This is a genomic window from Streptomyces hilarionis, assembly GCF_024539675.1.
Lineage (GTDB): Bacteria > Actinomycetota > Actinomycetes > Streptomycetales > Streptomycetaceae > Streptomyces > Streptomyces hilarionis.
On record NZ_JAHHIT010000059.1, the window covers coordinates 1 to 56,575 of the forward strand.

46 protein-coding genes and 3 pseudogenes (1 of these 49 cut by a window edge) are annotated in these 56,575 nt (G+C 72.8%); 29 read left to right on the plus strand and 20 right to left on the minus strand.

Annotated elements, in window-relative coordinates; genetic code table 11:
• Positions 1-92: 92 nt before the first annotated feature.
• Entirely contained in the window at positions 93-659 is a 567-nt protein-coding gene (locus KMS84_RS15415) for a dihydrofolate reductase family protein (RefSeq protein WP_256916774.1), read from the minus strand.
• A gap of 191 nt (positions 660-850) precedes the next feature.
• On the minus strand, positions 851-1,411 hold the full coding sequence (locus KMS84_RS15420; RefSeq protein ID WP_256916819.1) for a dihydrofolate reductase family protein: 561 nt from the start codon (positions 1,409-1,411) through the stop codon (positions 851-853).
• A 7-nt stretch (positions 1,412-1,418) separates the two neighbouring features.
• Here KMS84_RS15420 and KMS84_RS15425 point away from each other — a divergent pair.
• A pseudogene (locus tag KMS84_RS15425) lies at positions 1,419-1,751 on the plus strand (TetR/AcrR family transcriptional regulator); the annotation flags it as partial.
• A gap of 168 nt (positions 1,752-1,919) precedes the next feature.
• Here the strand turns inward: KMS84_RS15425 and KMS84_RS15430 are convergent.
• Positions 1,920-3,287, minus strand: a complete 1,368-nt coding sequence (locus KMS84_RS15430) for a COG1361 family protein (RefSeq protein ID WP_256916775.1) — start codon at positions 3,285-3,287, stop codon at positions 1,920-1,922.
• 171 nt (positions 3,288-3,458) lie between these two features.
• Between KMS84_RS15430 and KMS84_RS15435 the strand changes: the two genes are divergently transcribed.
• Positions 3,459-4,292, plus strand: a complete 834-nt coding sequence (locus KMS84_RS15435; protein ID WP_256916776.1) for a DUF429 domain-containing protein — start codon at positions 3,459-3,461, stop codon at positions 4,290-4,292.
• Between the two features lie 42 nt (positions 4,293-4,334).
• On the opposite strand, the gene KMS84_RS15440 is transcribed toward KMS84_RS15435, so the two are convergent.
• Positions 4,335-5,309 (minus strand): LysR family transcriptional regulator, encoded by a 975-nt coding sequence (locus tag KMS84_RS15440; protein ID WP_256916777.1) that lies wholly within the window; start codon positions 5,307-5,309, stop codon positions 4,335-4,337.
• A gap of 184 nt (positions 5,310-5,493) precedes the next feature.
• Here KMS84_RS15440 and snpA point away from each other — a divergent pair, with 184 nt between their 5' ends.
• Positions 5,494-6,204 carry a snapalysin gene (snpA, locus tag KMS84_RS15445; protein WP_256916778.1) on the plus strand — a complete coding sequence of 237 codons (711 nt, stop codon included), beginning with the start codon at positions 5,494-5,496 and terminating at the stop codon, positions 6,202-6,204.
• 134 nt (positions 6,205-6,338) lie between these two features.
• Here the strand turns inward: snpA and KMS84_RS15450 are convergent, their stop codons facing one another.
• Complete coding sequence (locus KMS84_RS15450) at positions 6,339-7,358, minus strand: sporulation protein (RefSeq protein WP_256916779.1); 1,020 nt, start codon at positions 7,356-7,358, stop codon at positions 6,339-6,341.
• Between the two features lie 374 nt (positions 7,359-7,732).
• Between KMS84_RS15450 and KMS84_RS15455 the strand changes: the two genes are divergently transcribed.
• The 3 genes from KMS84_RS15455 to KMS84_RS15465 all read left to right on the plus strand — a co-directional run bounded on the left by KMS84_RS15455 (position 7,733) and on the right by KMS84_RS15465 (position 11,294).
• Positions 7,733-8,722, plus strand: coding sequence for a Rieske 2Fe-2S domain-containing protein (locus KMS84_RS15455; protein WP_256916780.1), 990 nt, complete (start codon positions 7,733-7,735; stop codon positions 8,720-8,722).
• Positions 8,723-8,862: 140 nt separating this feature from the next.
• Positions 8,863-10,323, plus strand: coding sequence for a transcriptional regulator (locus KMS84_RS15460; protein ID WP_256916781.1), 1,461 nt, complete (start codon positions 8,863-8,865; stop codon positions 10,321-10,323).
• Positions 10,324-10,679: 356 nt separating this feature from the next.
• On the plus strand, positions 10,680-11,294 hold the full coding sequence (locus KMS84_RS15465) for a hypothetical protein (RefSeq protein ID WP_256916782.1): 615 nt from the start codon (positions 10,680-10,682) through the stop codon (positions 11,292-11,294).
• A gap of 125 nt (positions 11,295-11,419) precedes the next feature.
• On the opposite strand, the gene KMS84_RS15470 is transcribed toward KMS84_RS15465, so the two are convergent.
• On the minus strand, positions 11,420-12,487 hold the full coding sequence (locus KMS84_RS15470; RefSeq protein WP_256916783.1) for an alkene reductase: 1,068 nt from the start codon (positions 12,485-12,487) through the stop codon (positions 11,420-11,422).
• 498 nt (positions 12,488-12,985) lie between these two features.
• Between KMS84_RS15470 and KMS84_RS15475 the strand changes: the two genes are divergently transcribed.
• Positions 12,986-13,171 carry a DUF8636 domain-containing protein gene (locus tag KMS84_RS15475; RefSeq protein ID WP_256916784.1) on the plus strand — a complete coding sequence of 62 codons (186 nt, stop codon included), beginning with the start codon at positions 12,986-12,988 and terminating at the stop codon, positions 13,169-13,171.
• A gap of 59 nt (positions 13,172-13,230) precedes the next feature.
• On the opposite strand, the gene KMS84_RS15480 is transcribed toward KMS84_RS15475, so the two are convergent.
• Both KMS84_RS15480 and KMS84_RS15485 read right to left on the minus strand, forming a co-directional pair.
• Positions 13,231-13,710 carry a MarR family winged helix-turn-helix transcriptional regulator gene (locus tag KMS84_RS15480; RefSeq protein WP_256916785.1) on the minus strand — a complete coding sequence of 160 codons (480 nt, stop codon included), beginning with the start codon at positions 13,708-13,710 and terminating at the stop codon, positions 13,231-13,233.
• A 37-nt stretch (positions 13,711-13,747) separates the two neighbouring features.
• On the minus strand, positions 13,748-14,662 hold the full coding sequence (locus KMS84_RS15485) for an NADP-dependent oxidoreductase (protein ID WP_256916820.1): 915 nt from the start codon (positions 14,660-14,662) through the stop codon (positions 13,748-13,750).
• Positions 14,663-14,879: 217 nt separating this feature from the next.
• Between KMS84_RS15485 and KMS84_RS15490 the strand changes: the two genes are divergently transcribed.
• The 3 genes from KMS84_RS15490 (at position 14,880) to KMS84_RS15500 (ending at position 16,885) form a co-directional block, all read left to right on the plus strand.
• Complete coding sequence (locus KMS84_RS15490; RefSeq protein ID WP_256916786.1) at positions 14,880-15,275, plus strand: hypothetical protein; 396 nt, start codon at positions 14,880-14,882, stop codon at positions 15,273-15,275.
• 144 nt (positions 15,276-15,419) lie between these two features.
• Positions 15,420-16,016, plus strand: a complete 597-nt coding sequence (locus KMS84_RS15495; protein WP_256916787.1) for a TetR/AcrR family transcriptional regulator — start codon at positions 15,420-15,422, stop codon at positions 16,014-16,016.
• Positions 16,017-16,150: 134 nt separating this feature from the next.
• Positions 16,151-16,885 carry an NADPH-dependent F420 reductase gene (locus tag KMS84_RS15500; RefSeq protein ID WP_256916788.1) on the plus strand — a complete coding sequence of 245 codons (735 nt, stop codon included), beginning with the start codon at positions 16,151-16,153 and terminating at the stop codon, positions 16,883-16,885.
• A gap of 169 nt (positions 16,886-17,054) precedes the next feature.
• Here KMS84_RS15500 and KMS84_RS15505 read toward each other — a convergent pair whose 3' ends face one another.
• Positions 17,055-17,816 carry an isocitrate lyase/PEP mutase family protein gene (locus tag KMS84_RS15505; protein ID WP_256916789.1) on the minus strand — a complete coding sequence of 254 codons (762 nt, stop codon included), beginning with the start codon at positions 17,814-17,816 and terminating at the stop codon, positions 17,055-17,057.
• Positions 17,817-17,921: 105 nt separating this feature from the next.
• Between KMS84_RS15505 and KMS84_RS15510 the strand changes: the two genes are divergently transcribed.
• The gene (locus KMS84_RS15510; protein WP_256916790.1) at positions 17,922-18,290 is read left to right on the plus strand and encodes a hypothetical protein; all 369 of its coding nucleotides are present in this window, start codon (positions 17,922-17,924) and stop codon (positions 18,288-18,290) included.
• A gap of 207 nt (positions 18,291-18,497) precedes the next feature.
• On the opposite strand, the gene KMS84_RS15515 is transcribed toward KMS84_RS15510, so the two are convergent.
• Both KMS84_RS15515 and KMS84_RS15520 read right to left on the minus strand, forming a co-directional pair.
• The gene (locus tag KMS84_RS15515; RefSeq protein ID WP_256916791.1) at positions 18,498-19,616 is read right to left on the minus strand and encodes a fatty acid desaturase family protein; all 1,119 of its coding nucleotides are present in this window, start codon (positions 19,614-19,616) and stop codon (positions 18,498-18,500) included.
• A gap of 7 nt (positions 19,617-19,623) precedes the next feature.
• Positions 19,624-20,685, minus strand: a complete 1,062-nt coding sequence (locus tag KMS84_RS15520; RefSeq protein ID WP_256916792.1) for a ferredoxin reductase — start codon at positions 20,683-20,685, stop codon at positions 19,624-19,626.
• Positions 20,686-20,771: 86 nt separating this feature from the next.
• Between KMS84_RS15520 and KMS84_RS15525 the strand changes: the two genes are divergently transcribed.
• On the plus strand, positions 20,772-21,911 hold the full coding sequence (locus tag KMS84_RS15525) for a PucR family transcriptional regulator (protein ID WP_256916793.1): 1,140 nt from the start codon (positions 20,772-20,774) through the stop codon (positions 21,909-21,911).
• A gap of 215 nt (positions 21,912-22,126) precedes the next feature.
• Here KMS84_RS15525 and KMS84_RS15530 read toward each other — a convergent pair whose 3' ends face one another.
• Positions 22,127-22,693: a class I SAM-dependent methyltransferase gene (locus KMS84_RS15530; protein ID WP_256916794.1), complete on the minus strand. Its 567-nt coding sequence runs from the start codon at positions 22,691-22,693 to the stop codon at positions 22,127-22,129.
• Positions 22,694-22,826: 133 nt separating this feature from the next.
• On the opposite strand from KMS84_RS15530, the gene KMS84_RS15535 reads away from it, so the two are divergent.
• The 5 genes and pseudogenes from KMS84_RS15535 to KMS84_RS15555 all read left to right on the plus strand — a co-directional run.
• Entirely contained in the window at positions 22,827-24,125 is a 1,299-nt protein-coding gene (locus KMS84_RS15535) for a sensor histidine kinase (RefSeq protein WP_256916795.1), read from the plus strand.
• A gap of 41 nt (positions 24,126-24,166) precedes the next feature.
• A complete protein-coding gene (locus tag KMS84_RS15540; protein ID WP_256916796.1) occupies positions 24,167-24,832 on the plus strand; it encodes a response regulator in 666 nt (221 codons plus the stop codon).
• 726 nt (positions 24,833-25,558) lie between these two features.
• Positions 25,559-26,509, plus strand: a pseudogene (locus KMS84_RS15545) (arabinofuranosidase catalytic domain-containing protein); the annotation flags it as partial.
• A 59-nt stretch (positions 26,510-26,568) separates the two neighbouring features.
• Entirely contained in the window at positions 26,569-27,501 is a 933-nt protein-coding gene (locus KMS84_RS15550) for a CE1 family esterase (RefSeq protein ID WP_306425461.1), read from the plus strand.
• 58 nt (positions 27,502-27,559) lie between these two features.
• Positions 27,560-28,510: pseudogene (locus KMS84_RS15555) on the plus strand (extracellular catalytic domain type 1 short-chain-length polyhydroxyalkanoate depolymerase); the annotation flags it as partial.
• Between the two features lie 131 nt (positions 28,511-28,641).
• On the opposite strand, the gene KMS84_RS15560 reads toward KMS84_RS15555, so the two are convergent.
• Together KMS84_RS15560 and KMS84_RS15565 are read right to left on the minus strand one after the other, a co-directional pair.
• On the minus strand, positions 28,642-29,202 hold the full coding sequence (locus tag KMS84_RS15560) for a hypothetical protein (RefSeq protein ID WP_256916797.1): 561 nt from the start codon (positions 29,200-29,202) through the stop codon (positions 28,642-28,644).
• Positions 29,203-29,698: 496 nt separating this feature from the next.
• A complete protein-coding gene (locus KMS84_RS15565) occupies positions 29,699-30,112 on the minus strand; it encodes a hypothetical protein (RefSeq protein ID WP_256916798.1) in 414 nt (137 codons plus the stop codon).
• Positions 30,113-30,352: 240 nt separating this feature from the next.
• On the opposite strand from KMS84_RS15565, the gene KMS84_RS15570 reads away from it, so the two are divergent.
• Positions 30,353-30,769 carry a hypothetical protein gene (locus KMS84_RS15570; RefSeq protein WP_256916799.1) on the plus strand — a complete coding sequence of 139 codons (417 nt, stop codon included), beginning with the start codon at positions 30,353-30,355 and terminating at the stop codon, positions 30,767-30,769.
• A 153-nt stretch (positions 30,770-30,922) separates the two neighbouring features.
• Here KMS84_RS15570 and KMS84_RS15575 read toward each other — a convergent pair whose 3' ends face one another.
• From KMS84_RS15575 to KMS84_RS15585, 3 genes are all read right to left on the minus strand, one after another.
• Positions 30,923-31,666 carry a class I SAM-dependent methyltransferase gene (locus tag KMS84_RS15575; protein ID WP_256916800.1) on the minus strand — a complete coding sequence of 248 codons (744 nt, stop codon included), beginning with the start codon at positions 31,664-31,666 and terminating at the stop codon, positions 30,923-30,925.
• Positions 31,650-36,104 carry an aminotransferase class I/II-fold pyridoxal phosphate-dependent enzyme gene (locus tag KMS84_RS15580; RefSeq protein ID WP_256916821.1) on the minus strand — a complete coding sequence of 1,485 codons (4,455 nt, stop codon included), beginning with the start codon at positions 36,102-36,104 and terminating at the stop codon, positions 31,650-31,652. Before KMS84_RS15580 ends, KMS84_RS15575 begins: the two co-directional genes overlap by 17 nt.
• A 343-nt stretch (positions 36,105-36,447) precedes the next feature.
• Entirely contained in the window at positions 36,448-37,197 is a 750-nt protein-coding gene (locus KMS84_RS15585; protein ID WP_256916801.1) for a TetR/AcrR family transcriptional regulator, read from the minus strand.
• A 157-nt stretch (positions 37,198-37,354) separates the two neighbouring features.
• On the opposite strand from KMS84_RS15585, the gene KMS84_RS15590 reads away from it, so the two are divergent.
• The 3 genes from KMS84_RS15590 to KMS84_RS15600 are packed head-to-tail and all read left to right on the plus strand — an operon-like array spanning position 37,355 to position 42,879.
• On the plus strand, positions 37,355-40,216 hold the full coding sequence (locus KMS84_RS15590) for a DegT/DnrJ/EryC1/StrS family aminotransferase (RefSeq protein ID WP_256916802.1): 2,862 nt from the start codon (positions 37,355-37,357) through the stop codon (positions 40,214-40,216).
• Positions 40,216-41,265 (plus strand): LCP family protein, encoded by a 1,050-nt coding sequence (locus KMS84_RS15595; protein ID WP_256916803.1) that lies wholly within the window; start codon positions 40,216-40,218, stop codon positions 41,263-41,265. Before KMS84_RS15590 ends, KMS84_RS15595 begins: the two co-directional genes overlap by 1 nt.
• 9 nt (positions 41,266-41,274) lie before the next feature.
• Positions 41,275-42,879 carry a lipopolysaccharide biosynthesis protein gene (locus KMS84_RS15600; RefSeq protein ID WP_256916804.1) on the plus strand — a complete coding sequence of 535 codons (1,605 nt, stop codon included), beginning with the start codon at positions 41,275-41,277 and terminating at the stop codon, positions 42,877-42,879.
• A gap of 1,125 nt (positions 42,880-44,004) precedes the next feature.
• Here KMS84_RS15600 and KMS84_RS15605 read toward each other — a convergent pair.
• Both KMS84_RS15605 and KMS84_RS15610 read right to left on the minus strand, forming a co-directional pair.
• Positions 44,005-45,420, minus strand: a complete 1,416-nt coding sequence (locus tag KMS84_RS15605) for an O-antigen ligase family protein (protein ID WP_256916805.1) — start codon at positions 45,418-45,420, stop codon at positions 44,005-44,007.
• A gap of 9 nt (positions 45,421-45,429) precedes the next feature.
• Positions 45,430-46,845, minus strand: coding sequence for a tyrosine-protein kinase domain-containing protein (locus KMS84_RS15610; RefSeq protein ID WP_256916806.1), 1,416 nt, complete (start codon positions 46,843-46,845; stop codon positions 45,430-45,432).
• Positions 46,846-46,971: 126 nt separating this feature from the next.
• Between KMS84_RS15610 and KMS84_RS15615 the strand changes: the two genes are divergently transcribed.
• The 4 genes from KMS84_RS15615 (at position 46,972) to KMS84_RS15630 (ending at position 50,845) form a co-directional block, all read left to right on the plus strand.
• A complete protein-coding gene (locus tag KMS84_RS15615; RefSeq protein WP_256916807.1) occupies positions 46,972-48,045 on the plus strand; it encodes a glycosyltransferase in 1,074 nt (357 codons plus the stop codon).
• A complete protein-coding gene (locus tag KMS84_RS15620) occupies positions 48,042-49,049 on the plus strand; it encodes a glycosyltransferase family 2 protein (protein ID WP_256916808.1) in 1,008 nt (335 codons plus the stop codon). Before KMS84_RS15615 ends, KMS84_RS15620 begins: the two co-directional genes overlap by 4 nt.
• Positions 49,050-49,166: 117 nt before the next feature.
• The gene (locus tag KMS84_RS15625) at positions 49,167-49,874 is read left to right on the plus strand and encodes a sugar transferase (protein ID WP_256916809.1); all 708 of its coding nucleotides are present in this window, start codon (positions 49,167-49,169) and stop codon (positions 49,872-49,874) included.
• A complete protein-coding gene (locus tag KMS84_RS15630; protein WP_256916810.1) occupies positions 49,874-50,845 on the plus strand; it encodes an NAD-dependent epimerase/dehydratase family protein in 972 nt (323 codons plus the stop codon). Before KMS84_RS15625 ends, KMS84_RS15630 begins: the two co-directional genes overlap by 1 nt.
• Positions 50,846-50,925: 80 nt before the next feature.
• On the opposite strand, the gene KMS84_RS15635 is transcribed toward KMS84_RS15630, so the two are convergent.
• Complete coding sequence (locus KMS84_RS15635; protein WP_256916811.1) at positions 50,926-51,900, minus strand: class I SAM-dependent methyltransferase; 975 nt, start codon at positions 51,898-51,900, stop codon at positions 50,926-50,928.
• A 214-nt stretch (positions 51,901-52,114) separates the two neighbouring features.
• Here KMS84_RS15635 and KMS84_RS15640 point away from each other — a divergent pair, with 214 nt between their 5' ends.
• The 4 genes from KMS84_RS15640 to KMS84_RS15655 form a co-directional block, all read left to right on the plus strand.
• Entirely contained in the window at positions 52,115-53,395 is a 1,281-nt protein-coding gene (locus tag KMS84_RS15640) for a glycosyltransferase (RefSeq protein ID WP_256916812.1), read from the plus strand.
• A 65-nt stretch (positions 53,396-53,460) separates the two neighbouring features.
• On the plus strand, positions 53,461-54,786 hold the full coding sequence (locus KMS84_RS15645) for a UDP-glucose dehydrogenase family protein (RefSeq protein ID WP_256916813.1): 1,326 nt from the start codon (positions 53,461-53,463) through the stop codon (positions 54,784-54,786).
• A 20-nt stretch (positions 54,787-54,806) separates the two neighbouring features.
• Positions 54,807-55,784 (plus strand): UDP-glucuronic acid decarboxylase family protein, encoded by a 978-nt coding sequence (locus KMS84_RS15650; protein ID WP_256916814.1) that lies wholly within the window; start codon positions 54,807-54,809, stop codon positions 55,782-55,784.
• Positions 55,781-56,575: the 5' portion of a glucose-1-phosphate thymidylyltransferase gene (locus KMS84_RS15655; protein WP_256916815.1), read on the plus strand. The gene runs 273 nt beyond the window's last position; only the first 795 of its 1,068 coding nucleotides appear in the window; it begins with the start codon at positions 55,781-55,783; its stop codon lies beyond the right edge, outside the window. The genes KMS84_RS15650 and KMS84_RS15655 overlap by 4 nt, the downstream gene beginning before the upstream one ends.

A 56,575-nucleotide genomic window follows, 5' to 3' on the forward strand; every position in this document is an offset into this window, starting at 1 on the left:
GGGCTCGGGGGCGGGGGTGAGGCGCGGGGCCGCCCACTCGGGCCTGGGGCGTGTGACTCCGTGTGAGGTGCGAGCGGGCAGCGTGCCGCCGCTCAGCGCTTCGTCTCGTACCTGGTCATGACGACGCCGCCGGGCAACGTCCGTGTCTCCACGAGGTCCAGGTTCACCCAGCCGTCGAGCGCGGCGAAGAACGGCGTCCCGCCGCCCACCAGGACCGGATGGGTGACGATCACGTACTCGTCGATCAGCCCGGCGCGCAGGGCCGCCCCGGCGAGCGTCGCGCCGCCGATGGTCATGGGGCCGCCGTCACCGGCCTTGAGCCGGGTGATCTCGGCGACGGCGTCGCCGGTGACCAGGCGGGTGTTCCAGTCGACCTTGTCGATCGTCGAGGAGAACACCACCTTCGGCGTGTCCCGCCAGTTCCGCGCGAACTCGATCTCCGCCGGGGTGGCGTCGGGCTGCTGGTCGCCGGTCGGCCAGTAGGAACTCATCGCCTCCCACAGCTTGCGCCCGTACAGGGTCAGAGCGCTCGCCTGTTCCTGTTCGAGCCACCACTGGAACAGCTCGGGGCTCGGCGGCCCGCTCCAGCCGATGTCGTCGCCGGCCGCGGCGATGTAGCCGTCCAGGGTCAGGTTCATGCCGTAGATCAGTTTCCGCATGTCCAGCCTTCCGTCGGTGGGTGTCCGGCGTGAAGACCAGCGTGGCGCGGGAAACTCATCGGCGCACGATCCGGTATCCGGCGACACGCCGAGTGTTCGGGGCTCTGCGTCGGTCTGCCCGGCCGGTGCGGGCGAGCCGGTCCTTGCCTGCCGGCGGCCCGGTCGTTCGACAGCCGCCCCGCCAAGGATCCTCAGCGGCGGGTGAGGCGGGTGAGGGTGACGCCGTTGGGGAAGGCGGTGCGCTCGGCGACGTCGAAGGCGGTGGGGTCGAAGGCGCCGTCGACCATCGGGATGCCGGAACCGGCGACGACCGGATACGTCTTGAGCAGCAGCTCGTCGATCTCGGGCAGCAGAGCGCCCGCGAGCCGGCCGCCTCCGCACAGCCACACGTCCAGGCCGGAGCCCGTCTCGTCCTTGAGCTCGCGGACGAGGGCGAGCGGGTCGCCCGGCACGACGGTGACCGCCGGGTCGACGTCCGGCTCGAGCGTGGTGGAGACGACGTACTGGCGCAGATGGGCGTACGGGCTGGTGATCCCGGTGTCGAGCGCGGGGCGGTAGGCGCCGAGGCCCATGACGACGGTGTCGAAACGCCGGTTGGGCGCGTCGGCGACGCCGACGGCCGCGCGGAGGGCGGTGGGGACGGTCTCCGGGTGCAGCGCGGTCGTCCACGTCGTGTAGGCGGCGGCCTGTCGCTCGTCACCCTGCGGAAAGAAGTCGAACTCGCCGCCGGGTCCGGCGATGCGGCCGTCCAGCGAGAGGACCTATGCCGAGCTGATGCGCGAGCTCGTCGGCCGCGTCGCCTCCTTCCGCACCGGCTACCTAGCGCTGCTGGAACTCCGCCTCGAGGCCACCCGCCGCCCGGAACTGCGCGACGTCCTCACCGAGCGGGTCCGAGCCGACGTCGACGCCAACGTCGCCTGTCACGAGGCCTCCGGCCTGCCCGGCGACGCGACGGCCGTCACACTGCTGATGCTGACGCTGAACTGGCTGATCGTCGAGCAGCTCACCCTGCCGGACGTCTTCACGGAAGCGGAGCGCGAGCAGCTGGTGACGGCCGCGGTGGAACGCGTCGTCGCGGTCGCGGGGGAGTAGCGGGCTCGGCTCTCCTCCCGCACGGTGAGGCCAGGGCCGATGTCGCGTCGGGAGCGCCGCGGAAACGTGCCGGGCGGGCCCTGGCGCGCCCCCCCCGAGCGGGGGCGGGTGCGGGGCACTCGCCCGAGGCGCTGCCCCGCACCCGCGGTAACGCTGGTCGGCTGACCGTCAGTTGAGGGTCAGAGCCGCCGTGTTGTTCGTGAGGTCCGGGTCGAAGTCGAAGGGGTGCTCGCCGAACTCGCCGAACGGCGGGTGAAGGCTCACGGCCCCGGTCGCGCCGGGCACCACGGTGTCGACGTGCAGGGAGAACGCGAAGGTGCGCCGAGTGTCCTCGAGCACCCAGTAGGGCAGGCCGCAGTCATAGCGGGGGGCGCCCGTCTGCCTCGGGTAGTAGCCGCCGGCCAGGGTGCGGGGGCGGCAGCCGGACGGCACGCCGGTGACCCGGGCCCCCTCGGGCACGATCAGCCGGACCTGGGCGACCGGGTCGCCGGAGCCGAGATTGCCGAACCACGCCGGCCCGTCGTTCTCGAAGGTGAGCTTCGCGGTGACCGTCTCGCCCGCGGCGCCGGAGACGGCGTCACCGGACACGGAGAAGTCCGCAGCGTTGTCCGCGCCGATCTGGAGAGCCGCGTAGTCGTTCTCGGAGTCGATGTCCTGCGCACCGGCGCCCGGCTCCACGCCGATGTCGAGTCGCTCGTTCAGCGCGTGCGGGGCGAGCCGCACCGTCAGGGGCTCGGGCAGCTCGAAGACCTCGCCCGGCGCGAGCGCCCGGTCGAACCGGCAGGTCGCCGTGGTGGACGGGGCGTAGTCGTCGCCGTCCGTCGAGGTGTAGGTGCAGGCGTCGTACCGGGTCAGATCTGTCAGGCCGTACGAGGCGAGCAGCCTGACGCTGAAACCGTCGGCGGTCTCGTTGCCGTTGTTGGCGATCTTCAACGGGATCGTCCGCTCGTCGCCGGGCCGGCCGTCGTCGATGGCGCCGACCGGGGCGATGGCGAGGTCGGGTCCGGAGCCCACGGTGAGCGTGGTCTCGAAGCTCTCGTGCGGGGCGGTGAGTGTGCCGCCGGGCCCGCCCGCGGCCGTCGCCTCGTACGTGATCTTCCCCTGGGCGCCCACCCGGGCGCCGTCCGCCGCGCGCAGGGTGAGGAACACCTGGTCCGCGTAGTCGCCTCCGATCGTCGGGACCACGGGCACGTGGCAGACCGCGCGGGCCCCGCTCGGCGTGCAGGTGGAGGGCCAGATGACCTCGGCGACCCCGGTGAGGCCGGATACGTCGACGGTGAGCCTGCCGTCCGTCACGGTGAAGTTCTCGTTGTCGTGGTAGAGGCCGACGCCGAGGGTGCGCGACTGCGGCCGGCCCCCGTCGCTGCCGAGCGGCAACGTGCGCTCGTAGGGCTCGTGAATCCACAACTGATCTGACTGCGGCGGGACTTCGTCGGCGAGAGCGGGCGCGGCGAGGCCGGCCGTCAGCAGGCCGGCGGCTGCCGCGACGGCGACGGTCGCGAGGCGTAAAGGGCGTTCGGCAAGCACGAATCTCATACGGATCCTTCAAGGGGCGGTCGCGTGACGGACGGCGCGCCGAGCAGCCCAGGCGCACCGGTTGGATCATCACACGGCACGGCCGCCCGCCGCGTCCGGGTTTTCCGGCCCCGCAGGGGACGACCTGGCTGGATCTTCGCTGTTCTCGAAACGCTGTGATACCACCGGTGCATGGGAATGCGGCGGTTCATCGGCGTCGACCTGGCCTGGGGGCGGACCGGCGCGCGGGGCCGCCCCAACGAGACGGGCGTCGCGGTCGTCGACGCGGCCGGAACGGTGATCGACTGCGGCTGGACCCGCGGTGTCGACGAGACGATCGAGTGGATCATCCGGGCGGCCGCCGACGGATCGGCCTCGGCCTTCGTGGACGCTCCCCTCGCCGTCGACAACCCCACGGGTCAGCGGCCCTGCGAGCGGGAGGTCGGCCGACGGTACGGACGATGGAAGGTGAGCGCGAACAGCACCAACCTGAACTCCCGCCACCAGGCCGGGGTCCTGGTGCGTGAGCTGCTCGAGGAAGCGGGCTGGACCTACGACGACGGGATGCACGGACCGCCGGACGACGGACTGGTCCTGTCCGAGTGCTATCCGTACACCACCCTCGTCGGCGCGGTCGAACTCGGCTACGACCTGGAACGCCCCCGGTACAAGCGGCCGGGACGCCGACCGCAACCGGGCTGGAGACTGGCGCGGGCGCAGGTGTGCGACGGGCTGATCGCCCGTCTCGCGGGCCTGGCCGAAGCCGACCCGCCGCTGCTCCTCGCCTCCCACCCGGTCTCCCGCCGGCTCATGACCGAGCCGTCACCCGAGCGGGACGCCGCCTACAAACATCGCGAAGACCTCATCGACGCGCTGCTCTGCGCCTGGACGGCCGCCCTGTGGTCCCGGCACGGCCTCGCGCGCTGCCAGGTGCTCGGGGAGGAGGTTCCGGCGACGCCCGGAGCGGCGGCCACGATCATCGCGCCCGCACGTCCCGAACAGCGCCGTGCCCGCGCGGGGGAGTGAGCCGGGCACGGGGGCGAAGGGCCCGGACTTCACCTGGCTCGTTCAGTGGGCGCCCACGGTGCGCAGGGCGTGGGCGGGGCGTGCGGCGGGGCGGCGCGCCAGCCACTCCTGGTAGACGGGCGCCTGCCGGGCCGCCTCCCAGTAGGCCCACTCCAACGACGGGAACCCGGCGTCGAGTTCGTCGGCCGTGCGCGCGACGAGCATCAGCCGCACGCCGATCGGGTCACCGTGCAGGGGCCGGATGACGAGGTCGGACCGAGGCGGGAGGGCCGTCGGCTGGCTGACGGTGACGACCTCGCCGATGGCTGCCTGGAAGTAGGCGGTGAGGTAGTCGCCGTGCAGGACGTCCGGCTCGATCCCGGCGGCGCGCAACACCCGGTACACGCCGTCCCATTCGCCGTCGACGGTGGCGTCCACCATCCAGCGGTCGTGCGCGAGGTCGGCGAGCCGCACTTCGTGCCGGGCGGCCGCGGGATGGTCGGCGGCCATGGTCACGAACTGGGGTTCGCGTTCCACGAGGACCCGCAGGCACAACCCGTTCGGGACGCGGAGCGGGCTGCCCTCGACCTCGTGCACGAAGGCCAGGTCGAGTCGGCCTTCGGCCACCTGCCGCAGCAGGGCGTTCGCGGACGCGTCCATCTTCAGGCTGGGTTCGACCGAGGGCATGCGGGCGCGCAGCCGCCTGAGCCAGCCGGGGACCGCCCGGCTGGCCGTGGCGCCGATGCGCAGCCGTGGACCGCCCGCCTCGCGGGCGGCCGCGGCGCGGGCCTGGATCACGATCGCGGAGACCTCGGCGACCAGGGGCCGGGCCCGGCTGACCACGACGTGGCCCAAAGGAGTGGGGCGACTGCCCGTGCAGTCACGGGTGAAGAGCAGACCGCCCAGCAGTTGCTCGATGCGGCGCAGCTGTGTGCTCAACGAGGGCTGGCTCATGCCCAGTTCGCGGGCGGCCTTGTGCAGACTGCCGGTGTCGGCGATGGCGCACAGCACACGGAGGTGCCTCACCTCGAGCTCCATGCGCGGAGCGTAAGGGCTTGGCCTGATAGCGCGCCAGATGTTCAAACGCGAATGAAACAACACGAGTCGCCCCGATAGCCGTGGGCTATCGCCTGTTGCCATCATCCGCCGGGCCGCATCGGTGTCCCACACTCGGGTCGATCCATCGTTCACCACCCCACACGAACGAGTAGGAGCCCCCCACATGACGTCCACCCCCACGTCCTCGACGCCCGCGAAGACCTCCAGACGACTGCTGGCCCTCGGTCTCGGCGCGGCGTTCGCGGTGCTCGGCGGCGCGCTTCCGGCGAGCGCCCAGAGCACCGGCTCCGCCGGCTCGACGACCGCCGCCGTCCCCTCCGCCGTCATCGGCGCCGGCTACACAGGTTCGGCCCGGGAAGCGGCCGACAACAAGGCGTTCTTCGAGGCCGTCCTCACGTCGGTCGCGAAGAAGCAGGCGGCCAACCCCGGCCTGCGCTCGGTGACCGTGTACTACAACGCCTCCCAGGCTCCGTCCTTCCGTTCTCAGATATCGAGCGCCGCCTCGGTCTGGAACAGTTCCGTGAGCAACGTGAAACTCCAGTCCACGTCCGGCGGCGCGGACTTCTCCTACTACGAGGGCAACGACTCCCGGGGGTCGTACGCCTCCACCAACGGGCACGGCAGCGGCTACATCTTCCTCGACTACGCCCAGAACCGGCAGTACGACTCCGTCCGCGTCGCTGCGCACGAGACCGGCCACGTGCTGGGGCTGCCCGACCACTACAGCGGCCCGTGCAGCGAGTTGATGTCCGGCGGCGGCCCCGGCACGTCCTGCACGAACCGCTACCCGAACGCCACCGAGCGGTCGCGCGTGAACCAGCTGTGGGCCAACGGTCTCGCCAAGGCCCTCGACAAGCTGAACAAGGTGCGCTGACGACAACCTGAACAAGGTGCCCTGAGAGCCGGCTGGCCCCCAGGCCCGTCGCACGCGGAGCGGGCCGTGCCCCTGCGGCACGGCCCGCTCCGGCGCGTCCGAGCGGGTCACCCCTTCAACGCGCTCCCCGTCTCCTAGTCCTCACCCTCACCCTCGTCCTCGTCTTCGAAGAAGTCGCCGACCTCGTCGACGACTTCGGCCGCGACCATGCCGCCGACGACGCCGACCGCCAGGCCCGCGGCGCCGGCGGCGACGGCGGTGCCCATGCCCGGCCCGGAGCGGTGGTGCGAGCCGTGGTGGTCGTCGTGGCCGTGGTGGCCGCCGTGCCCGTGGCCGTGGCCCGCGTACGGGTCCCCGTGCCCGTCGGGGGCGTGGGTGGCATAGGAGCCGCGGTGTTCCACCAGCTGCCGGATCCAGCCGTCGACCAGCGTGTTCCAGTCCTCGGTGGCGTCGTGGGGGACGGTGAAGCGGGTGAGCGCGTCATGGCCGGACGTGAACAGGCCGGCGCGCTTGTCGGCTTCCAGCACGACCTCGAGGCCGGCCGGGCCGGCGAGGAAGGTGAGCTCCAGCTCGTTGAGCCGGTGCGCGTACTGCGGCGCGGGGGTGAGCTCGATCTCCTGGTAGAAGGGCAGTTGCTGGCCGGTGCCCCCGATGTGGCCGAGTTCCAGGTCGGCGGACCTGAACCCGAACCCGAGTTGCCCCAGAGCCTCCAGGATCGCCTCCTGGACGGGCAGCGGACCGATCGCGAGCGGGTCCAGGTCGCCCTTGTCCTTGGCCCCGGCGACCGCCAGCTCGGTGCGGACGCCGAGCACGATGCCCAGCGGCTGCCCGTACAGTTCGGTGACCGGACTCTCCCACGGCAGGCCGACGCGGAACGGGACGCTGCGGTGCTCTCCCTCGCCCAGGCGGAAGCCGCCGCCGACGGTGAACCTCTCGAAGACGACGCCGCCCTCGCTCTCACCGTCCTCGTGCTCCGCCTCGACGCGGGCGACGAGTTCGACAGTGATGTGGTCGATGTCGAAGTCGGCGTTGCCGCCCCGGAGATGGACCTGCCCCGACAGGGCGCCGCCGGGAAGGGCGGCGCCGGGGTCGAGGACCGTGTCCACCGTGGGCCCGCCCACACCGAGCGAGCCGAGCAGCCGTTTGAACACCATGGGGGCGTTCACTCCTTTACGTGCGTGTCACTTGCGGTGCCGGGCCGGGCGCGACGCCGCACCCCGGGGAACGATGCCTGCCGTCGGCGCGTTGACCCGTGGGAGTCGGCAGAGCGTGAGCGGCACGTGCCCGACTTCGCCTCCCACCGCTTCTACATTGCTGTAGAAGCATAGGGGTGGGACGGCCCGGCACGCACGCGCGACGTCGCGCCGGGGACGATCGGCTGAAAAGACACCCTGGATGGCGTTCAAGAGGCCTTCCACCGGCCGCCGGTGACGTCCCGGAAGCCGGACGCGGGGAGCCGGCGCCCTGTGACGGCACGACGGGCGCGCTTGCCGAACGGGCATGATCGGGCGGCGGCTAGCATCTGCCCATGCCTTTACGTCGCAGTCATGACAACCTGGCCGCCCTGCCGCGCGATCCCCGGGCCGACGAGTACCCGATGCCGAGCGTGCCGTACGGCTGGTACGCGGTGCTGCGCAGCCGTGAACTGCGGCCGGGCAAGGTGGTCAGCCTGCACTACTTCGGCCGGGCGCTCGTCGCCTTCCGGGGAGCCGACGGCCGGGCAGCCGTACGGGACGCGCACTGCCCGCACTACGGCGCGCACCTGGGCGCGGGCGGGAAGGTCGTGGACGGCACGGTGGAGTGTCCGTTCCACGGGTGGCGGTTCGGCCCGGACGGCCGGTGCGTGGAGGCCCCCTTCGCGGTGCACACCCCCAAGGTCTCCCTCGGCGGCTTCCCCGTCCGCGAGCACAGCGGGCTGGTCTTCGTGTACGCCGGGCCCGGCGAGCCGTCGTGGGAGGTGCCGGAGATCCCCGAGACGGGCGCGAAGGAGTTCGCCGCGCCGATCGACGACACCTGCCGGGCCCGCATCCACATCCAGGAGATGCGCGAGAACATCGTCGACGAGTCCCACTTCCACTTCATCCACGGCCAGAGCGAACCCCCCGTCCAGGACTGGCGGTCCGACGGCCCGTTCGCCGAAGCCCGCGGCCGGATCTCCCGCCGCGTCCTCGGCCGGGTCATCGACAACACCTTCGACGCGTTCATGTACGGGCCCGGAGTCATGGTGGTGCGCACCCACGGCCCCGTCCTGTCGGTGACCGCCATCGCCCTCAGCACGCCCGTCGACGACCGCACCAGCGAACTGCGGATGCTGTACTACATCCGCAAACCGGCCCGGCTGCCGTTCCTGACGCCCCTGGCCAAGCTCGTCTTCCGCAAGGAGGCGCTGGGCGAGGTGCGCGAGGAGGTCGGGATCTGGGACCACAAGGTCCACCAGGCGCGCCCCGTCCTGCTTCCCCACGAGAAGGGCATCAAGGCCCTGCGCCGCTGGTACGCGCAGTTCTATCCGGCCGACTGACGGATCCGCTGGGCCGACCGAGGGTCAGGAACCGCCTCAGCCGTACTGACGTGCAGACAGGGGGAGTGCCGTCGACGCCGTCCCGGACCGGGACGGCGCAGGGCTGCGGCGGCCGACGGACGGATGCGGGTACGGACTTCATGGATGCACACCCGGACGACGTAGTGGAGTTCGCGCTCCTGCTGACGCGTCTGAAGAAGCGCACGAACCACAGTTACGCGGCGCTGGCCGGCCGTCTGGGCATGACTGCTTCCACGGTGCACCGTTACTGCACCGGAGAAGCGGTCCCCCCGGACTTCGCCGGGATCGCGCGGTTCGCCGCGCTCTGCCGGGCCACTCCGGAGGAACGCACCGAGCTGCACCGCCGGTGGATCCTCGCCGTCGCGGCACGGCAACGCACCCGGCCGTCCCGTGCCCGGCGGGCGCCGACGCCCTGCGGCGTCACGGACCCCGCGGCGACGACGGCGTCCTCCGGCCCCGGCGGTCCCGCGGACGGGGCCGCTGCACCGCCACCGGTGCCGTCGCCCACCCCGCACCCGGGGACGACCGTCCCGAGTGCCCCGGCCCCCCACCCGGGGCGCGCCGCGTCGAGCGACGCGAGCTCGCGCTCCGGGCACCCCCGCCATCGGCCTCGGCGGCGGCGAGCTGTGGCACTGGCAGTCCTGCTCGCCCTCGCCCCGGGCGCCCTCACGGCATCCGCCGCCGACCTTCCGCCCGACAGGACCGAGCCGTCGGCTGCCACCCGCACCGCCCCGCCGGGCACGTCCACGCCGGTCACTCGCGGCGGCGGCAGCGAGGCCGGCGGGCAGGAGAGCCGGGCCACCGCCGATGCCGTCCCGCCGTCGGCCTCCCCCCGCACCACCGCGCCCGAACCCTCCGCGTCGGCCACGCACAGCGCCGGCGGAACGCGGGAGAGCGGGACGAGTGTCCGTACGACGCCGCCGTCGTCCCCGCTCACCTGGACCGTCGACTCCCACCTCTGGGGAGAACTCGGGTGCGACCACGACTACGTCATCGCCCGGCCGCCGCAGCAGGTCCCGCCGCCGCCCCACCCGGCCGACGCCGAGCAGTGGGCCGCTTCCCAGGGCGCCGTGCACGGGCGCGACACCCAGGTGCGGATCACGGTGCAGGGGCGTGGCTCCGCCGCCGTCCTCCTGGAGGCGCTGCATGTGCGCGTGGTGCGGCGGGCCGACCCTGCCGGACGGCCAGGGGACATCGCCTATTCCATGGCCGACGGCTGCGGAGCCACACTTCAGCCCCGCTACTTCTCCGTGCACCTGGACGCGCGCAGGCCCCTGCCCCGTGTCATGCCGGCCGGCCGCCCGGACTCACCGAGTTTCGCGGTCGACTTCCCCTACCGCGTCTCCTCCCGGGAACCGGAGGTTCTGCTGGTCCTCGCGGACACCGAGTCCTGCGCCTGCGACTGGTACCTCGAACTCGACTGGGCCTCGCAGGGCCGCAGCGGCACGGTGCGCATCGACGACCACGGCCGGCCGTTCCGGACCACCGGCATCGAGGGGCTGCCTCACTACAGGTACCGCAGACCCGCCGGCTGGGTCCCTCTGACCCCTGCCGGCGACAGCGCCACTACGGGCCGCTGACGAGCGGGGCCGGCCGCGTCCCATTGACCGGCCGACCCCGCGCGCGCGGTCCACGCGTCCCGGAACGCCATCCCAGGGACACCTGTTTCCGCAGCTCGACAGGGGTGGGACGGACTCGCCGTCCCGGCTGGGGCGGCAACCGTTGGCGGGGGTCCCCGCCGTCCTGGAGTCTGTGGACGTCGCACCGGCCGAGGCGGCACGACCGCCGGGCCGCACGACGGAACGACCTCCCTGCGCCTGTTCTCCGGGACACCTGTGTGCCCGGGCCGTGTCCGACGCGGCGCCCCGAGCGCCGTCCGGTGACGCAGGAAACACCCATGTTCGCGTTCTTCGTATCCAGAGAAGGAAGTCACCGCATGAACAGCAGCACTCCCGCACGCCGTCGCCCGGTCCGCAGCGCGGCCCTCGCCGCCGGCCTGGTCCTTGCTCTCGGGCTCGGCGCGGCGGCCCAGGCCTCGGCCGCCGCACCCCGGACCGCCGGAGCCGCGGCCAGGATCTCGTCCCCGTCCATCGCGGTCTCGGACTCCGACGCGTCGCTGTCGGGCCGGCAGATGATCCGCGTGCTGAAGTCCCTGCTGCCCAAGGGCGGGAAGATCTACGACCAGCAGAGCCAGGAGGGCTACGCCGCGCTGGTCTGGGACGACGGCCGCGGAAAGAGCATGATCGGGGTCAACGCCCAGGACGACATGGGCGACGTCCTCGAAGGGCACATGGGCTGCGAGGGCACGTACATCGAGTGCCAGGCCCTCACGCTGGCCGACGGCACCCAGGTGAAGCGGGCCAAGCGGGCGTCGGAGAAGGGCGGCTCCGCCGTCGTGTGGCTGGTCGACACCCTTCACCCCGACGGTCGCCGGGTCATCGTCCAGGAAGTGAACTCCTACGCCGAGAGCGGCCCGGTGACGCGACCGCAGCCCCCGCTCTCGCTCGACCGCCTTCAGGCCATCGCCCTCGACTCCCGCTGGGCCGGCTGACCGCCTCCCCGGTGAGGCGGGCCTCGGCCCGCCTCACCGCGTCCGGGCGGTCGCGGTGGTCGACGACGGCGACACCGGCATCCGGCCGGTCGGCGGGGATGCAAAGGCCGTGCTGCTTCGACCCGTCAGCTCGCGGCGGTGGCGGTGAGGGCCGGGTAGTCGGTGTAGCCGCGGTGGTCGCCGCCGTAGAAGGTGGCCGGGTCGGGTGCGTTGAGCGGCGCGCCCGTGCGGATGCGGTGGGGCAGGTCGGGGTTGGCCAGGGCGGAGGCGCCGACCGTGACGACGTCGGCCAGACCGGAGTCGAGATCGGCGAAGCGGGTGTCGAGCGGGCTGCCGGCGCGGTTGACGAGCAGCGCGCCGGACCACTGCCGGCGCATCCGCTGGAGCAGTTCCTCGTCGGGCCCCTGGATGACGTGCAGGTAGGCGAGGTCGAGCGGGGCGACGGCGTCGAGCAGCGCCGGGTAGACGTCGTGGGTGTCGTGCTCGGTGATGTCGTTGTAGGGGTTGCCGGGGGACAGGCGCAGACCGGTCCGGTCGGCGCCGATCTCGGAGGCGACCGCGGACGTCACCTCGGCGACGAAGCGGATGCGGTGGGCGACGGGACCGCCGTACCGGTCGGTGCGGTGGTTGGCGTGGGCCGAGAGGAACTGGTGGAGGAGGTAGCCGTTGGCGCCGTGGAGCTCGACGCCGTCGAACCCGGCGGCGACGGCCGCGGCCGCCGCGTGGCGGAACTCGTCGACGACGCCGGTGATCTCGTCGGCGGTGAGGGCCCGCGGAACGGGCATCTCCTGGGGGCCGCGGGCGGTGAACATGACGCCACGGGGCCGGACGGCCGACGGGGCGACGGGCGTGCGGTGGTGCGGGGTGTTGTCCGGGTGGGAGATGCGGCCGGTGTGCATGAGCTGGACGACGATGCGGCCGCCCTCGGCGTGCACGGCGTCGGTGACCCTGCGCCAGCCGGCCATGTGGGCGTCGGTGTAGATGCCCGGGGTCAGCAGGTAGCCCTGGCCGTCGTCCGAGGGCTGGGCGCCCTCGGTGATGATCAGGGCCATCGAGGCCCGCTGCCGGTAGTACTCGACGTTGAGTTCGCCGGGTGTGCCGTCGGGCAGGGAACGGTCGCGGGTCATGGGCGCCATGGCGAGCCGGTGCGGCAGTTCCATGGCGCCGACGGCGACGGGGGTCCAAAGAGTCATGGGGCTTCGCTTTCTGCTGGTCACATTCGTCGGGTGAGCGGTCAGGGGCAAGGGGGAGGCGCGACGCGATCGCCGTGGCGGACCGGTCGTCCAGCGGTGAGCTGCGGGGGAGAGAAGGCGACGGAGGTCAGTGCGGTCCGTTGCCTCGGGTCGACCGGCGCGAGGTCGAGCACGACGTCGTCCGGCGCGGGCGGCTCCGGCAGTCCGTGGCCGGACGCCTCGTCGACGCCCGCCTTCCCGACGCGTGCCCCGCAGCGCGGCCCGGCCGTGGCGATCATGTGTACGCCGGTGTGCTCCGGCCAGTTGGACTGCGTCGCCGCCGACCGCGCCGCCCGCGCGGTCGATCAGCACCGGCAGGTCGTCCCGCGCGGATCGCGGGTGGACGGTGGTCCTGCTGCGCGGTCCTTAAGGCCTCGCAGAGGCCTTCGCCGCGAGGGCGGCCGCGGGACGGGTCGTCGCGTGCTTACCGCTGCCGGTGGCGGGGCAGTGATGATCTCCATGACGAGCGCGACACAGCACTACGGTCTCCTGTGGACCGACCCGGACGGCACTCCGCAGGCGTCCGCCGGCAGGTACGACAAGCGGTCCGCGAAGCACCGGCGCACCGAGCTGAAAGCCGTGGGCTGCACCTGTGTGGAGATCGTGCAGGTCAGGCCCGGTGAAGTTCCCGAGCCGGTGTCCTGAGCGAGGCGGCACGCTCTGCCGCCTCGACCGCGTGGGCGAGGAGTGCGGACGGCTCCGCCTTACCCGGCGGGTGTCTCCCGGCCGTGGCCCCTGACCGACTTCTCGATGGTGCGCGCGCACTCGGTGAACGCGTCGACCTGGTCGGGGGTCAGATCGCGCACGGAGATCTGCTCCAGGGCGCGCCACATGTCGGCGATCGGCTCCTGCAGGGCGCGTCCGGCATCGGTGAGGCTCACCACCATGACCCGCCGGTCGTGGGGGGCGGGCTCCCGGGTGAGCAGCCCGGCTTCCTGCATGCGGCGCAGCGACTTGGAGACGGTGGAGTGGTCGAGGCCCACCCGCTCCAGCAGCTCGCCCTGCGTCTGGCCGTCGCGGTCGAAGAGCTGCATCAGCAGCAGTTCCTGTCCCGGGTGCAGGTTCAGGGCGCGCAGCATCGCGGCGGCGTGGGCGCGGTGGGCGCGCGCGAGCTGGAAGATGGCGTAGCTCAGACGCCCGTCGCGTGCCGCGTACGGCAGTTCCGATGCGGAGGTGTCGGACATGGTTCGCTCCCTGGCCTGAAGAATCGACGGTGACCGGTCAGTCGACGGTGAGCACGATCTTGCCGCGGTTGTGGCCGGCGTCGCTCGCCTCCTGCGCCTTGGCGGCATCGGCCAGCGGATAGGCGGCGCTGATCGTGGTCACCAGTGTGCCGTCGGCGGCCTCCCGGGCCAGCTCGGCCAGGCGGGCTGCGGAGCGGCGCTGCGGGCCCTCCGCGAAGACGACGCCGAGCTCGCGGGCGCGGAAGTCGGCGGTCGTGACGATCCGGTCGGTGCCGCCGCGCAGGGTGATCGAGTCCTCCAGCGCGCCCTTTCCCGCGGCGTCGAAGACGGCGTCCACCCCGTCGGGGGCGAGCTCGCGGACGCGCTGGACCAGGTTGTCCCCGTAGACCAGCGCGGTCGCGCCGAGCGAGGTGACGTACTCCTGGTTGGCCGCTCCGGCCGTGCCGATGACGCGGGCGCCGCGTGCGACGGCGAGCTGGACGGCGATGGTGCCGAGCGCGCCGGACGCTCCGTGGATCAGCAGTGTGTCGCCCGAGGCGACGCCGAGCAGGTCCAGCACGCGTTCGGCGCCGTCGCTCGCCACGGGCAGGGCGGCGGCGTGTGCCCAGTCGAGGCCTGCCGGCTTGGGCGCGAGGACGGCCGCGGACGCCAGGGCGTACTGGGCATAGGAGCCGGTCTCCGACCAGCCCAGGACCTCGTCGCCGACGGCCAGGTGCTCGACGCCTTCGCCGACGGCGTCCACCACCCCGGCGATCTCCCCGCCGGGGACGGCGGGCAGCGTGGTGGGGAAGATGGCCTCCATGACGCCGGAGCGGATCTTGCCGTCCACCGGGTTGACGCCGACGGCCTGTACGCGCACCCGGACCTGGCCGAAGCCGGGCTCGGGAACGTCGATCTCCGTCTCGTGCAGAACGTCGGTGCCGCCGAACGCGTCGAAGACGATGGCCTTCATCACGGTGATCTCCTCGGGTGAGGTGTCCCGCCGACCACTTCTGTGGCCAGCCACATAAAAGTAGCACCGATTGTGTGGCTAGCCAAGTAATCCCTGCGGGCGACGGGATTCCGATCGTGCCGGGTCCGGTGGCGAGGGTGCGATGATCCTCTCCTCTCCGGTGGGCCTGGCGACGCCGTGCCCACCGGACCGTACCGACGAGGAATGCGAAGGACCGATGATGCTGAACGTGGGCCAGCGGGTACGGCTGGCGGCGGACCTCCGGCTGGCCGGCTCGGCGACCCCGGCCGCCGAACTCCCCGAGGAGGCCGGCGCCTTCGTCGCCTCGGTGGCCTTGGCGGCGGGGGTGGAAGGCGTGGTCGAGCGCGTGGACGAGCACCACCGGCAGCAGAGCCGCGAGGTCCGCGAGTACCTGCGCCTCAAGTCGCTCCTCGACGACTTCGGCCATCAGATGCCGCCGGCGAGCAGAGGGCAGTTGGAGGAGCAGGTGGAGGCCTTGGAGGACCATTGGGCCGCCCATCAGCGACGGATGCTCCGCGTCACGGTCCGCGTCCGGCTCGACAACGGCTTCGTCCTCGACGAAGCCCCCGAGGAGGCTTTCACCGCCGCCTGATGGGGATCCCCGTCCTGCCGTCCTCGGTCGTCCCGCCCGTGGTGGCGCGGGCTTGACCGGATGGTGCCTCCGTTTTACTCTCGACTCAATGCGGAGGTGGCCTCCGTTTCGTCGGATCAGGGATCGTGTGCGCCAGGAGGGCCCATGAGCGCCGGAGGACAGCAGGGGCGCAGGCCCCGCGCGGATGTCCAGCGCAACCGTGCCGCCCTCATGGAAGCGGCGCAACGTCACTTCCTGAAGTACGGGGTCGGCACGTCGCTGGAGGCGGTGGCCAAGGAGGCGGGTGTCGGTCCCGGCACCTTGTACCGGCACTTCCCCACCCGGGAAGCGCTGCTGGCGGCCGTGCTCCAGACGCGCTCCGAAGAGCTGGTGGCACGTCAGGCGCAGATCGCGCGGCTCGGTGACGCCGACAAGGCGCTGGAACAGTGGCTGCGCGCGCTGGAGGAGTACTTCAGCGCGTTCAGCGGACTGCCCGAGCCGCTCATGGCCGCCGCCCGGGCGCAGGATCCGGACAACCCGCTCACCCTTCCCTGCGACACCGTCATCTCCGCCACCGAGCAGTACGTGCGCGCCGCTCAACTGGCGGGGTGCGTGCGCAAGTCGGTGAAGGGGTACGACCTGTTCCTCGCGGCGATCTCCGTCGCCTGGCTCAAGGGCGCCGGCGCCGCGGAGGAGGAGTCGCTGGACCGCGTCCGCGCGCTCATCGCCGTCGGCTACCGCGAGCAGCACGCCGAGGCGTAGGCCCCGACCGGCAAAGGCGCGGGAACGACCGGAGACCACCGGACTCCCGAAGGCCACCCTGCGCGTCGTCCGACGCTCCCACGGCGATCACATCGCGCCGCCCTGGGGCGGTGCGTCTTCCAGAAGGACACATCATGAAGATCTCAGTCGTCGGCGCGGGCTCGATCGGCGCCAACCTCGCCCGCACGCTCGGTGCGGCCGGTCACGACGTCCAGGTGGCCGCAGCGCGCGGACCCGAGGCCGTCCCGCCCGCGGCGCTGGAGGCCGGCGCCCGCGCCGTCGCGCTCGACGACGCCGTCCACGACAGGGACGCCGTCATCCTGGCCGTCCCCTTCGGCGTGGCGGGACAGCTGGCCGAGCTGTTCGCCTCCGTCCCTGCCGAGACGGTGGTCATCGACACCTCCAACTACTACCCGCACCTCAGTGGCCGGATCGAGGCAGTGGAGGGCGGCGCCGTGGAGAGCGTGTACATCTCCGAGCTCCTCGGTCGCCCCGTCGTCAAGGCGTGGAACGCCGCCCTGGCCGAGACCCAGCGCACGAAGGGCGTTCCGGCCGGGACGCCCGGACGCCTCGCCATCCCCGTCGCGGGCGACTCCGAGGAAGCGAAGCGTGTGGCCATGACTCTGGTGGACGACACCGGATTCGACCCCTACGACGCAGGAACGCTGGCCGACTCCTGGCGTCAGCAGCCCATGGGCCCCGCCTACTGCACCGAGCTGACCCTGGACGAGCTCCCGGCGGCCCTGGCCGCCGCCGACCGCGCCAAGGACGCGGCCGTACGCGAGAGCATGGGCGAGCGCTTCGCCGCCCTCGGCGCCGATCCCACCCTGGAGGACGTCGTCGAGATGAACCGCGCCGCCCACAGGTGACCACCCGCGTCGCCGGCCCGCGAAGCACGAGGACCGTGAGCCGCGTCGTGCGAGGGCTCACGGTCCCGTCGTCGTCCGGCCCCCGCGCTTCACCGCACCTCGCGGGCGGGTCGGCCAGGCGGCCAGGCGGCCGGACGGCGGTCAGGCGGCCGATCGGTCCGTCAGCCGGTCAGGGCGCCCACGGCCCGAGCATGTCCTTCATCGCGTCGGTCAGGGCGATCTGCAGCAGCGGGCCGTAGGTGATCCGGCCGACGCCGAGGCGGCGGAAGCGCTCGAGGTCGTGCTTGACGGGATGCGCCGTGGAGTTCACCGGAACGCCGACGGCGTCGGTGACCGCGGTCAGCAGCGCGTCGGCGTCCTGGATGCCCACCGGGTAGACACTGTCGGCGCCGGCCTGCTCCAGGGCGTGCAGGCGCCCGATCGCCTCGTCGAGGACGGCGGAGGCATCCTCCGCGTGGAGGAAGAGGTCGGTGCGCCCGTTGATCCAGACCGGGATGCCGGCGTCGTCGGCCGCTGCGCGCAGACCGGCGATGTAGTTCGCGTGTTCCTCGGTGGTGCGCACACGTCCGCCCTCCGAGTGGACGGTGTCCTCGATGTTGAGGCCGACACCGCCCGCTTCGGTGAGCCCGGCGATGAGGTCCGCGGGTTTCTGCCCGTAGCCCGCCTCCAGGTCCACGGAGACGGGAACGTCGACCGCCGCGATGATGGGCCTGACGGCGGCCAGCACCTCCTCGAAGGTCTGCCCCTCGTGGTCGGCGGCGCCACGGGAGTCGGCGAGCGGATGGCTGCCGATGGTGAGCGCGGGGAATCCGGCGCCGACGGCCGTCCGCGCGGACCAGACGTCCCAGACGGTCGGCAGGACCAGCGGCTTGTGGTCGGCGTGCAGCTGCTTGATTCGTTGAGCCCGCTCAACGGTCGTACGAATGTCCATGTCGAGGACGCTACCCCGCGGGTCCGCCGCCACAACGTGCCGACGGCGCGTCGTGGCGGCGATGCGATCATGGAAGCCGTTGTGCGGATCGGACAGGGGAGGCACATGACCAGGACCGTCGGCGGGGCTGTGTGGACGTTCTCCCTGGACGAGGACGACGACTGGGTCCCTTCCAGGGAGCCCTCGGCGGGCGAGAACCTCCGGCGGGCGGTGGAGACCCTGCTCCTGGGCATCGCCTCGGCCGGGGCCGCGCAGACGTACCTGGCGGCCTGGCGTGCCGACTCGCAGCGCCACGGCGCCGGGTTCACCCTGGGGACCGCCTCGGCGCAGGCGGAGCGCGTCGGTCCGGACCTCGTCAGGCTCGTCGACCTCCACGGGCAGTTCGAGGACTGCGGCATCGCGGCCGACGAGTTCGAGGCGATGCTGTGCGACTACGCGCGGGCGGCCCGAGCCGACGAGAGGGAGCACGGCTGAGGGTCCCTGCTCCGGCGGCTGCCGCCCGCACCGGATGCGCCACGACGGCACAGGCCGACGCGCCACCACGACACAGGGCCGGGGCGACGCGCCACCGGGGCACGGGGCCGAGGCGGGACTCGAAGGCCCGCGCTCGCCCACCGCGTACCGCATTCCGCAACGGATCCCGCCGGCACCGGCCGCGAGATCCGAATCCCGCACCGGGGATCAGGCGGCGACGAGCTCCTTCTCGCGCTCCGGCGCCTTGACCTGGGGCTTCTTGTTCGGCAGGGAGAGCCGGAAGACCTTGCTCCAGGCGGAGAGCACCTGCTTGGGCAGCGGCCCGGTGACGTACTCCAGCTCGTACTTCTCGAACAGCGCGCGCACCTTCACCGCGACCTCGGCGTACCGGTTGCTCGGCAGGTCCGGGAAGAGGTGGTGCTCAATCTGGTGGGAGAGGTTGCCGGTCATGAAGTGCATGGCCTTGCTGCCGCTGATGTTCGCCGAGCCCATCATCTGGCGCAGGTACCACTGGCCGCGCGTCTCGCCCTTGATCGACCGGCGCTCGAAGACCTGCACGCCCTCGGGGAAGTGCCCGCACATGATCACCGAGTGGGACCAGATGTTGCGGACCAGGTTCGCGGTGAACGTGGCGGCGAGCGTGGTGAGGAACGAGGGGCCCGACAGCGCGGGGTGGATCACGTAGTCCTTGAGGACCTGCTTGCGGATCTTGCGGCCCACGGCCCTGGCCCGCGCGCGGAACTCCGGGTCCTTGCGGCGGCGCTTGTTCAGGTTCTTGCCGAGCTCGAGGTCGTAGGCGGCGATGCCGTACTCGAAGAAGCAGGCGTTGATGAAGTTCCACAGCGGCTGGCCGAGGTGGATCGGGTGCCACTTCTGGTCCTCGTCGACGCGCATGATGCCGTAGCCGAGGTCGTTGTCCTTGCCGATCACGTTGGTGTACGTGTGGTGCAGCTCGTTGTGCGAGTGCTTCCACTGCTCGGCCGGCGAGACGTGGTCCCAGTCCCAGGTCGTGGAGTGGATCTTCGGGTCCCGCATCCAGTCCCACTGGCCGTGCAGGACGTTGTGGCCGATCTCCATGTTGTCCATGATCTTCGCCACGGACAGACCGGCGGTGCCGATCAGCCAGGCGGGCGGGAAGATCGAGAACAGCAGCACGCCCCTGCTGACCAGCTCGAGCTTGCGCTGCGCCGAGATGACCTTGCGGATGTAGGCCGCGTCCTTCTCGCCGCGGGAGGCGATCACCTCGTCGCGGATCGCGTCCAGCTCGCGGCCGAGCTCCTCGATCTGCTCGGCGGTCAGGTGGGCGGTGGGGTCGATAGCGGTCAAGGTGGTCCTACCGTTCGATGTCGCAGGGGCCCGCCGCGGCGGACACGCAGGTCTGGATGAGGACGCCCGGCTCGGCCTCGGTGATCTCGCCGGTGCGCAGGTCACGGACGGCGCCCGCCTTGAGCGGCGTGACGCAGCCGAAGCAGATGCCCATACGGCACCCGGAGGGCATGAGCACGCCGGCCGCCTCGCCGACGTCCAGCAGCGGCGTCGCGCCGTCCGCCTCGACGGTCGTGCCGGTCGTGCTGAACGTGACGTCGCCACCGCCGCCCTCGGGGGCGACGACGATGCCGGGGCGGAAGCGTTCGGTGTGCAGGCGGTCCGGGACGCCGTGCTCGCTCCAGTGCTTCTCGGCGGCGTCGAGCAGGCCCGCGGGCCCGCAGGCCCAGGTCTCGCGCTCGGTCCAGTCGGGCACGAGTTCGCCGAGACGGGCGATGTCGAGCATCCCGTCGGTGTCGGTGTGCACTTCGGTGAGACGCAGCTTCTCGGCCGCGACCAGGTCGTGCAGTTCGTCGCGGAAGATCACGTCGCGCGGCTGGGGAGCGCAGTGGACCATGACGACGTCGTCGAACTCGGTGTCGCGCAGCATGCCCATCACGGGCGTGATGCCGCTGCCGGCCGTGAGGTAGAGCACCTTGGCCGGTCTGGCCCGCGGCAGCACGAAGTCACCGGTGGCCTGGTCGAGCTGGATCAGCGTGCCCGGTCTCGCCCTGCGCACCAGGTGGTTGCTGACCTTGCCGTCCGGGATCGCCTTCACGGTGATCGTGACGCGGCCGTCTCGCCGGTTCGTCGGCGAGGTGATGGAGTAGGCGCGCCACAGGCGCACCCCGTCGACGTCGATGCCGATCCGTACGTACTGACCGGCCGTGTGGCCGCGCCAGCCCCGCCCCGGCCTGATCACGATGGTCGCGGCGTCACCCGTCTCGGGGTGCACGGCCTCGATCCGGCCCCGCAGATCCGCGCCCGCCCGCAGCGGGCTGATCAGGTCGAGGTAGTCGGACGGCAGCAGTGGCGTCGTGACCATCTCCAGCAGTTTCCTTGCCCCACTGCGGAGGGCTGCACTCGTCATGACTCCAGCTTGATGCGCCTCAGGGCGTAAAGTCCTGTCCGAAGGACGTAAATCTGGTCGGCGGAATTGTTCACAGGGAACAAAAGATGAGCCATGCAATCCGGAAGGCCACCGAACTGGCCCTCGATGAGACGACCGTCACCGCACTTCGGACCACGCTGAAGTCGACCGCGGACGAGGTGGTCCAGGCGATCATCGACGAGGTCCCGCCCTACGCCAACGCCCTGTCGGGCAGCATGGGCGGCACGATCCGCCGAGCCGTCCGCACCGCCCTGGGACACTACCTGGACCTCGCGAGCGGGAACGCCACGGGCGGCGACGGCGGCGACGCGGCCTACGAGCTGGGCCGCGGCGAGGTGCGCGACGGCCGTTCGATGGACGCCCTGCTCAGCGCCTACCGCGTCGGGGCCCGCGTGGCCTGGCGGTGCCTGGCGGCGGGCGCCGTACCCGCCGGCCTGCCGGCCGCGGAGGTCGCCAAGTTCGCCGAGCTGACCTTCGCCTACATCGACGAGCTGTCCGCCGCGAGCGCCGCGGGCCACGCCGACGAACTGGCCGCCCGGGGCCGGGCTCATGAGCGTCACCTGGAACACCTGGCCCGGGACCTGCTCGCGGGCGCGAACCCGGACGTGCTGCTGGCCGCCGCCCAACGGGCCGGGTGGCAGCCTCCGGTGTCGCTGACCGTGGTCCTGCTGCCCGCGGCCCAGGCCCGGCCCGCGTACCGCGTGCTGGACCCGAGCACCCTCGTCCTCGACGATCTGCCGGACGCCACCGGCGCGCTGCTCGTCCCCGACGCCGACCGACCGCATCTGCTGAGGCTGCTGACCGACCGCGCGGCCGTGGTCGGCCCGGCCCGGCCCTGGACCCGGGCGTCCGCCTCGTACGCACGGGCCGTCCGCGCGCGTTCCCTCTCCTACGAGATACGCGACACCGAGGCCCACCTGCCCGAACTGGTCCTGAGCGCCGACGTGGACGCGTTCGCGGACCTGCGCGCCCGCGCTCTCGCGCCGCTGCGGACCCTGCCCGAAGCGACCGCACGGCGGCTGGAGGAGACCCTGCGGGCGTGGCTGCTCCACCAGGGCAGGCGGGAGGAGGTGGCGGCGGCGCTGTTCGTCCATCCGCAGACCGTCCGGTACCGGATGTCGCAGCTGCGGGAGCTGTTTCCGGACCTCGCATCGCCGCACCGGGTCCTCGAACTGACGCTCGCGGTCGGTCTGCGCAACGACTGACGCGTGCTTTCGCCCGTACGCCGTGGTCAGCGCCCGTAGCCGTCGGCGGCGGCGATGGCGGCGGACTCGGTGGCGACCACCCGGCCCAGGGAGATGAGGGTCAAGGAGTGTGGGGGCGGGTTGCATGACAACAGCTCCTGGGGGCGCGGGGCCGGAAGCTGTGGCTGTTCGGTCGTGTGTGTGGGGGGCCTGCGTTCTCGCGGGCCCGCCGGAGGTCACGGCCTCCGGGTGGCGCGGTGGACGAAGGCGGGCGGGAGGTTCGCCCAGACCGTCCGCGAGCGTTCCAACCGGTCGAAGCGGCGGGCCAGTTCGGAGGTGAGATCGCGGGCGGGCGGGGTCCGGGCCGCGTGCAGGTAGGCGAACGTGGTGAACCGGCCTCCGGGCGCGAGGGCTTCGGCCACGGCGTCCAGGATGTGCCCGCGCCGGTCCCGCGGCATGACCGTCCACGGCAGCCCGGAGACCACCGCGTCGACCGGTTCGCCCACCGCGGCGGCCAGGTCGGCGGCGGAGCCCTGGACCACGGTCAGCCGGGTGTCGCGCCGGGCGGCCGCCAGCCGGGCGGCGAGGACCGGGTTGAGCTCGACGGCGACGAGCCGTGCCCCGGGAGCGAGCCGGGCGAGGATCGCGTCGGTGAACACCCCGGTCCCCGGGCCCAGTTCGGCGACTGTCCGGGCCTGCTCAAGGCCGATGCCCTCGGTCATCTCGTACGCCAGCCGCCGTGAACTGGCCGCCACGGCACCGGTCATGAGGGGGCGTCGGAGGAACTCGGTGGTGATCGACATGGCGGCCATGCTGAAAGCGCCCGGGGTGGCCGCACGTCGTATCCCCGGCCGGTGTCCGTACGACTGCGGGAGGACCCCGTGACGCCCACAAGGACGACGCCGGGGAACGGCCCCCGGTCGTAACGTTGAGGCGGTGCAACGGCTGATCGAGACCCTGCCCCGTCTGCGGCGCGGACATCCGTGGCTGGCGGACCTGCTGCTGATCGTGCTGGTCGCCGTGCCCCCGGTGATCCGTCCGCAGCCCGGCTGGCGACCGGTATGGGTGCAGGCGGCCCTCTACGCCGCCCTGGTGCTGCCCCTGCTGTGGCGCCGCCGCCGGCCGGTCCTCGTCGCGGCCCTGGTGGCGGCCGGGTTCTGGGCGCAGTACCTCGGCCACGTGTGGGGGCAGGAACCGGGGCGCGGCGCCGTCGCCCTGGCCGCGGTCCTGGCCACGCTCACGGTGCGCGGCCTGCGCGGGGCGGCCGCCGCGACGGTGCTCTGCGCCGCCGGCTGCGTCGCGCTGTGGATTCCCGCCTGGCAGCGGGACTACGGGGGCCCGGGCGCCCGCGGCGCCTGGCTCACCCCGCTCGCGGTGGGCCTCCTGCTGGCCGGGGCCTGGGTGTTCGGCGAGTACGTCCGTGCCCGGCGCGCCCATGACGCCGAGGTCGAGCGACGGGTCGCGCTCGCCGAGTCGGAACGCCTCGCGCTGGCCCGGGTGGCCGTCGCCGAGGAGCGGGCCCGCATCGCCCGCGAGATCCACGACGTCCTCGCGCACAGCGTGAGCGTCATGGTGCTGAACGCGGAGGGCGGCAGGCTGATGCGGCACGCCGACCCCACCGTCGTCGACCGCACCCTCGGCGTCATCAGCGCGACCGGCCGCGACGCCCTGGAAGAACTGCGCCGGTTGCTGGACGTGCTGCGCGCCCCCGGCACGGACGGATCGGCCGACGGCCCCGGACCTGACCCCGGCCCTGGCCCCGGTCCCGGTCCCGGTGGGTATGGGGCCGGGGAATCCCTCTCGGGCGATCTGCGGCGGCTCGTCGGACGCCTCGACACCAGCGGGACGCGCGCCCGGCTGGACCTCAGCGGAGAGCCGGGCGGCCTTCCGGCCGATCTCACCGTGCACACGTACCGCATCGTGCAGGAGGCGCTGACCAACGTCGTCAAGCACGCGCCGGCGAACGCCACGATCGACGTCCGGGTCGACACCGGTACCGAGGGGCCCGGGCGGCTGGTCCGCGTCCTTGTCGAGAACTCGGCCGGAGCGGGAGCGGGCACCGCTCCGGAGCACCCCGTCCGAAAGCTCTCCCATGGTCACGGGCTCGCCGGCATGCGCGAGCGCGCCGCCCTGTACGGCGGGAACGTCGATGCCGGACCCACGTCCGACGGCGGCTACCGAGTCACCGCCACCCTGGTCCCCGTCGCGCCCGGTGCGGCCCGGGTGGCCCCGTGAGCGGCCCGGCCCCCACCCCGAACCGGTCCGCCGCTTCCGCCGTGTCCACGTCCCGGGTGCTGATCTGCGACGACCAGGAACTGATCCGGATGGGACTGCGCATGGTCGTCGACAGCCAGCCCGATCTCACCGTGGTCGGCGAGGCCGCCGACGGCGAGGCGGCGATCAGGGGCGTGGCCGACCTCGAGCCCGACCTCGTCCTGATGGACGTGCGCATGCCGGGCACGGACGGGCTCGCCGCCACCCGGCACCTCTGCGCGCAGCCTCATGCGCCGAGGATCCTCGTCGTCACCACCTTCGACCTCGACGAGTACGCCTACGCGGCCCTGCGCGCGGGCGCGAACGGCTTCCTGGTCAAGGACGCCCCCGCGGAGGAGATCCTGGTGACCGTCCGCGCGGTCCTGCGGGGCGACGTGATGGTGGCTCCCTCGCTCACGCGGCGCCTGGTCGAACGCTTCGTCAGGCAGGCCCCCGCGTCGGCGCCGACCCAGCGCGGCCGCCTGGCGGTGCTCACCGAGCGGGAACGGGACGTCCTCGCCCTGGTCGCCCGGGGACTGGCCAACGGCGAGATCGCCGACCGCCTCTTCGTCGGGGAGACGACCGTGAAGACCCACCTCGGCCGCGTCCTGACCAAGCTCGGTCTCCGCGACCGTGTCCATGCGGTGATCTTCGCCTACGAGAGCGGGCTGATACGGGCCGGGGACTGAACGGTCCTCGGGGCACCGGCGGCAGGGGACGCGCCCGTAGTCGGCGGCCGTCCGGCGGGCGAGCGGCAACCGTGCCGGACGGCGGGTTGGGTACCGTCGCGCGCGGAAAAGTCATCACATGTCTTGTGGCCGGGCGAGGTCCTGGCCGGGGGAGCGGGTGAGGCGCGCCCGAGGTCCGGAACGGCTTCTCCTGGCCGAGGTGGAGGGCCGGAGCCGCTGCATTTCCCGTGCATGCCCTGGTGGGAAGGGTGGCATCGCCGTCGCGCGGGGGCCGGTGACGGTGCTCGTACGGGAATCATGTGACAGGCATTGACGATCGCGATGGGATGTCTATCATCCAGAGAGTCGAATTGACGACCGATGTTCGCTATATCGAACAAGCGAGAGGAGTGCGGAGCGTCCACTGCTCCGGCTTCCGCGCGGCACCGCAAGCGACGGCTCCCCCCACCGCACCCGTACGGTCCGTACCGGTAAGGCCCTTGCTTCCCGCCGGCGAGCACGACCGGTGTCTGCTGACGTGCGCAAGGCCGTTGACCAGTCTTGGAGTTCGGCATGCCTCCATTACCCCCGCACCGACGGTCGTCCGCGCCGCACGCCGGCGTCGCCCCGCCGGGCGGCCCACACCGCGCACGTCGTTCGGCGGGCACGGCGGCCGCGTGCGTGGCGACTCTCCTGGTCACCCTGCTCGCCGCCCTGATCTCGCCGGGCCCGGCGTCGGCGGCCGCCGCGGGCCCCTGCGACCTCTACGCCGCCGGCGGCACACCCTGCGTCGCGGCGCACAGCACCGTGCGCGCCCTGTACGCCTCGTACAACGGCAGGCTCTACCAGGTCAGGCGGTCCTCGGACAACACGACCAGGGACATCGGGGTCGTGGCCGCCGGCGGTGCGGCGAACGCCGCGGTGCAGGACTCCTTCTGCGCGGGCACGAGTTGCGTCATCACCTGGGTGTACGACCAGTCGGGTCGCGGCAACCACCTCGGCTACCAGGGGCCGGGCGGTGTCGGCGGGTCCGACACCGCGGCGAAGGCCACCAGCGAATCGCTCACGGTCGGGGGCGGCAAGGCCTACTCCCTCTACATCAACGCGAAGAACAGCTACTGGCGTGACGGCCACCTGACGGGCGTGCCCACCGGCAGCGCCCCCGAGGGGATGTACATGGTCACCAGCGGCACGCACGTCAACGGCGGCTGCTGCTTCGACTACGGCAACAGCGAGACCACCCGGAGGGCCGACGGGCCGGGTGCCATGGACGCGATCAACTTCAGCACGTCGTGCTGGTTCGGGGGCTGCTCCGGATCCGGACCCTGGGTCCAGGCGGACCTGGAATACGGTCTGTTCCCCGGCGGCAGCACCTCCTGGAACCCGCGGCAGCGCGCCTTCACCGGCAAGTTCGTCACCGCGACCCTGAAGAACAACGGGACGTCACGGTTCGCGATCAAGGGCGGCAGCGCCCAGTCCGGCGGCCTGACCACGCTCTACGACGGCGCCCTCCCTCGCGGCTACAACCCGATGAAGAAGCAGGGGGCGATCATCCTCGGCAGCGGCGGGGACTGCTGCAACGGCAACACCAACCTCAGCGTCGGCACGTTCTACGAGGGAGCCCTCGTCGCCGGCTACCCCTCCGACGCCACGGAGAACGCCGTGCAGGCCGACATCGCCGCGGCCGGATACCGCTGAGCCCGGCACGACGAACACCCCTTGTGTCACACCAGGTTGGACGGACGAAGGAGTGGAACATGCCCAAACCCAGGTTATGGCCCGCCCTGGTGGCGGCCCTGCTCACCCTGGCCCTGGCCACCGGCGGCGCGGCACTGCGCGGGGGCGGGGGAGCAGGTGAGCAGCGCACGACGCCGACGGCCGCCCACTCCGCCACCGCGACCGCCGGGTGCGGCAGGGCCCCCGGGCTGACCAGCGGCACCCACACCCTCCAGGTCAACGGGAAGAGCCGCACCTACATCCTGAAGGTGCCGGACAACTACGACAGGAACCGCGCCTACCGGCTGATCTTCGGCTTCCACTGGCTGGGCGGTTCCGCCACCGACGTGTCCACGGGCCGCACGGTGGAGAACGGCACCTGGGCCTACTACGGGCTCCAGCGGCTGGCGAACAACAGCGCTGTCTTCGTCGCACCCCAGGGCCTCAACAACGGCTGGGCCAACTCCGGCGGCGAGGACGTGGCCTTCACCGACGCCATGATCAACCAGGTCGAGGGCGCGCTGTGCGTCGACACCACCCGCCTGTTCTCGGTCGGCTTCAGCTACGGCGCCGCCATGAGCTACGCGCTCGCGTGCACCCGGGCGACGGTCTTCCGCGCGGTCGCGGTCCAGTCCGGGGGACAGCTCAGCGGTTGCAGCGGCGGCTCCCAGCCCATCGCCTACCTCGGCATCCACGGCATCCGTGACAACGTGCTGGGCATCTCCGGCGGACGCGGCCTGCGCGACCGGTTCGTCCGCAACAACGGCTGCGCCGCGCAGAACCCGCCCGAGCCCGCACAGGGCAGCCGGACCCACCGCGTCACCGCCTACTCCGGATGCTCCGCGGGCCACCCCGTGGTGTGGGCCGCGTTCGACGAGGGCCACATCGCCGCACCTCAGGACGGCGCCAGCGGCGACAGCGGCTCCAGGACCTGGGTGCCGGCCGAGGTCTGGAAGTTCTTCACCCAGTTCTGAAGCGATCCGTCCCCTCACACCGGATGAGACGGACCCCCACCATCCAAGGAGCTCGTTCATGTCCTTCCAGTCACGGTTGCGCCGCGTTCAGCGTGCGCTCCTGGCGACCGGCGCGGCCGCCGCGCTCGGCGTCGGCGTGCTCACCGGCGCGGCACCGGCATCGGCCGCCGCGGCGGCACCCGCGGCGGCGCTGACCGAAGTCACCGGCTTCGGCTACAACCCGTCCAACCTGAGAATGTACGAGTACGTGCCGCAGAACGCCGGCGCGCACCCGGCGATCCTGGTCGCCAACCACTACTGCGGAGGCTCCGGACCGGCCATGTACTCGGGCAGCGAGTTCGCCTCGCTCGCCAACCAGCACGGGTTCATCGTCGTGTACCCCTCGGTCACCCGCAGCAGCAAGTGCTTCGACGTGTCGTCACCGCGCGCCCTGACCCACAACGGCAGCAGCGACCCGGCGGGCATCGTGTCGATGGTGCGGTGGGAGCAGCAGCACCGGGGAGCGGACCCGAACCGCGTCTACGCCACCGGCTTCTCCTCCGGGGCGATGATGACGAACGTGCTGCTCGGGGACTACCCCGACGTGTTCAAGGCCGGCGCGGCCTTCTCCGGCGTGCCGTTCGGCTGCTTCGCCACCACGAACGGCTCGGAGTGGAACAGCGACTGCTCCGGCGGGAGGATCACCAAGACGCCCCAGCAGTGGGGCAACCTCGTGCGCGCCGCCTATCCCGGTTACAGCGGGCCCCGACCGCGCATGCAGGTGTGGCACGGCACGCAGGACACCACGCTGAGCTACGTCGACTTCGGCGAAGAGATCAAGCAGTGGACCGACGTCCTCGGCGTGAACCAGACGCCCGCCCTCACCGACCACCCCAAGCCGGCCTGGACCCGCACCCGGTACGGCGGCGCCGGCACCACCGCCCCCGTCGAGGCGATCAGCGTCCAGGGAGTCGGCCACAACCTGCCGCAGAGCGGCATGCAGCCGCTGGCCCTGCAGTTCATGGGTCTGACCTGACCGCACGCGGGCCGGCGTGACCCGACCTGACCGACCAGTCCGTGGCGGGCGGAAGCCCCTGCTCCCGACCCGCCACGGCCCCGGTGCTCGGCGGGCACGTCCGCCGCGCCGGAAGCGGCTGCCGCTCAGATCCGGGCGAAGACGTTGACCACCACGCCGATGTAGAGAATGACCAGGACGGTCCAGAAGGTGTAGACGACGCCGGGGTACCGGATGTAGAGCGGTATCCGGATGGTCGGATGCCGCCTGCGCAGTTCACGTGGGGTCGGCGTGCCCCCGAACCTCTCGGGAAGAGCCGCCCGGCGCCAAACCTTGTCGAGTTCGGCCTCACGCCACTGGCGGGGGTTGAGCAGGACGGCGGCACGGTCGTCGCTCACGACGAGCACCGCGCCGGCGATGCCGCTGGAGTCGATATGGGTCCTGGCCACGGAGCCCGGCCCCTCGATGACGGTCAGCCGGCGCGCCCAGTTGCGCACCCGCACGGCGCCGTCGGAGAAGGCGACATACGTGTTCACCGTGTGCAGGACCGCATAGGCCACGTACCACAGGAAGGGCAGTGCGACGAGGGCGATGGCCGCGGGTATCGCCATCGGCCCGAGCCCCTCACTGGTGCCGCGGCCGCTCGCGAGCAGGCGCGTCATGCTGATGCCCGGCACGATGACCGCCGGTACCACGGCAAGGGCCACGCGTGCGAACCGGCTCCTGTCGGGGGATACGAGAAACTCTGTGCGGCGGTCGGTCACGGCTGCTCTCCGTCTCTTCGCACACGGACGGCACATCGAAGGCCCTCACGGGCATCATCCCCCGGCCCGGTGGCTTCCCAGTCCCCTTTTGCCCTCTCATCAAAGAGATCGGCGCTCATGGCCGCGGTCCTCACGCCGTCGGGCCGGGCAGCGGACAACTCCCGGGCCCCGCGGTCGTCTTGCCGTCGCCGCGGTCCGGGCCGTCGGCCGGCCGACGCATCCTCGGTGGCGGCTCGGGATGTGGAGTGGGGAGGTGGGGGGTGGGGTCATGGCAAACCATCTCCAGGCCCGAGCCGAAGCCGGGGCCTGTCCGACCCACCCCCCATGGCCGCGAGTCCCTCACGATCTCCGTCCGGCCCATCACGACGCACCGTATCCCGCGGCACTGACAACACCGCCGGTTCGGGGGCGAGGGCCGCGGGGCCCGCGGTGGGCGCGGTCAGTCCGTCCGGGCTCCGGCGGCGGTCAGCCGGGCGTGCCAGTCGCGCATGCGGGCCGCCGCGCCGCCGTTGAACAACTGGTCCACGGCGCCGCCCGCCGCGGCCGGTCCCGGCGATCCGCTGCCGGCGTGCTCCAGAGCCCGCTGCTGGTCGGCGCTCGGCTCGGGAGACAGGGAGGCGCCCCGCCCGACCAGGACGCAGCGCCGCCCGTCGGCCTTCAGCACCAGGGCGCCGAGCCGGGAGAGCCGGGCGGAGACCGCACGCGGGTCGACCTCCAGAACGGTGCCCAGGGAGCGGTCCCGCACGTGCAGGCTGTCGGGACGCAGCGTGACCAGCACGGGCTCACAGCGCGCGCCCTTCCACAGGCTGCGCCGCCAGTAGACGATCCCCGAGTGCCCGATGTCTGTGCTCATGCCGCAGATCATGGCATGGCCACGGACCGATCCGGCCGGCCGGTCCGAGACGCGCGGACCGACGGCGCGGAGAACTCCCGGGGCACCTCGCGTGTCTTCGGTGCGGCCGCCTCGGCGCGAAATCGACGTGACCGACACCGGCGCCTCTCAACTCATGCGCCTCAGAGGTTTCCTGAGGGAACGTCGGGTCACTCGGCCCTCGTCGGCCGGGACGCTCTCGGCCGGAAGGGAGTTTGCCTCATGAGCATCATGCACGGGACTCGGATACGCCGCCGCTCGGCCGCGGTCCTGGCGAGCGCGACGGCACTGGCCGTCCTGCCCTCGGTCACGGCGGCCGCGGCGCCCGCGCAGGCCCAGCCCTGCGTGCAGAAGGTGGCCGTCGTCAACAACGCCGGCTTCGTCCTCTCCTGGGCCGCCACCGCCCGGACCGGCGAACAGGCCGCTCCGACCGACGCGTACCCGATCAACCAGACCCGGGTCGTCGACCTGGCCACCACCTTATGGCCGGAGGGCACCGATCTCCGCCCGTACGTCGAGGCGGTGGGCGGGACCAAGGAGTTCGGCAGCTCCTACGTGTCCTACTGCGACAACGGCCAGACGGCCACCTACACCGTCACGGGGACGACCTTCGACTACTCCGTGACCCTGCTGACCTGACCTGACCGGCCGCGCGGCGCTCGGACGCGCGCATGGTGCGCAGGTGCGCCGCCGCACCTCTCGGCCACCGGTCCGGGCGGTCCGTCACTGGAACGCCCGGACCGGCGCCGAGCCAACCGCCGGGGCGCCGAAGCCCTGCCGCGATGCCGCTCGTCAGTCTGCTTCGGGCCCGCGCGCGATCCCGGTGAGCAGGACCATCCCGGTGTCCCCGTAGTCCGGGAGGGTCGGATCCGACGGGATGCGGCCGACCGTGAGCCGGTCGGTGAGCGGGGTGAACACCTCGGTGATGACGTCGGTGTCCACCGGGCACCCGGGCCAGCGGGAGTCGGCGCCGATCCGGTAGGTCGGCATGTTCTCCATGAACGCGGCGACCAGCCGCCCGCCCGGGGCCACGCACCGGACGAACCGGCGACAGAACTCCTTGAACTCCTCGAAGTCCTCGGTCGCCCCCTCGGCCACGAAGTGCATCGAGGCGAGACCGTAACCGCCCGGTTCGACGGACCTCAGGTCGCCGTGCACGAGACGCACCGCCGACAGCGACTCCTCCAGCGTCGCGGGGACGTCCGGATTGAGGCTGCGGCACAGCGCGTGGAAGGGCAGCCAGCTGCGGTCCGGCGTCCCGTTCAACTGCCTGCGCAGGTAGGCGGCGTTGGAGGCGCCCGCCTCCACGGCGTCGACACGGCGGCTCACGGCGGAGGCGAGGATCAGCGGATAGAGGTTGGGCCCGGCCCCGATCTCCACCGAGCGGGCCACGCCGTCCGGCGCGAACTCCCGGTAGAACGCGCTGTGGTGGGTGATGACCGCCGCGTCCGAGGGGTGCAACTCCCGGTAGTTCTCCGCCAGGTAGTCCTCGACCGGCCATCGGTCCCAGTTCACGTCGTCATTGAGGACCGCCATCGCGGACTCCGTCCCTCGGCCGCAGCCGATAGCGCTCGGTGAGCCGGGTGAGCGTGTCGTTGAGACGGTCCACGTCCTTGTCGGAGTTGAGTGCGGTCAGCTGCACCCGGAACCCGACGCGGTCGCGCGGTACGAGGGGATAGGCCGCGAGGGTCACGTAGATGCCGTTGTCCCACAGGAACCCGCCGACCGCGTCCAGGTCGTCGGCGTCGGCCAGGGGGATCTCGATGATCGGCAGCCGGTCCGTGTTGAGCGTGCCGACCCCGAGCCCCTCGAGGTGGTCGAGGACCCGCACCGTCTTGCGGTACAGGTCGGCCCGGATCCCGTCCCCGCGGCGGTCGTTGACGTCGAGACCGGCCAGCGCGGTGGCGAGGGAGGCCGTGGGCGAGGGGCCCGAGTACAGGTACGGCCCCGCCGCGGTCTTGAGGCGGTCCTTGAGCGAGGTGGGCAGGGCGAGGAAGGCCAGCAGCGAGGAGTACGCCTTGGAGAACCCGCCGACGAGCACGATCCCCTCGTACGACTCGCCGGTGTGCCGCACGACGCTGTTGCCCCGGTCCCCGTACGGACACGACTCGTGCGGACCGCGCTCCCCGATGACGCCGAATCCGTGCGCGTCGTCGACGTACATCAGGGCGTTGCGCGGCCTGCACACCTCGGCCAGCCGCGGCAGGTCGGGGATGTTCCCGCTCATGCTGTTCACGCCGTCCAGACAGACGAGCCGGGGCAGACCGGCCGGCACCGTGTCGAGCATGGCCGCGAGCTCGTCGGGGCGTCCGGCGTGGAAGCGGCGCAGCGTCGCACCCTGCCCACGGGCCCCCACGCATCCGTCGAACACGGTCCGATGCGCCGTGGCCTCGACGAAGACATGCCCCTGACCGGCGAGGACGGGGATCACCGAGGCGTGGATCAGGGTCGCCGTGGGGAGCAGCAGCGCGTCCGGTGCGCCGAGCAGGTCGGCCAGGCGCTCCTCGATGTCGGGATACAGACGGGGGCTGCCGATCAGCCGGGACCAGCTGGGGTGGGTGCCCCAGCGGCGCACGGCAGGCTCGATGGACTGGATGATCTCGGGATCGCAGTCGAAGCCGAGGTAGTTGCAGGAGGCGAAGTCGACCAGCCAGTGGTCGCCGCTGCGGATGTGCCGGCCGCGGACCTCGTCGAGGACGGCGTCGCTCATGGGGCTGGTCTGCCGCAGGTGCTCCAGGTCGCGCCAGCGTCGGGAGCGCCGGGCGCCGTCGCTCTGCCCGCCGCCGGGCGCGCCGTCACCGCGTGCCCCGTCGGGGTGCGCGCCGTCTCCGTGCGCGCCGTCACCGTGGGGGTCCTCGCGCGGCGCGTCGCCGTGCCGGCGGCCGGTCCGCGCCCCGTCGGGCGGGCCGGAGCCGTTGTCGTGCGGGGCGGCCGAATCCGGCTGCGATGGTTCCATTCCGTCCCTCGTTTCCGCCGTCGTGGCGGCGAACCGGAGCGGGGTGCGAACCCCGTCGCGCTGTCGCAGCAGGAACTCGCCCTGCTGCACCGTCATGGGCCGGGCGAAGAGGAAGCCCTGTCCGAACCGGCAACCCATACCGGCCAGGAGTTCCCGCTGTACTTGATCCTCTATCCCTTCGGCGATCACCTGGATGCCCAGGGTGTCGGCGAGCCCGACGATCCCCTCGACGAGCGCCACTTGTCGGGTGTCCAGCGCGATGTCGTCGATGAAGGTCTTGTCGATCTTCAGGACGTCGACGGGGAAGTCCCGCAGATAGCGCAGCGATGAGTAGCCGGTGCCGAAGTCGTCGACCGCGATGTGCACGCCGAGGTCCTTGAGCGAGTACAGCATCGCCTGGATCTGGGCGTCCCGGCGCATGAGCACGGTCTCGGTGAGCTCCAGCTGGAGCGAGCCCGGGGCGAGTCCGGGGGTCTCCAGCGCCCTGCGCACCTCGTCCAGGAACCCGTTGTCGCGGAACTGGCGCGGGGAGACGTTCACGCTGAGGTACGGCGGCTCCGCCCCGTCGGCCGCCCGCTGGAGTGCGGCGACGTCCGCGGCCGCGTGCGACAGGACCCACGCGCCCAGGGGCGTGATGTGCCCCGTCTCCTCGGCCAGGGCGATGAACTGCTCCGGGGGGACCGGGTCGTGGTGCGGATGCGACCAGCGGGCCAGGGCCTCGAAGCCGACGACCTCGCCGGCGGTGATGTCCACGACGGGCTGGTAGCGCAGGCTGAACTCGGACCGCGCGACCGCGCTCTCGAGACGGGCCTGGAGGTCGTGCCGTTCCACCATCCGCACCCGAAGCCGGGGGAGGAACCGGCGCCACTGCCGCTTGCCCGCCGCCTTCGCGGCGTAGAGGGCCAGGTCGGCGTGGCCGAGCAGCTCCTCCGCGTCGGTGCTGTCCCGGGCGGTGGCCACGCCGACGCTCGCGGACACGCTCACCGAGCCCTCGCGCAGGCTGAACGACCGGCTGAGCGCCTGGATCACCTGGGCCGCCAGCAGCTCGGCGTCCAGCGGCTTCTCGGCGTCCTCCATCAGCACCGCGAACTCGTCGCCGCCGAGACGGGCCGCGGTGTCCGTGCGGCGCAGCGCTCCCGAGAGCCGCTCGGCGACCGCGGTGAGCAGATGGTCGCCGGTGGAGTGCCCCATCGTGTCGTTGACGATCTTGAAGTCGTCGAGGTCGATGAAGAGCAGGCAGGTGAGGGTCGTCCCGCGGCGGCTGCGCAGCAGGGCGCGCTCGATCCGTTCGAGGAGCAGGGTGCGGTTGGGCAGTCCGGTCAGCGGATCGTGGAAGGCCCGCTCGGTCAGCTCGTGTTCGAGCCGGCGTTGCTCGGTCACGTCCCGCAGGGTGATGACCAGCCCGGACACGGTGGGGTCCGCGCGCAGGTCGCTGCACCGGACCTCGACCTCGATGTGGTGGCCGTCGCGCAGCACCCACCAGTGGTCGTGGGCCTCGGGCGACCCGCCGTCGCGGAGGGCGGCGAGGGTCTTGAGGACTCGTGCCCGTTCGCCGGCGTCCACCAGGTCGGGCAGCGGCGCGCCCGCGAGTTCCCGGTGGCCGAAGACGGCACGGGCGGAGGGGCTCGCGTACCGGACGGTGTCGTCGTCCTCGACGATGAGGATGACGTCCGAGGCGTTGCGCACCAGCGTGCGGAAGTAGGCCTCGCTCTCCTTGCGGATGATCTCCTGGCGCAGTGCGATGCGGGCCACGGCCAGACCGGCGTGCGAGGCGAGGATCTCCAGCGAACTCGCCATCTCGCGGAGCTGCTGTTCGGGGCCCGCCGCCATCAGCACGCCCGGCAGCGGCACCTTCTCGGTCGGTTCGTCCGGCGCGATCATGGGGCACACCAGGGTGCTGGGCAGCTCGCCGAGCCGGCCCGCGATGTCCGTCCCCAGTTCCGTCGTGGGCACCAGGTGGGTGCGGCGGGTCGCGAGCCTGTTGGCGTAGTCGGCCGGCAGGACGAGACACCGGTGCGCGATCCTGGGCCCGAACAGCGTGCTCACCGTGGCGTCGCAGGCGCGCTCCACGTCCCGGATCCTCGCCGCCGCGACGAGAGAGGTGGCGGCGGTGCGCAGCGCCAGTTCGCGGGCCACGGCGCTGCGGTGGGCCACCACCATCCCGGAGAGCCGCAGGAGCACCAGCAGGAAGAGGGCCGCGGAGAAGACCGCGATCACGGCGGCGTCCTGGGTGTCCCCGCGTTGCCCCTCGTACAGCAGGATCGCGGGCGCCACCAGGGTGGCCGCGGCCAGGGCGATCAGCCGGCGGCGGGTGGGCCGCAGGGACTCGCGTCGCACCACGGGCCGGGTCAGCTCCACCATCGAGGGGTGCAGTCCCGCGAGCCCCCATGCCGTGTAGAAGACGATCCAGCCGAAGTCGAGCAGCGTGCCGGTCTGCCACAGTTCGTTGAGCTGGAGGATCCCGTAGGCGATGTCGAAGGTGAGCAGCGTCGCCGTTCCCAGCACCAGGAGCCGGAGGGCCGGGATGCGGCCGGAGCCGGGACTGGACACGAGCAGGCGGGTCAGCATCGCGAGGACGAGCACGTCGCCGATGGGGTAGGCGATGCTGATGGCCCGCTGCTGCCACGTCATCCCCGGTTCGTGGGTGAGCGGCTGGACCAGGAAGATCCAGACGGGCAGCGCCAGACCCAGGGCGAAGATCAGGGCGTCGAGCAGGCCCGGCAGGTCGTGGCCCGGCCAGCGGTAGTGCACCAGCCCGTAGAGGCCGGCGGCGAACAGCGGGTAGCAGGCGAGGTAGCAGGCGTCCGCGGCGGACGGGAACGGGTTGTTGACGCCGAAGTAGGACTCCAGGACGTTGTACGAGGTGTCGCCCGCGGCGAAGGCCAGCAGCCCGGCGGCCAGCAGCAGCCACGGCCAGCGGTGGGCGGGGCGGTTGACGACGATGCCCGTGACCATGGCCGTGACGCCGCCGAGTCCGATGACGGCCCACAGCGGGGTCCGGGTCGGGGGGACGGCCATGTAGACGACGGTGATGGCCGCGACCAGGATGCCGTACACGCCGAGGCGCCGTGGCCGCGGCAGGACGCCGGTGAGGCGTGATGCCCGCAGCAAGCCGAACCGCCTCCCTATGTCGGACGGCACAGGAACCTGACGGGGGACGGCAGGGGCCGTCCGGCGCGTTCCGGGGCTTTGCCGATCGTAGGCACGGGGGGTGGGCCGGTGCATCTTCAGCCGTTCGGGCGACGTCGTGTGCGGCGTCCCGCGTCCCGGCGTCCCGCGTCCCTTCCGCTGGCGTCCCGGCGTCCCGCGTGGGGCCTCTCGCCGCCCGGTGTCCCGCCGGGCAGGTGTCCCTGTGCCGGGCTCAGTCCGTCGCGAAGCCGTCCAGCAGGGCGTCCAGACCTGCTTCCAGGCCCTGGGGGCCGCCCGGCTCGGCGAGCGTCGCGGCGATCTCGCGGAGCCGTGGCAGCTCGTGGGGCGGCATCCGGTGCAGTCCCAGACGGAAGGCGGGGTCCTCCTCCTCGGGGTTGTCGACCATGGCGCGCAGCTCCACCGAGATGTAGCCGAGGACCCAGCCGGTGAAGGCGTGGAAGACCGCCGCGGTGCGGTCCGGGCCGAGCCCCGCGTCCCGGAGCAGCACGAGGACGCGCTCGTGTTCCCTCAGCACGGCGAGGGGCCTCCTGGCGAGTGGGACGGCGAGCATGCGGGTGGTCAGCAGCGGCACGGCCTGGGGATGGGCCATGCAGACCTCGTACGTCGACCGGGCGATGCGGTGGAGTTGGCCGCGCCACGCGGCCGGGTCCGGCGGGGCGGAGTCCTCCCGGGGGGAACCGGCGGACAGCCGCTCCTCCAGTTCGAGGTAGAGGGCCTCCACCAGCCCGTCCAGCAGGGCGTCCTTGCCCTCCGCGTAGCGGTACAGCGCCATCGCCTCGACGCCGAGCCGGGCGCCGAGCCGGCGCATGCTGAGCGCGGAGAGACCCTCCTCGTCCACCAGCCCCAGTGCGGCGGCGAGCACGCGTTCGCGGCTCAGGCGGCCGTAATGGCCCCGGTCGCTCGCGCGCCGCGCCGGTGCGGCGCCCTCGCTGTCCTTGCTCCGCGCACGTTCCTTGGCCATGCCTGCCTCCGTACGGCCCGCCCACCCGAGATCCTGCTCGTGTTGACTCTATGCATGCACGGGGGCAAGGTGTATGTATACGTCGTAAATGTACGCCATTCGGACGCATGTGACGTCGCCATTCTTCCCCAGCGGAGCCGGCATCGGGGAGCAGGAGATGACAGTCGAACGGACGCGGCCCCGCGAGTCGCCCGGGGAACCGGCCGGGCAGGCCCTGAACGGCAGCTCCCACCACCGCGCAGGCCCGGGCGGGCCCGCCGATCAGCACCAGGACGCCGGCCCGCGCGGGCACGAGCAGCCCCACCCCGGCTCCGACCGGGGCGGACACGCGGCGGAACGGGACATCCCGTTCGCCGCGACACGTATCAGCCGGGAGGCCCGCGCCGCCGTCCAGCGTGTCCTCGCCTCGGGCTGGGTGACCACCGGACACGAGACCGAGGCCTTCGAGCAGGAGTTCGCGGCCCACGTCGAAGCCGGGCTCGCGGTCGGCGTCAGCTCCTGCACGGCCGCCCTGGAGCTGTCCCTGCGCGGCCTCGGCCTGCCGCCCGGCGGCAGGGTCCTGCTGCCGGCCGTCACGTTCTGCGGCGTCGCCCAGGCCGTCCTGCACGCGGGGCTGCGGCCCGTCCTGGTCGACGTCGACCCGCGCACCGCCATGGCCGACCCGGACACCGTCGCCCGCGCGGCCAGAGCGTGCGGATGTCCCCACGCGATGACGGTCCTCCACTACGCGGGAGCCCCCGCCCCCGTGGCGGCCCTGGCCGAGGCCGCGCAGCTCCCGCTCACCCACGTGATCGAGGACGCCGCGCACGCGCTGGGCACCACGGTGGGCGACCGGCCCGTGGGCAGCCTGTCCCGCGCCACCTGCTTCAGCTTCTACGCCACCAAGAACCTGCCCATCGGCGAGGGCGGGATGGTCACCACGGACGACCCGGAGCTCGCCGAACGGATCCGCCGGGCCCGGCTGCACGGGATGTCCGCCGACGCCTGGCGACGCAACATGCCGGGCGGCAGCTGGCGGTACACCGTCGAGGGCCCGGGCCTGAAGGCCAACATGACCGACGTCCAGGCCGCCGTCGGGCGCGCCCAGCTGCGCCACCTCGACGACTGGCAGCAGCGCCGCCACGACATCGTCCGGCGCTACACGGCGGCCCTGGAAGGCGTGCCCGGCATCGAGCCCCTGGACGTCCCGACCCCCGGCCGCCACGCCTGCCACCTCTACGCCGTGCGGGTGACGCCCGAGTACGGCAGGAGCCGGGACGAGCTGAGCGAACTGCTCGCCGAACGTGGCATCGGCACCTCGGTCCACTTCATCCCGCTGCACCACATGCCCTACTTCCGCGACACCGCGACCGTCCCGCCCGGCGGCCTGCCGGGAGCCGACGCGCTCTTCCCCCAGCTGCTGTCCCTGCCCCTGCACCTCGAACTCGCCGACAGCGCCGTCGACCGCGTCTGCGACGAACTGGCCCGCCTCGCCCCGAAGCCGCGGACCCCGCTGCCGCCACCGCCCGCACCCGCGCCCGCCGCCGTGCCCCCCGATCCGCCCCGGCCCACCGGTCTGCGCACGCTCGTGGTCGGCGCGGGGGAGGCGGGACGGGCGCTCGCCCGCGATCTGGCGCGGACCCCCCAGTTCGGGCTCTACCCCGTCGGCTTCCTCGACGACGACCCGGACAAGCGCCGCGCCGCCGTGATCGGCGAACTGCCCGTCCTCGGCGAGGTGGACGGCGTGCGCGAGACCGTGCTCGCGCACGGGATCGAAGCGGTGGTCGTGGCCATCCCCGGTCTGGGGCGCGAGCGGTTCCGCCAGGTCGTGGGCGCGGCCGAGGCCACGGGCGCCAGCGTCCGCTACCTTCCCTCCTTCATCGCCGCCCTGCGCCGCGACGTCGTCGGCAGCGACATGCGGGCCCTGAACGTCCACCAGCTGATCGGCCGCACCGAGATGCACGTGGTGAGCCCCGGGGCCCGGTCCACGGTCGCCGGCAGACGCGTCCTGGTGACCGGCGCCGGCGGCTCCATCGGCAGCGAACTGTGCCACCAGGTGCGCGCCTTCGGCCCCAGCCGGCTCTTCCTCCTCGACCACGACGAGTCCAACCTCCACCGGCTCCAGCTGGAGCTGTACGGCGACGCGCTGCTCAGCGACGACATCGTCATCTCCGACATCCGGGACCGGCCCAGAATCGACCAGGTCTTCCGCGAACTGCGCCCCGAGATCGTCTTCCACGCGGCCGCGCACAAACATCTCCCGCTCCTGGAACGCCACCCCTGCGAGGGCGTGAAGTCGAACGTGCGCGGCACCGAGAACGTGGTCCGGGCCGCGGCCGCCGCCGGAACCGAACGCTTCGTCCTGATCTCCACGGACAAGGCGGCCGACCCCGTGTCCGTGCTCGGCGCGACCAAGCGACTGGCCGAACTCATCGTGCGCGACGCCCAGCACACCGCCCCCGAGGGAAGCGTCTACACCGCCGTCCGCTTCGGCAACGTGCTGGGCAGCCGGGGGTCCTTGCTGTCCGTCGTCGCCGAACAACTGGGCTCGGGAGCCCCGGTGACCGTCACCCACCCCGACGTCACCCGGTTCTTCATGACGGTCGAGGAGGCGGTCGGGCTCGTCCTGGAGGCGGCGCGCATGGCCGAGGGCGGCGAGGTGTACGTGCTGGACATGAGCGGCCCGGTCCGCATCGTCGACCTGGTCCGCCGCTTCGCCCGCTCCCTCAACGTGCCGGACGTGGACATCCGCTTCACCGGCCTGCGGCCGGGCGAGAAGCTCAACGAGACGCTGTTCTCCGCCCACGAGGACCGGACGCACACCGCCCATCCGCGGATCCTCGCCGCGACCTCCCGCGCCCCGGGCGAGAACCCGTTCGCGCTCGCCGCGGGACTGCCCGACCTGTACGCCGCGACCGAGCGCAACGACACCGGCGCGGTACGCCGGATGCTGGCCGGGCTCTTCCCCGGCTTCCCCGAATCCGCGTCGGGACGGCAGGCGCCCGCCGTCATGGCCGACCCCTACCCGGACGACTTCTGATGTCCGCCCGCCACGAGTGGACCCGATGGCCGCCGAGGCCCGAGCCCGGCTCGCCGGGCCGGCCGCGCCGCCGCGTCCTGCGCGCCGTGCTGATCGGCGGCCTCGTCGTGGTGCTGGCCCTGCTGGGGCTCGTGGCCGGCGGACTGTGGTGGGGCACGAACCACTACGGCGACCAGGTGACCCGGATCCCGCACGCCTTCCCCCAGGGACCGCGCCCGCACAAGGCCGCCGGGCACGACGACGGAACGACGTTCCTGCTGGCCGGCGTCGACAGCCGCTCCAAGCGCCCGACGACCGGGAGCGACGCGACGGCCGACCTGTGGAAGCCGGGAGCGCAGCGCAGCGACACCCTGATGCTCGTCCACCTGAGCCCGGGCGGACGCACCGCCTACACCCTGTCCATCCCCAGGGACAGCTGGGTGCCGATCCCGGGCCACGGCTCCGCGAAGGTCAACGCCGCGTTCTCCTGGGGCGGGCCCCCTCTCCTCATCAGGACCGTGGAACAGCTCACCGGAACCCGGATCGATCACTTCGGCGTCGTCGACTGGCACGGCTTCAAGTCCCTGACCGACGCGGTCGGCGGCGTTCCCGTGACGGTCGCCGAGAACGCCTACGACCCCGAGCAGCACCGGCACTTCACCGCCGGGACCCAGACGATGAACGGCGACGAGGCGCTGGCGTACGTCCGGCAGCGCCACGGTCTGCCGGGCGGCGAACTGGACCGCATCAAGCGACAGCAGCAGTTCCTGCGCAGCCTGGTCGCGCAGGTGCGCGGCGGGGTGCGCCTCACCGACCCGTTCGCCACCGGCCGGACCCTCGACGCGATCACCCGCACCGTGAGCGTCGACAGCGCGATGACCAACGGCGATCTGCGCAACCTCGTTCTCGGCCTGCGCCACCTGAGCGCCTCGGACGCGCGCTTCTCCACGGCGCCGATCGTCCGTTCCCAGATGATCCGCCGCCAGTACGCGCTGATCCTCGACCAGGAGAAGCTGCGGTCGCTGTGGCACGCGGTCGAGACCGGACACCCGCCCGCCACCGGGCAGTGAGGCACGGTCATGCGTCCCCGGCAGCAGACAGGCGACGGTCCGGCGGATTCCGCCGCGCGCCCCGCCGAAGGCGAGGAGGGGACGGACGGCGCACCGGTGGACGGCGTGGAACCGGGGCCGGCGGGCGGGCGGCCGCGGGGCCTCTCCTCGGGCATGGGCTACAGCGGACTCGCCCAGGCGGCCCCTCTGGTCGCCAACCTGTGCCTCACCCCGTACCTGATCCACCGGCTCGGCCTGGACCGCTTCGGCGTCTGGTCGCTGATCCTGGTCTTCCTCGCCACCCTCACCGTGCTCGACGGCGGCATCGGCGCGTCGCTCGCACGCTTCCACGCGTACCACGGCGCCCACGGCGACAGGGAGAGCACCGGGCGGCTGGTGACGGGGTCGCTGGCGGCCTTCCTCGTCCTCGGTCTGATCGTCACGGGCCTGAGCCTGCTGCTCGCGCCGGTGGTCACGTCCGCGGTGGACGTGCCGGGCCGCCTCGAGGGCGAGGCGGAGCAACTCCTCGTCCTCCTCGGCCCGTTGCTCACCCTGGCGCTGGCCTCGAACTCGGCGATCGCCCTCCTCCAGGCCCACGCGAGGTTCCGCTCGCTGGCCGCCGTCAGCGTCGGGGCGAGCGTGGCGTACGCCGTGAGCGTGGTCGTCCTGGTCAGGGAGGGCGGGGACCTGCCGATGCTGGCGCTGCTGACCCTCGGCCGGTACCTCCTGGTGACCGTCGCCGGGCTGTGCGTCGGGGCGGGCTTCCTCCGGTTCCGGCGGCCCCTGCTGCCACCGCGCGCCGAGCGCCGCGACTTCGGCGCGTACGCCGTGCGGATGCAGCTGTCGGGCTTCACCGTCTTCCTCAACGGAGAGATCGACGCGCTGGTGATCGCCGCGATGCTGCCGGTGCGCTACGTGGGCATCTACGCGGCCGGCTACCAGGCCGCCACCGGACTGCGCAGCCTCCCGCTGTACGGCTTCCCTCCCATCCTCACCCGGATGACCCAGGTCTTCGCGCACGGCGGACCGGCCGCGACGGCGCGGGAGTTCCACGTCCTGGAAGCGCGTTGGCTGCCCGCGGTCCTCACCTACGGCGTGGTCACGACCGCGTCCGTCGGTCTCGCCGTCCAGGTGTGGCTCGGCCGCGACCTCGCCCTCAGCGGCGCCGTCGCCGCGGTCCTGCTGGCCGGCTACTCGGTCCAGGTCGCCCTGACCGGCATCCGGACCTGCTTCGTCCGTGCCATCGGCCTGCCGGGCCACGAGACGCGCTACTCCTGGTTCTCGACGGGGGTGAACCTCGCGCTCACCGTGCCGCTGACCCTGCTGTTCGGTGTCATGGGCGTCGTCCTCGCGACCGCCGTCGGCATCACCGCGGGCTCGGTGTACTTCGTGGTGCTGTGCCGGCGGCTGGCGGGACTGCGGGACCGGCGACTGCCCGGACGCTGGTGGCCCGTGACGCTCGCGGCCGCCGTGACCGCCTGCCTCGGCAACCTGCTCGTGCTCGGACTCGGCTGGCACGGCGTCCTGCCCCTGGCCCTGGCCGGCGCCCCCGTCCTGGCCGTGATCGGCCTCGCCTGGGCCCTGCTCCTTCCCGGGATCGGGGAGCCGGGGGCTCCGCGTGAGGGAGTCCCGTGACCGCCCCGGGCCGCCCCGGCGAACCCGCCGTCACGCCCACGACGGCGCCGGCACCCGACGAAACCCGACCCGACCGGCCCGACGACAGGGAGGAGACGACGATGACCACCGTCGAGCGAGAGGCCCCACCCGCGACCCGGCCACGGCGCGTGCTGATCGTGGCGCAGCTGGACGGCTTTGCCAACACCGTCAAGCCCCGCGCCATCGAGGAGTTCCTGCGCGAGCGCGGACACGACGTGCGACTCGTCGACACCAACTGCCTGGCCCGGGCCTCCGGCGAACCGGGCTCGGTCGGCCGGCTGCTGCCGGGTTCCCTGCGCCCCGGGAAACTGGCGCTGTACGCCAACGACGTCGCCTCCAAGGTGCTCACACGGCGCTGGGGGTTCGGCCGCCGGCACCTCTCGTACCATGTGCTCAGGACCGACCACCGGCTGCGGCGGCGCATCCTCGCCGACGAGCTCCCCCTCGACGACTTCGACCTCGTCATCTGCGAGACGCCCTTCGACTCGGGCGTCCTGACCACTGGCACCTCGGCGCGGACCCTGTACGACTGCCCCAACCCCTGGGCCGACGAGGTCTTCTACGAACACCGCCTGACCGACCGCCAGCACGCACGGTTCCGGCGCTGGGAGACGGACTTCCTGGACGCGATGGAGAACCTCTCGTTCTCGTGGGAGTCCTACGGCCGGTACGCCCGCGAGCACTACGGGATCAGCGGCCGCAACATCGTCCAGCTCAACTGGGGATGCACCCCCGCGCGGGAACGGGCCCGCTTCGCCGAGCCCCCGCGCGTGGCCTACCTCGGCTCGCTGAGCTCCCGGTTCATCGACCTCCCGCTGCTCGCCCGGCTGAGCCGCAGACACCCCGGCATCCACGTGTACGGAGGCCCGCCCCCCGACCCGGCGCTCGGCCTCGACTACCGCGGCTACGCGTCGCCCGAGGTGCTGCGGGACTACCAGTTCGGGCTGATCACCTGCACCACGGACCTGCTGCGCCGGGAGGGGTTCTCGGCCAAGCACCTGCACTACCTGGCGCAGGGGCTGCCCGTCCTCGTCCCCGGCTGGCGGCGCCACCTGGACCTGCTGCGCGGATCGGTGCCCTACACGGAGGAGACGTTCGCCGCGGTCATCGACGAGTTGAGCGAACCCGAGCGGTGGCGGAGGGCGAGCGACGAGGCGTACGAGCAGGCGGTTCGGCTGGACTGGAACCGGACCCTGGAGCCGCTGCAACGGCTGCTCGACTCACTGCCGTAGGCGTCAGCACCGCGGCGACCAGCGCGAAGGTCAGCGAATTGCTGATGCTGAACGACCAGGGGCGTTCCAGGACGGACGTGAGCAGGACGGGCAGCAGCACGCTCGCGGCGGCGGGGTAGGCGGTCGTCCCGCCCCGCACCAGCAGCACGACGAGCAGCAGCACGAAGAGGGCCAGGGCCACGACGCCGCCGGCGAACAGGACGTCGATCCACTGGTTGTGCAGGGAGGGTGACACCGCGGCGGGGATCTCGCCCGCTGGGTACTTCGCGGCCCACGCCTTTCCGCCCAGCCCGAACCAGGTGCCCTGGTGGAGCTCGTCCCTGGCCATGTCCCAGATGAGGGCGCGGTCCCCGAGGGTGTCGGGTCCCGGGTGGTGGAAGGGCGCGAGCAGACCGACGGCGGCGGCCGCGGCCAGGACCGGTGCGGTGAGCAGCAGCTTTCCGGTCGAGACCCCGCGGCCCGGCGCGGCCTCCTCGGGCAGCCGGGGGCGCATCACGATCAGGAAGACCAGCGTCGCGACGGCGGTCGCGGCGGCCAGCCTGCTGCCGCTGGCGACGGCCACGAAGGCGACGTAGAAGGCCAGGACGACGCGCACCGGTCCGCGCAGCCCCAGCCAGACGAACGGAATGCCGACGACCAGGAGCAGGCTGAAGATGTTCTCGTTGGTGAAGACGCCCGCGTAGAGGATGCCGAGCACACCGCAGGGGTTGTCCGGCCGGCACTCCCGCAGGACGGTGTCCGGCTGGATCAGTGCCTCGACCCCGCCCAGCAGCGTGGTCAGCAGCACCACGCTCGCGCCCCCCACGAACGCCGGGCGTCCGGGCCGGGCGACGGCCGCCGCCAGCAGGGCGGCCAGCAGGACGAGTTGCCGCGGCGCGAGGAGTTCCAGGCCGTGCAGGCCGTCGGAGAACGTCAGGAGCAGCGCGATCGCGAGGGCGATCAGCGGGGCCGCGCGCACCTGCGCCCGGGCGATCAGCAGCCGGTGCAGGGCGAAGGCCAGGCAGACCACGAGCATCGTGCCGTTGGCCACCGAGCCGATCTGGTTCACCCAGGTGGGCAGCCCGATCACCACGTCGCCCATCGAGTCGAGCCGCTCGGAGCGGCCGGTGTGCGCGACGTACAGGACGGTCGGCAGGTTCGCCAGGACGCCGACGAGCAGGATCATCGTCGAGGTGAGGTCCCAGTCGCCGAAGGCGCGGGCGCGGCGCAGGGCGATCGTCGCCGGGATCAGGGAGAGCAGCGCGAGGACGCCCATCACGAGCGCCATGTCGGTCTGGTGCGGCGTCATCGGGGCGACTCACCCGGCCTGGTCGCGGTGCGCTGCCGCACCGGGCGCCATCGCGCGCCCCGCGGGGGAGGAGCGTTCGTGCCGCCTGCCGCGGCGCGGCTGGTCCGGGTCGGGGCGCGGGCCCCGGGCGGCGGGCACGGCGGTGAGGACCGCGCCGAGGACCCGCGCGTGGGCCGCGGCGAGGGTATCGAGGGCGTGGGAGGCGTCGTCCCGGCGGGTCCTGCCGGACCGGACGACGAGGAGGGCGCCCTCGGTCACGGACGCCAGGGCGACCGCGTCGGCGTACGGCAGCAGCGGGGGGCTGTCGACGACCAGGAGGCCGCCGTCGGACTCCAGCGAGCGCACCAGCGCCTTCATCTCCGACGAGGACAGGAGGGTGTTCGGGTCGCCCGGGACCGATCCGCTCGGCAGCACGCGTATCCGTGCGTCGCCCCAGTCCCGCAGGGCGTCGTAGAGGGCGCACTCGCCGCTGAGGACGCCCACGAGTCCGGGGCCGTCGGGCAGGCCCAGCTGTTCGGCGAGCCGGGGCCGGCGCAGGTCGGCCTCCAGGATGATCACGTTGCGGCCGGTGCGGGCCACGCCGGTGGCCAGGTCGATCGCGGTGCTGGTGCGTCCCTCCTGCGGCAGGGCGCTGGCGATCAGCAGTGAACCGGGAAGGCTGCCGCCGGCGCCGAACCGCAGTTGGGTGCGGAACTGGTTGAGCGCCTCGGTGCGGGGAGCGGGTCCGCTGGACGGCCACGGGTCCGGCCGGCCGGGATCGGGCGGGGGAAGGGCGCCCACCGTGCCGAGGCCCAGGTGGGTGCGGATGTCGCGTCCCGAACGCAGGGCGGTGTCGAGGGAGTTGCGCACCACCGCGCCGCCGACGCCCACGACGAGTCCGGCGAGGACGCCGATGGCGATGTTCAGGGCGGGCCGGGGGCTGGTGGGTGAGGTGGGCGGCTCGGATCCGCCGACGACGCTGGCCTTGACCAGCGGCGGCGCTCCGGTCGGGGCCCCTTCGACGGCGGTGATGTACTTCGTGAACTGCTTGGCCGTCTCGTCGGCGATGTCCTGGGCCAGGGTGGGCGAGCCGTCGCCGACGCGGATGTCCACGAGGGTGGTGTCGAGCGGGGCCTGGGCGCTGATCTTCTTCGCGAGCTCCTCGGGGGTCGTGCGCAGGTCGAGTGCGGTGATGACCCCGGCCAGCACCGTGGGGTTGGTGACGATGCGGGTGTAGGACTTGACGCGTTCCTGGGTGAACAGGCCGCCCTGGTAGGCGGCGGCGCTGTCGGGGTCCCTGGTCGCCACGAAGAGCTGCGCGGTCGCCGTGTAGGTGCGCGGGGTCAGGATCGTCGCGGCGACGGCCCCGGCCAGCCCGAGCAGCACACAGGCCACGACGAACCTCCAGCGCTGGCGTATCACGTCGATGTAGTCGTGGAGATCCATGACGGGCTCCTCCGCGCGGGCCGCGGGGGCCGCGCTTGACGTCTTCGGAAGTGGGGAGCAATAGTGGGATCACATCCATTTACGCCGTAAACGTACGATATCAGCATACGGCTGGGACGCAGAATCATGGATCGACGCCTCCCACGACTGGAGCGCTGCGCGGTCACCCCCTACGGGCGGGGGGCCGGCAGTTCCCGGGTCCGGGTCTTCCAATGGCTGGACCGGGTCGGCGCGGACTTCGCCGTCGGCAGCTATCTCTCGCTCTCGGACGCGGCCGCCTCGCGCCTCGTGCGCCACCCGGTGTCGCTGGCGCGGGCCGAACTGCGGCTGGCCGCCCTCGCGAACGCCCGGCCCCGGCGGCTGCTGCTGCACCGTGAGGCCTCGCCGCTCAGCCGCGGCTGGTGGGAGCGGCGGCTGCTCACGAGCGCCGACTTCGGCGTGTACGACTTCGACGACGCCCTGCAATGGGACCGCGGCGAAGGCGGTCTCCTGCGCCGGCTCGCGCCCAAGGCCGGCAAGACGCGGGTGGCCGTCCGGCACGCGGACCGGGTCATCGCGGGCAACGCCGTCCTCGCGGACTGGGCCTCCCGGCACCACCGTGACGTGGTGGTGATCCCGAGCTGTGTGGCCCTGGAGGACTACACGCCCAAGGCCTCCTACGCGCTGCACGACCCGCCCCGGCTCGGCTGGATCGGCTCGCCCCACAACGAGGCGTGTCTGCAACTGATCGCCCCCGCGCTCGGGGAGGTCCACCGGCGCACCGGCGCGCGGCTGCTGCTCGTCGGCACGCGAGCGCCCGCCCTCGGCGCCCTGGAATCCATGGTGGACCGGATCGCCTGGAGCCCCGACGCGCAGCGAGCCGCCCTCGCGGGCATGGACGTCGGGCTGATGCCGCTGGCTCCGACCGACTACAACCGGGGCAAGTGCGGTTACAAACTCCTCCAGTACGCGGCCGTGGGCCTGCCCGCGGTGGCCAGCCCGCTGGGCGTCAACGCCGAACTCCTGGCCCGTTTCGGCATGCCCGCGGCCGGCACCCGGGACGAGTGGACCGACGCGGTCCTCGCTCTGCTGGGCGCGTCCACGGCAGCGCGGGAGCGACTCGGGCGCCACGCCCGGCAGGTCGCGGCGGCCCACTACTCGTACGACGCCTGGCTGCCTCGCTGGGAGGCGGCCATGGAACTGGGGACGGTGACGTCATGAGCGAAGCGGTGATGCCGCCGGGCGTCGGGACCGCGCCGGCCGTGGACATCGTGATCGTGAACTGGAACACCGGCCCGCGTCTGCGGGCGTGTCTGCGCTCGATCGTCGAGGCCGACCGGTCCGGGCTGCGGGTGGCACGGGTCGTCGTCGTGGACAACGCCTCCGCCGACGCCTCTCCCGACGCGCTCGTCACCCCGGGGATCGAGCTCGACGTGGTGCGCAACAGCCGCAACGTCGGCTTCGCGGCCGCCTGCAACCAGGGCGCCGCGCTGTGCGACTCCGGCCTGCTGCTCTTCCTCAACCCGGACACCGAGCTCTATCCGGACGCGCTGCGCGTCCTCGGCGACTTCCTGCGGACCCCGGACGCCGTGCCGTACGGGATCTTCGGGGCGCTGATGGTGGACGAGGAGGGCCGTCCGCGGATCTCCTGCTCGCGCTTTCCCAGCCTGCGCATCTACGTCGGCAAGATGACCGGGCTCGACCGACTCGCGCCCACGCTCTTCCCGCCGCATCACCTGCGGCCGCGCGAGATGCCCCGCTCGGGCCCCGTGGACCAGGTGATCGGCGCCTGCTTCCTGGTGCGCCGCACCCTGTTCGACGCGCTGCGGGGATTCGACGAGCGCTACTTCCTCTATCTCGAAGAGGTCGACTTCGCCCTGCGGGCCCGGCAGGCCGGGCTGCCCTCCTGCCATGTGCACCAGGCGCGCGTCTTCCACGCCGAGGAGGTGAGCTCCTCTCAACTCGGCGCCTGGAGACACTACTTGATGCTCTGTAGCCGGACCCGCTACGCCTTCGCGCACTGGACGCGGGCCGAGGCGTGGGCGCTGACGGCCCTGAGTCTGTCCGTGGAGCCCGTCGCCCGGCTGGCGGCGGCGGTGGTGCGCGGGCAGCGCGCCGACGTCCGGGCCAACCTGGCCGTCCACTGGCGCTTCCTGCGCTGGCTGGGCGGACCCGGCCGGCCCGGCGCGCGGGAGGCGACCACCCCCGCGCACCTGATGTCATGAATTGCCCGATTTACAATGTAAACGTACAGTATCAGCGTGGAGTGGGAACACGAAGCCGCGAAGGGCGCCCCGGCCGCCCGACAGCCGGCTCGAGCAGGGACCGGACAAGGGGACCGGATGGACACGATCGACACCGCCCGCCAGGACAGCGCCCTGCCCGTGGACGCCGAACCGCTCGGCCTCGCCCGCCGGACCCTCGACATCGCCTTCGCGCTGACGCTGCTCGTCCTGCTCCTGCCGCTGCTGGCGCTCCTTGCGCTCCTCGTCGAGGTGACCAGCGGCTCGCCCGTGCTCTTCCGCCAGCCCCGGGTCGGCGCGGGCGGCCGCGCGTTCACGCTGCTGAAGTTCCGGAGCATGAGACCGGGCGACGGCGGCCCCGAGGTCACCTGCGACCACGACCGGCGCGTGACCGGTCTGGGCCGGGTGCTGCGCCGCCTCAGCCTCGACGAACTCCCTCAGCTGTGGAACGTGCTGAAGGGGGACATGACCCTGGCCGGTCCCCGCCCGGAGGTCCCGCACCTCGCCGAGCGCTACCCCCCGCAGTGCCGGTGGGTCTTCCGGTACCGCCCCGGCCTGACCGGCCCGTGCCAACTGCGCTCGCGCCACTACGCGCGCCGACTGGACGGCCGGGCCGATCCCGAGGAGTACTACCTGCGGGTCCTGGTCGCCCAACGCACCGAACTGGACGCGGAGTTCCTGCGTCACGCCACGGTGCCCAGGGTGCTGGGCCTCACGCTGAGAACCCTGCTCTACGTGCTCGCCGCCACGGGGGAGGGGCTCGGGCGCCGCAGGGCGTCCCGCCGCGCCGAAGGAGGCGGATCCTGATGCGTGCCGTCGTGACCGGCGCGGCCGGGTTCATCGGTTCGCGGTTGTGCGAACACCTGTTGGCCTGCGGGGACGAGGTGATCGGCGTCGACGCGCTGACCGAGTTCTACGCACCCGCGCTCAAACGCCGCAACCTCGCCCGGGTCCTGGGACGCGACCGGTTCTCCTTCCGCCGGGGAGACCTGCTGCGGTTCCGGCTCGAGCCGCTGCTGGCGACCGCGGACGCGGTGTACCACCTGGCCGGACAGCCCGGCGTCCGGGGATCGTGGGGCGCGGACTTCCCGCTCTATCTCGAACGCAACGTCCTCGTCACCCAGCGCGTGCTCGAAGCGGCCCGGGACACCCGGCTCCCGCGGCTGGTCTTCGCCTCCAGCTCCTCGGTGTACGGCGACGCCGAGACGTACCCCACCCGGGAGACCCTGCGGCCCCGTCCCGTCTCCCCGTACGGCGTCACCAAGCTGGCCGCGGAGCAGCTGTGCGAGACCTACCGCACGGTGTTCGGCGTCCCGGCGGTCTCCCTGAGACTCTTCAGCGTCTACGGCCCGCGGCAGCGGCCCGACATGGCCTTCTCGCGGCTGGTGGCGGCCGCCTGCGGGTGCCGGCCCTTCCCGATGTACGGCGACGGAGGGCAGAGCCGGGACTTCACCTACGTCGACGACGTCGTGCGCGGCATGCGGGCGGCCGCCCTGTCCGGGTGGAGCGGGGTCGCCAACCTGGGAGGCGGCAGCGAGGTGACGATGAACGAGGTCATCGCCGTCCTCGGGCAGCTGGCCGCGCCGGTCGACGTCGTGCGCGGGCCCGCGCGGCCCGGGGACGCCCGGCGCACCGCGGCCGACATCACCCTCGCGCGGGACGCCTTCGGCTACCGGCCCGTCACGGACCTGCGCGGCGGACTGGCGGCGATGGTGCGGGCCGAGCAGGTCTCTCACGGGTTCCGCCCGAGCGAACGCCCGGTCGCGGGCCGCCGCTGACATCCTGGCCCGGGGCTGACGCTCCGGGCCGCCGGCGCCGTGCGGTGAGCCGCGTGCGCGCGGCCCCGACGGCAGGGCGGTCAGGGGCCCTTGGCCTGTGCACCGCGGTAGTACGCGACGATCTCCCGGGCGGTCATCTCCTTCTCGCTGCGGCGGCCGAGGAAATAGTGCGCCGAGGCGCTGTCGGCCGCGAACTCCGGTGCCACGAGGCGGTCGAGGCCTCTGAGCCAGCACGCCAGCCCCCGGGCCGCACGGCCCGCGAACGCCGAGCGGCTCAGCCCCCGCGTCAGATGGTCCACGCTCCACAGCATCTGGGTGCCCGGCCCCGCGACGGTTCCCGCGCTGATCTCCTCGAAGCGCCGGAAGAGGTAGCGGTGCCCGCTGGCCGTGAACCGGGTGAAGTCGTGGGCTCCCGCGTGCACCTGCTGGAGGAACGGCGTCTCCGCGTACACGAGTCCGCCGTCCTTGAGCACCCGGTGGATCTCGGCGACCACCGTGGCCGGGTCGAGCACGTGCTCCAGGACGGCCTGCGCCAGCACCGCGTCGACGCTCGCCGGGGGAAGGGGGATCCGGTGGGCGTCGGCGATGAACTGGGTCACCGGACTGCCCACGATGTCGAAGCCGACGACCTGGACGCGCGGATCGCGGTAGATCGCGTCGACCCCGTTGCCGACCGTCGCCCCACCGACCACCAGCAGGCGTGGGGACCGGCCCGGCAGGGCCCGCAGCAGCAGGTCGATGTTGCGGGCGGCGACACGGTTGGGCGGTTTGAGGAGCCTGCGCAAGGGCGCCGGAAGTCCGTCCGCGCCCCGCACGGTGCCGGTCCCCGCCGGGCCGGTGGCATCGGGCGCCGCCAGCACCGCCGTCCGGTCCACGACGCTGTCGGCGAAGTCGACGAGGACCGGCCAGCGTCCCGCGACCGGGAGGGCGAGCGGCGCGTTGCACGGGCAGCCGGGTGAGTGGCACCGGAGCTCCCCGGGGGCCGGTTCCAGCGCGGACCGGCAGTGCGGGCACACCAGCAGGGGCTCGATGGCGTGCGGTTCGGCCAGGACCATGGGCGTTCCTCCGGGGAGGAGGGGACCTCCTGCCAGCCCAGTATCCGAGCCCCGCACCGGCCCGGCATCTCCGCTCGCCCCCGCGGCGGAACGCCTGGCCACGCGGGTGGCGCCGGTGTCGGTCCGGTCCTCGGATTGACCGGGGCCACTGCCGGGGCGAAGATGTACGTATACGTCGTAAATATACGTAATAGCCCATCGGTGGTGATCGTTCATGCGGTACGGGACCCTCGCGCCCCGCCCGGGACGGCCGGACGGCACGGCCGGAGGCTGGCCCGCGTCCGCGCCCCCCGTGGCGCCCGCCGGGGAACTGCCCCCGGCGCCGGCCCTTCCGCGGATCAAGGTCCTGCACGTCATCACCCGCTTCCGGGCCGGCGCCGGCGGCAACACCCTGCTGTCGGCCGCGGGCCTGGACGCCGACCGCTACGAGGTGTGGGTCGCCGGCGTGCCCGGCGGCGACCTGTGGGCACAGGCCCGGGCCGCCGGGGTGCGCACCGTCGAGATACCGGGGTTCCGCCACACGCTGGCCCCCGGGGACCTGCTCGTCCTGGGACGGCTCGTGCGGCTCATCCGCCGGGAGCGCTTCACGGTCGTGCACACGCACTCCGCGAAGGGCGGCTTCCTCGGCCGCGTCGCGGCGGGCCTGTGCCGCACCCCCGTGGTGGTGCACACCTTCCACGGACTCAGCTTCCACCCGTACATGTCCCGCTCCCGCCGCACGCTCTACCGGGCCCTTGAGCGCGTGACGCGGCGTCTGGCCCACGGGTTCCTCGCCGTCGCACCGCGCGTGGCCCAGGAGGTCGTCGAGCAACGCCTGGCGCCGCCCGGCCGCGTCGAGGTGGTGCCGTCCGCCGTACGGCTGGCGGACATCCCCGAGGCCTTCGATCCCGGCGCCCGCGCCCTGCTCGGCGTCCCCCGGGGCACGGCCCTGGTCGGCACCGTCGGCCGCGTCGACACGCAGAAGGACCCCCTCGCCTTCGTCCGCATGGCGGCCGCGATCCGGGCGCGGCACCCGGACACCGCGTTCGTCATGATCGGGGACGGACCGCTGGCCGGCGAGGTGCGAGGGCTCGCCGCGGACCTGGGCGTCGAGGTGACCCTCACCGGAGAGCGCCCGGACGCCGACCGGCTCGTGGCCGGACTGGACGTCTTCGTGATCACCTCACGCTACGAAGGACTCGGCCGCGCCCTCACCGAGGCCCTGGCCGCCGCCCGGCCGGTCGTCGCGACGGCCGTGAACGGGGTGCCCGACCTGGTCGAGCACGGCGCCACCGGACTGCTCGTGCCGCCGGCCGATCCCGGGAGCGCCGCACGCGCGGTCGGCTGGCTCCTCGACCATCCGCGCGAGGCCGCGCGGATGGGCCGGCAGGGCAGCCTGCGGGTCCGCGCCGCCTTCGCGCCCGAGGCCATGTGCGGGGCCGTCGACGCCTGCTACCGCGGTCTGCTCGGCCTCCCCGCCGCCGCACGCGCACCGGGAGGCGCCCTCGACCGCTGACCGCCGCACCGACCCACACCAGACCCTCGGCCACGAGCCGACACGCGCCGACCACGGAGATCCCCATGCGCCTGACAGTCATCGGCACCGGATACGTCGGGGCGGTGCACGCCGCCTGCATGGCGGACATCGGGCACGACGTGCTCGGCGTCGACGTCGACGCCGACAGGATCGCCGCCCTGACCGCGGGCACCCCGCCGTTCTTCGAACCAGGCCTGTCGGAGACGCTGACGAGAGCCGTGAACAGCGGCCGCCTGCGCTTCACCACCTCCCCCTCCGACGCCGCCCGGTTCGCCGACACCCACTTCGTCTGCGTCGGCACACCGCAGCGCCCCGACACGGGCGCCGCCGACCTGCGCCACGTCGAGGCGGCCGTCGACGGCCTGGCGTCCGGACTGCGCGACAGCGGCCACGAACAGGCCCTGGTGGTCGGCAAGTCCACCGTCCCGGTCGGCACGGCCGCCCGCCTCGCCGACCGGCTGCGCGCCACCGCCCCCGGGGCCGAAGTGGCCTGGAACCCGGAGTTCCTGCGCGAGGGCTGTGCCGTCCAGGACACCCTGCGACCCGAACGCATCGTGGCCGGCACCACCTCCCCGCGCGCCGAGGCCCGGCTCAGGGAGATCTACGCGCCCCTCCTGGACGCGGGCGCCCCCTTCATCGCCACCGACCCGGCCACCGCAGAACTGGTCAAGGCGGCCTCCAACTCCTTCCTCGCCACCAAGATCTCCTTCATCAACGCCATGGCCGAGATCTGCGAGGCGACCGGCGCCGACGTGCTCACCCTCGCCGAGGCGATGGGCCGCGACTCCCGCATCGGCCCCCGCTTCCTCTCCCCGGGGCTCGGCTTCGGCGGCAGCTGCCTGCCCAAGGACATCCGGGCGTTCGCCGCCCGCGCCGAGGAACTCGGACTCGGCCGCTCCGTCGCCTTCCTGCGGCAGATCGACGAGATCAACACCCGCCAGCGGCTGCGCACCGTCGACCTCGCCGAGCGACTCCTCGGCGGCTCGCTCGCCGACCGCAGCGTCGCCGTGCTCGGCGCCGCCTTCAAGCCCGGCAGCGACGACGTGCGGGACTCGCCCGCACTCGTCGTGGCCGACGAGGTCCGCCGCCGGGGCGCACAGGTCCGCGTGCACGACCCCGAGGCGACCGACAACGCCCGGGCCGTCCACCCCGAACTCCAGTACGCCCTGGACGTGGCCAAGGCCTGCGAGCGGGCCGACGTCGTCCTGCACCTGACGGAGTGGCCCCAGTACCGGGACCTGGACCCCGCCGCGCTCGCCACCGTGGTGCGCTCCCCGGTCCTGGTGGACGCCCGCAACGCCCTGGACCCCGCCCGGTGGCGCTCCGCGGGGTGGTCGGTGCACGCCCTCGGCCGCCCCGAAACCGGTTGAGAGACGGGAGGAAGAAGTCCATGCGTGTCGTCGTGTCCGGCGGAAGCGGCTTCCTGGGATCGCACCTGTGCGAAGCGCTGCTGAGCCGAGGTGACAGCGTGTGCTGCCTGGACAACCACTCCTCCGGCAGACCGGTCAACATCGCCCACCTCCGGCACGACGCCCGGTTCGCCTTCGAGGCGTGGGACGTCACCGAACGCTTCAGCGTCTCGGGGGACGTGGACGCCGTGGTCCACCTCGCGAGCCCCGCCTCGCCGGTCGACTACCAGCGCTTCCCGCTGGAGACCCTGGCCGCGGGCAGCAAGGGCACGGAGAACATGCTGCGGCTGGCCGAGCGCCACTCGGCGCGGTTCGTCCTGGCGTCCACCAGCGAGGTCTACGGCGATCCCGAGGTGCACCCGCAGGACGAGGAGTACTGGGGGCACGTCAACCCCATCGGACCGCGCAGCGTCTACGACGAGGCCAAGCGCTTCGCCGAAGCCGTCACCATGGCCTACCGGCGCAGCCTGGCGGCCGACGTGGGCATCGTCCGCATCTTCAACACCTACGGCCCGCGCATGCGTTCCTACGACGGACGGGTGGTCTCCAGCTTCATCCGCCAGGCGCTGCGCGGGGAGCCGCTGACCGTCTTCGGGGACGGCAGCCAGACACGGAGCTTCTGCTACGTCGACGACATGGTCCGGGGCCTGATCGCCATGATCGACTCGGACCGGCCCGGCCCGTTCAACCTCGGCAACCCCAACGAGCGGACCGTGCGCGAACTCGCCGAGCTGATCGCCGTGATCACCGGATCGCACTGCGGACTGCGCTTCCTGCCGCTGCCCGTCGACGACCCGGTGCGCCGGCGCCCGGTCGTCGCCCGCGCGCGAGAGGCCCTCGGCTGGCAACCGCGGGTGTCGTTGGAGGAAGGCCTGCGCAACACCGTCGACTGGTTCGCGGCACAGTCGCGGACACCCCTACGACCATCGCATCAATCCCCTGTGGGGCGGCCGTCATGAAAGCACTCGTCCTGTGCGGCGGAGCGGGCACCCGGCTCCGGCCGATCACGCACACCTCAGCCAAACAACTGGTGCCCGTGGCCAACAAACCCGTGCTCTTCTACGGACTCGAGGCCATCGCCGCCGCCGGCGTCCGGGAGACCGGGATCGTGGTCGGCGACACCGAGCGGGAGATCCGCGCCGCGGTCGGCGACGGCTCCGCCTTCGGGCTGGACGTCACCTACCTGCACCAGGACGCCCCGCGCGGGCTCGCCCACGCCGTCGCCATCGCCCGCGACTTCCTCGGCGACGACGACTTCGTCATGTACCTCGGCGACAACTTCATCGTCGGCGGCATCTCCGGCGTCGTCGACGACTTCCGCAGAGAGAGGCCGGACGCCCGCATCCTGCTGACCCACGTCTCCGAGCCGACCGCCTTCGGCATCGCCGAACTCGACGCGGACGGCCGGGTGGTGGGCCTGGAGGAGAAACCGCGCGAGCCCAAGAGCGACCTCGCGCTGGTCGGCGTCTACCTCTTCACCCCGGCCGTGCACGAGGCCGTCCGCTCCATCGGCCCCTCGCGGCGCGGCGAACTGGAGATCACCGACGCGCTGCAATGGCTGCTCGACCGCGGTCTCGACGTGCGCTCCACGACGATCTCCGGCTACTGGAAGGACACCGGGAACGTCACCGACATGCTGGAGGTCAACCGCTCCGTCCTGGAGACGATCGAAGCGCGCGTCGACGGCAGCGTCGACGACGCGAGCGAGATCATCGGCCGCGTCCGCATCGAGGACGGCGCGAAGGTGTTC

Bases quoted from the DNA above. Each gene is read 5' to 3' on its own strand.
- KMS84_RS15415 (WP_256916774.1), bottom strand. From the start codon at position 659: ATGCGGAAACTGATCTACGGCATGAACCTGACCCTGGACGGCTACATC.
- KMS84_RS15430 (WP_256916775.1), bottom strand. From the start codon at position 3,287: ATGAGATTCGTGCTTGCCGAACGCCCTTTACGCCTCGCGACCGTCGCC.
- KMS84_RS15435 (WP_256916776.1), top strand. From the start codon at position 3,459: ATGGGAATGCGGCGGTTCATCGGCGTCGACCTGGCCTGGGGGCGGACC.
- KMS84_RS15440 (WP_256916777.1), bottom strand. From the start codon at position 5,309: ATGGAGCTCGAGGTGAGGCACCTCCGTGTGCTGTGCGCCATCGCCGAC.
- snpA (WP_256916778.1), top strand. From the start codon at position 5,494: ATGACGTCCACCCCCACGTCCTCGACGCCCGCGAAGACCTCCAGACGA.
- KMS84_RS15450 (WP_256916779.1), bottom strand. From the start codon at position 7,358: ATGGTGTTCAAACGGCTGCTCGGCTCGCTCGGTGTGGGCGGGCCCACG.
- KMS84_RS15455 (WP_256916780.1), top strand. From the start codon at position 7,733: ATGCCTTTACGTCGCAGTCATGACAACCTGGCCGCCCTGCCGCGCGAT.
- KMS84_RS15460 (WP_256916781.1), top strand. From the start codon at position 8,863: ATGGATGCACACCCGGACGACGTAGTGGAGTTCGCGCTCCTGCTGACG.
- KMS84_RS15465 (WP_256916782.1), top strand. From the start codon at position 10,680: ATGAACAGCAGCACTCCCGCACGCCGTCGCCCGGTCCGCAGCGCGGCC.
- KMS84_RS15470 (WP_256916783.1), bottom strand. From the start codon at position 12,487: ATGACTCTTTGGACCCCCGTCGCCGTCGGCGCCATGGAACTGCCGCAC.
- KMS84_RS15475 (WP_256916784.1), top strand. From the start codon at position 12,986: ATGACGAGCGCGACACAGCACTACGGTCTCCTGTGGACCGACCCGGAC.
- KMS84_RS15480 (WP_256916785.1), bottom strand. From the start codon at position 13,710: ATGTCCGACACCTCCGCATCGGAACTGCCGTACGCGGCACGCGACGGG.
- KMS84_RS15485 (WP_256916820.1), bottom strand. From the start codon at position 14,662: ATGAAGGCCATCGTCTTCGACGCGTTCGGCGGCACCGACGTTCTGCAC.
- KMS84_RS15490 (WP_256916786.1), top strand. From the start codon at position 14,880: ATGATGCTGAACGTGGGCCAGCGGGTACGGCTGGCGGCGGACCTCCGG.
- KMS84_RS15495 (WP_256916787.1), top strand. From the start codon at position 15,420: ATGAGCGCCGGAGGACAGCAGGGGCGCAGGCCCCGCGCGGATGTCCAG.
- KMS84_RS15500 (WP_256916788.1), top strand. From the start codon at position 16,151: ATGAAGATCTCAGTCGTCGGCGCGGGCTCGATCGGCGCCAACCTCGCC.
- KMS84_RS15505 (WP_256916789.1), bottom strand. From the start codon at position 17,816: ATGGACATTCGTACGACCGTTGAGCGGGCTCAACGAATCAAGCAGCTG.
- KMS84_RS15510 (WP_256916790.1), top strand. From the start codon at position 17,922: ATGACCAGGACCGTCGGCGGGGCTGTGTGGACGTTCTCCCTGGACGAG.
- KMS84_RS15520 (WP_256916792.1), bottom strand. From the start codon at position 20,685: ATGACGAGTGCAGCCCTCCGCAGTGGGGCAAGGAAACTGCTGGAGATG.
- KMS84_RS15525 (WP_256916793.1), top strand. From the start codon at position 20,772: ATGAGCCATGCAATCCGGAAGGCCACCGAACTGGCCCTCGATGAGACG.
- KMS84_RS15530 (WP_256916794.1), bottom strand. From the start codon at position 22,693: ATGTCGATCACCACCGAGTTCCTCCGACGCCCCCTCATGACCGGTGCC.
- KMS84_RS15550 (WP_306425461.1), top strand. From the start codon at position 26,569: ATGCCCAAACCCAGGTTATGGCCCGCCCTGGTGGCGGCCCTGCTCACC.
- KMS84_RS15565 (WP_256916798.1), bottom strand. From the start codon at position 30,112: ATGAGCACAGACATCGGGCACTCGGGGATCGTCTACTGGCGGCGCAGC.
- KMS84_RS15570 (WP_256916799.1), top strand. From the start codon at position 30,353: ATGAGCATCATGCACGGGACTCGGATACGCCGCCGCTCGGCCGCGGTC.
- KMS84_RS15575 (WP_256916800.1), bottom strand. From the start codon at position 31,666: ATGGCGGTCCTCAATGACGACGTGAACTGGGACCGATGGCCGGTCGAG.
- KMS84_RS15580 (WP_256916821.1), bottom strand. From the start codon at position 36,104: ATGGCCGTCCCCCCGACCCGGACCCCGCTGTGGGCCGTCATCGGACTC.
- KMS84_RS15585 (WP_256916801.1), bottom strand. From the start codon at position 37,197: ATGGCCAAGGAACGTGCGCGGAGCAAGGACAGCGAGGGCGCCGCACCG.
- KMS84_RS15590 (WP_256916802.1), top strand. From the start codon at position 37,355: ATGACAGTCGAACGGACGCGGCCCCGCGAGTCGCCCGGGGAACCGGCC.
- KMS84_RS15595 (WP_256916803.1), top strand. From the start codon at position 40,216: ATGTCCGCCCGCCACGAGTGGACCCGATGGCCGCCGAGGCCCGAGCCC.
- KMS84_RS15600 (WP_256916804.1), top strand. From the start codon at position 41,275: ATGCGTCCCCGGCAGCAGACAGGCGACGGTCCGGCGGATTCCGCCGCG.
- KMS84_RS15605 (WP_256916805.1), bottom strand. From the start codon at position 45,420: ATGACGCCGCACCAGACCGACATGGCGCTCGTGATGGGCGTCCTCGCG.
- KMS84_RS15610 (WP_256916806.1), bottom strand. From the start codon at position 46,845: ATGGATCTCCACGACTACATCGACGTGATACGCCAGCGCTGGAGGTTC.
- KMS84_RS15615 (WP_256916807.1), top strand. From the start codon at position 46,972: ATGGATCGACGCCTCCCACGACTGGAGCGCTGCGCGGTCACCCCCTAC.
- KMS84_RS15620 (WP_256916808.1), top strand. From the start codon at position 48,042: ATGAGCGAAGCGGTGATGCCGCCGGGCGTCGGGACCGCGCCGGCCGTG.
- KMS84_RS15625 (WP_256916809.1), top strand. From the start codon at position 49,167: ATGGACACGATCGACACCGCCCGCCAGGACAGCGCCCTGCCCGTGGAC.
- KMS84_RS15630 (WP_256916810.1), top strand. From the start codon at position 49,874: ATGCGTGCCGTCGTGACCGGCGCGGCCGGGTTCATCGGTTCGCGGTTG.
- KMS84_RS15635 (WP_256916811.1), bottom strand. From the start codon at position 51,900: ATGGTCCTGGCCGAACCGCACGCCATCGAGCCCCTGCTGGTGTGCCCG.
- KMS84_RS15640 (WP_256916812.1), top strand. From the start codon at position 52,115: ATGCGGTACGGGACCCTCGCGCCCCGCCCGGGACGGCCGGACGGCACG.
- KMS84_RS15645 (WP_256916813.1), top strand. From the start codon at position 53,461: ATGCGCCTGACAGTCATCGGCACCGGATACGTCGGGGCGGTGCACGCC.
- KMS84_RS15650 (WP_256916814.1), top strand. From the start codon at position 54,807: ATGCGTGTCGTCGTGTCCGGCGGAAGCGGCTTCCTGGGATCGCACCTG.